The 43,248-nt window shown below is 47.9% G+C and carries 33 protein-coding genes; 10 read left to right on the top strand and 23 right to left on the bottom strand.

The features are described 5' to 3' along the window. A partial coding sequence (locus OEM52_01410; GenBank protein ID MDK9698796.1) for a DNA adenine methylase occupies window positions 1–403 on the top strand: 403 nt, incomplete at its 5' end. A 60-nt stretch (window positions 404–463) separates the two neighbouring features. Here OEM52_01410 and OEM52_01405 read toward each other — a convergent pair. Further along, entirely contained in the window at window positions 464–1,123 is a 660-nt protein-coding gene (locus tag OEM52_01405) for a hypothetical protein (GenBank protein MDK9698795.1), read from the bottom strand. 234 nt (window positions 1,124–1,357) lie between these two features. Continuing rightward, window positions 1,358–1,522 carry a hypothetical protein gene (locus tag OEM52_01400; GenBank protein MDK9698794.1) on the bottom strand — a complete coding sequence of 55 codons (165 nt, stop codon included), beginning with the start codon at window positions 1,520–1,522 and terminating at the stop codon, window positions 1,358–1,360. A 666-nt stretch (window positions 1,523–2,188) separates the two neighbouring features. Between OEM52_01400 and OEM52_01395 the strand changes: the two genes are divergently transcribed. Both OEM52_01395 and OEM52_01390 read left to right on the top strand, forming a co-directional pair. Then, the gene (locus OEM52_01395) at window positions 2,189–8,095 is read left to right on the top strand and encodes a T9SS type A sorting domain-containing protein (GenBank protein MDK9698793.1); all 5,907 of its coding nucleotides are present in this window, start codon (window positions 2,189–2,191) and stop codon (window positions 8,093–8,095) included. A gap of 15 nt (window positions 8,096–8,110) precedes the next feature. Beyond that, complete coding sequence (locus OEM52_01390) at window positions 8,111–10,492, top strand: T9SS type A sorting domain-containing protein (GenBank protein MDK9698792.1); 2,382 nt, start codon at window positions 8,111–8,113, stop codon at window positions 10,490–10,492. 723 nt (window positions 10,493–11,215) lie between these two features. Here OEM52_01390 and OEM52_01385 read toward each other — a convergent pair. The 6 genes from OEM52_01385 to OEM52_01360 form a co-directional block, all read right to left on the bottom strand. Beyond that, complete coding sequence (locus tag OEM52_01385; protein ID MDK9698791.1) at window positions 11,216–12,280, bottom strand: hypothetical protein; 1,065 nt, start codon at window positions 12,278–12,280, stop codon at window positions 11,216–11,218. A gap of 233 nt (window positions 12,281–12,513) precedes the next feature. Beyond that, window positions 12,514–13,281, bottom strand: coding sequence for an SDR family oxidoreductase (locus tag OEM52_01380; protein MDK9698790.1), 768 nt, complete (start codon window positions 13,279–13,281; stop codon window positions 12,514–12,516). A gap of 208 nt (window positions 13,282–13,489) precedes the next feature. Beyond that, entirely contained in the window at window positions 13,490–14,512 is a 1,023-nt protein-coding gene (locus tag OEM52_01375) for an aldo/keto reductase (GenBank protein MDK9698789.1), read from the bottom strand. A gap of 17 nt (window positions 14,513–14,529) precedes the next feature. Then, window positions 14,530–15,528, bottom strand: coding sequence for a hypothetical protein (locus OEM52_01370; GenBank protein MDK9698788.1), 999 nt, complete (start codon window positions 15,526–15,528; stop codon window positions 14,530–14,532). Window positions 15,529–15,643: 115 nt separating this feature from the next. Continuing rightward, on the bottom strand, window positions 15,644–16,054 hold the full coding sequence (locus OEM52_01365) for a transposase (protein ID MDK9698787.1): 411 nt from the start codon (window positions 16,052–16,054) through the stop codon (window positions 15,644–15,646). 258 nt (window positions 16,055–16,312) lie between these two features. Beyond that, a complete protein-coding gene (locus OEM52_01360) occupies window positions 16,313–17,029 on the bottom strand; it encodes a DUF4159 domain-containing protein (protein MDK9698786.1) in 717 nt (238 codons plus the stop codon). A 367-nt stretch (window positions 17,030–17,396) separates the two neighbouring features. Here OEM52_01360 and OEM52_01355 point away from each other — a divergent pair, with 367 nt between their 5' ends. Then, window positions 17,397–18,209 (top strand): YjbH domain-containing protein, encoded by an 813-nt coding sequence (locus OEM52_01355; GenBank protein ID MDK9698785.1) that lies wholly within the window; start codon window positions 17,397–17,399, stop codon window positions 18,207–18,209. Window positions 18,210–18,333: 124 nt separating this feature from the next. Here the strand turns inward: OEM52_01355 and OEM52_01350 are convergent, their stop codons facing one another. From OEM52_01350 to OEM52_01285, 14 genes are all read right to left on the bottom strand, one after another. Then, window positions 18,334–19,437: a M48 family metallopeptidase gene (locus OEM52_01350; protein ID MDK9698784.1), complete on the bottom strand. Its 1,104-nt coding sequence runs from the start codon at window positions 19,435–19,437 to the stop codon at window positions 18,334–18,336. 46 nt (window positions 19,438–19,483) lie between these two features. Next, window positions 19,484–20,653 (bottom strand): acyl-CoA dehydrogenase family protein, encoded by a 1,170-nt coding sequence (locus OEM52_01345; protein ID MDK9698783.1) that lies wholly within the window; start codon window positions 20,651–20,653, stop codon window positions 19,484–19,486. Window positions 20,654–20,735: 82 nt separating this feature from the next. Continuing rightward, window positions 20,736–21,524, bottom strand: a complete 789-nt coding sequence (gene rnc, locus OEM52_01340) for a ribonuclease III (GenBank protein ID MDK9698782.1) — start codon at window positions 21,522–21,524, stop codon at window positions 20,736–20,738. Window positions 21,525–21,585: 61 nt separating this feature from the next. Next, window positions 21,586–22,833 (bottom strand): beta-ketoacyl-ACP synthase II, encoded by a 1,248-nt coding sequence (gene fabF / locus OEM52_01335; GenBank protein ID MDK9698781.1) that lies wholly within the window; start codon window positions 22,831–22,833, stop codon window positions 21,586–21,588. 39 nt (window positions 22,834–22,872) lie between these two features. Next, window positions 22,873–23,109 (bottom strand): acyl carrier protein, encoded by a 237-nt coding sequence (locus OEM52_01330; protein MDK9698780.1) that lies wholly within the window; start codon window positions 23,107–23,109, stop codon window positions 22,873–22,875. A gap of 101 nt (window positions 23,110–23,210) precedes the next feature. Next, a complete protein-coding gene (fabG, locus tag OEM52_01325) occupies window positions 23,211–23,951 on the bottom strand; it encodes a 3-oxoacyl-[acyl-carrier-protein] reductase (protein ID MDK9698779.1) in 741 nt (246 codons plus the stop codon). 139 nt (window positions 23,952–24,090) lie between these two features. Continuing rightward, complete coding sequence (gene fabD / locus OEM52_01320) at window positions 24,091–25,011, bottom strand: ACP S-malonyltransferase (protein MDK9698778.1); 921 nt, start codon at window positions 25,009–25,011, stop codon at window positions 24,091–24,093. A 106-nt stretch (window positions 25,012–25,117) separates the two neighbouring features. Continuing rightward, complete coding sequence (locus tag OEM52_01315) at window positions 25,118–26,101, bottom strand: ketoacyl-ACP synthase III (GenBank protein MDK9698777.1); 984 nt, start codon at window positions 26,099–26,101, stop codon at window positions 25,118–25,120. Beyond that, complete coding sequence (locus OEM52_01310; GenBank protein ID MDK9698776.1) at window positions 26,101–27,090, bottom strand: phosphate acyltransferase; 990 nt, start codon at window positions 27,088–27,090, stop codon at window positions 26,101–26,103. Before OEM52_01310 ends, OEM52_01315 begins: the two co-directional genes overlap by 1 nt. Before the next feature lie 5 nt (window positions 27,091–27,095). Then, a complete protein-coding gene (gene rpmF / locus OEM52_01305; GenBank protein ID MDK9698775.1) occupies window positions 27,096–27,278 on the bottom strand; it encodes a 50S ribosomal protein L32 in 183 nt (60 codons plus the stop codon). Window positions 27,279–27,365: 87 nt separating this feature from the next. Next, entirely contained in the window at window positions 27,366–27,755 is a 390-nt protein-coding gene (locus tag OEM52_01300) for a DUF177 domain-containing protein (protein MDK9698774.1), read from the bottom strand. Window positions 27,756–28,213: 458 nt separating this feature from the next. Further along, the gene (locus tag OEM52_01295) at window positions 28,214–28,798 is read right to left on the bottom strand and encodes a GNAT family N-acetyltransferase (GenBank protein MDK9698773.1); all 585 of its coding nucleotides are present in this window, start codon (window positions 28,796–28,798) and stop codon (window positions 28,214–28,216) included. Further along, complete coding sequence (locus OEM52_01290) at window positions 28,795–30,630, bottom strand: tetratricopeptide repeat protein (GenBank protein MDK9698772.1); 1,836 nt, start codon at window positions 30,628–30,630, stop codon at window positions 28,795–28,797. The genes OEM52_01295 and OEM52_01290 overlap by 4 nt, the downstream gene beginning before the upstream one ends. Window positions 30,631–30,865: 235 nt before the next feature. Further along, window positions 30,866–33,745, bottom strand: a complete 2,880-nt coding sequence (locus OEM52_01285; protein ID MDK9698771.1) for a hypothetical protein — start codon at window positions 33,743–33,745, stop codon at window positions 30,866–30,868. A gap of 698 nt (window positions 33,746–34,443) precedes the next feature. Between OEM52_01285 and OEM52_01280 the strand changes: the two genes are divergently transcribed. The 5 genes from OEM52_01280 to OEM52_01260 all read left to right on the top strand — a co-directional run bounded on the left by OEM52_01280 (window position 34,444) and on the right by OEM52_01260 (window position 39,381). Further along, entirely contained in the window at window positions 34,444–35,709 is a 1,266-nt protein-coding gene (locus OEM52_01280; protein MDK9698770.1) for an MgtC/SapB family protein, read from the top strand. Beyond that, the gene (locus tag OEM52_01275; GenBank protein ID MDK9698769.1) at window positions 35,706–36,584 is read left to right on the top strand and encodes a DMT family transporter; all 879 of its coding nucleotides are present in this window, start codon (window positions 35,706–35,708) and stop codon (window positions 36,582–36,584) included. The genes OEM52_01280 and OEM52_01275 overlap by 4 nt, the downstream gene beginning before the upstream one ends. Beyond that, complete coding sequence (locus OEM52_01270) at window positions 36,518–37,549, top strand: hypothetical protein (protein ID MDK9698768.1); 1,032 nt, start codon at window positions 36,518–36,520, stop codon at window positions 37,547–37,549. Before OEM52_01275 ends, OEM52_01270 begins: the two co-directional genes overlap by 67 nt. Before the next feature lie 137 nt (window positions 37,550–37,686). Continuing rightward, window positions 37,687–38,526: a 3-hydroxyacyl-CoA dehydrogenase NAD-binding domain-containing protein gene (locus OEM52_01265; protein MDK9698767.1), complete on the top strand. Its 840-nt coding sequence runs from the start codon at window positions 37,687–37,689 to the stop codon at window positions 38,524–38,526. 159 nt (window positions 38,527–38,685) lie between these two features. Next, window positions 38,686–39,381, top strand: coding sequence for a 3-hydroxyacyl-CoA dehydrogenase family protein (locus tag OEM52_01260; GenBank protein MDK9698766.1), 696 nt, complete (start codon window positions 38,686–38,688; stop codon window positions 39,379–39,381). 99 nt (window positions 39,382–39,480) lie between these two features. Here the strand turns inward: OEM52_01260 and OEM52_01255 are convergent, their stop codons facing one another. Next, window positions 39,481–42,318: a PAS domain S-box protein gene (locus tag OEM52_01255; GenBank protein MDK9698765.1), complete on the bottom strand. Its 2,838-nt coding sequence runs from the start codon at window positions 42,316–42,318 to the stop codon at window positions 39,481–39,483. A gap of 253 nt (window positions 42,319–42,571) precedes the next feature. Between OEM52_01255 and OEM52_01250 the strand changes: the two genes are divergently transcribed. Continuing rightward, on the top strand, window positions 42,572–43,248 hold a 677-nt coding region (locus OEM52_01250), incomplete at its 3' end, for a 3-oxoadipyl-CoA thiolase (protein MDK9698764.1).

The following is a 43,248-nucleotide window of genomic DNA, read 5'->3' as shown; positions in this document are numbered from 1 at the left end:
AGATCCAGTGATTTGCGACGAACGTTCACTACTGAATGCTCACTTGTCACTGCAGGGGATTCAAATCTTGTCAGGAGATTATCATGGGGTACTGCATGTAAATGCTGAACGAGATGATTTTGTTTTTTTGGATCCACCTTATCACCCCGAAGATCTTGACAATGACGACTATCTGTACTCGCAGTTCCGTTTCGGTGTAAGAGACCAAATCAATCTGAGAATTGAGTTTGAACGTCTTTTGTCGATTGGTTGCAAAGTCGTGATGACTAACTCGAATACGGGGTTCATCCGGGACTTGTATCATGGCTTCGATCAAATCGTAGTCGATTCGTGTCGCCGTATCAACAGTAAAACGTCTTCACGCAAAGGTGAGGATTTGATCATTGTGCCACGAAAGCGATAGAATTGATGTGGGAAGATGGAAGTGATCAAGTGTCACAGAAGTCGAATAAGATGCTAAAAGCTACCCTAAAAACACACCCGTACTACGCTTATCAAAGTTGTGTAACTCTTGTAAAGATATAGACGTATAGTACTCTAAGCGTGTGACTGCAGAGAAGATGGCTCCCCCGCTACTTTTTGCACTGCCGGAAGTGCTTCTAAGTTCTTGTTCCGACGACCTTACCACCTGTAAGAAGGTTGGATCGGTCGTCGGAATTTTCGTTAAAATGGCATCAATCTGTCGGTCTTCTGGTCTGACACGAATGGATTGAATGAAGTGTCGGATCAGTTGTTTTCGTTCCTGTATCGGTGCCTTCGCGAAGTATTTGTGAAACCCCTTCATAAAGTCCACGGCTTCCCTGGCAACTCTGGGAATCTGAACTTGCCTTGTTGCAGTCTGTTCTTCTTTTTGCAGTAATTTCATCAAACGGACCTTATCGGCTTCCAGTTCCCTAATCTTGGGAATTGCTGTGTCGTTGTCGATGCCAGCTTCTACGACCAAATTGAATAAGCGATCAATCTTTAACTGGTTGTCAGCAATCTGGCGTTCTAAGCGTTTAAGATCGCTGTTATCGCTTGATTGAACTTGCAGGAATGCTTCGATACGTGCAGCTAGTCGATCAGCTATCACTGTACTGTCTACGATTTGCGCTACCTGTTTTATAATCGGGTCTTCAATCACTTCGCGACGAATTGTATGTCGGTCGCAAACCGACTTACCCTTGCTGTAAAAGCCACCATCGATGTAACAGTATAGGTTATCCTTGGGATACGATTTCCCGACAAAATTATTGTCGCAAGCGGTTTGTAGTGGTTCGTGGATGCCACTAATAAATGCTTCAATGTATTTTAACGTGTTGACTAAAAAACCGACGTGAACTCCTTTGTCGTGTTTACCGCGATACCCGGTTTCCCATTACCTTTTCAGTAGAAATGGTTGCCGATCTAATCCCAAGCGTTGGTTGTGGTCTGACGAATAGCCATAGGCGCAACCGCTGTCGACTAGGTTATGACCGCGCGATGTTGTGAACATTTCCAGCAGCAGTTTTCGGGTTGATTGTAGTTCGGTTGTTGGTTTCATTGGTTGATTCCTTTCGTTGGGTTGGTGTAGGCGATGCTTCAGCAAGCTTCGCATAAGTGATGCTTCAGAAGCTTCGCATAAATAGAAAAAGCCCATTGATAAATGGGCTGTGATAACGGAAAGAAAATTATGAATACGACAAAAGTGCCGTCACTGTCGTCATCGCCGTCATGGGTTAAATGGTCAACATTGCAGAAAAAATAATTCTGACCGGGGTGGGCGGAGAACGCGGCAAACATTTCTAAACAAGAATGACCAGGTGGTTGCATCAAATAAATTGAATCCAGTTTCCGTGAAGATGATCTGAATTGGAGCGTTAGTTTGCCCGATTGAACTGTCAAGGTTCGCGATAACAATAGTTTATGAATATTTATAAAAATAGACACAAATCATTGCGTGATTGAATAACTCTTCTTACCTTAACGGTACTGATGAGACGGTTCTGTTTTGTTAACGGGTCATAAGCAGTGTTAAACCTGAAGATTTGGTACTGTTTCTTAAGTTCTAATGTGAAATCCTGCGGAAACTTTCCAAACTTTATGTTCGCATTAAAGCGAACACTTGCTCATTACTCTTTTACTTAAAGCATCATCAACCTTTGAACCTCTAATTGAACACTGCCAAGCCATGGAACAGATGTTTGTTCAACAACGAAAGGAGTATTCGATGAAACATAATATTAAAGTTACCCGATTAATCGTTATCGGTCGGTTAACAGTTGTGTTGCTTTTGTCACTCAGTTCGTATGTCACTGATTGTTTTGCTCAACTTGTATACGGAGATCAAACAATTACTAATTTATCTCTCGAATGGCAAGGCGATGAAACGGTAACTTTAAATGGTCATCTGACGATTTGTGCAAATGAACAGATTCAGGATGAAGTCAGTCTTACAATTCATGCTGGATGTCAGATATTTATGGCGCCTGGTTCGATTTTAGAGTTGATTGGTGTAACCTTATCTGCAAATGGTGAAGAGGAGGATTCCATTTTTTTTCGACCTACTCTTGAAAATGGAACCGCGGGAAGGATAATAGTACGAGATTTTTCACAAACTCATCGCGGACGAGCCTTACTTACTAGATGCAGCTTTGATCGAATCGGCTCATCAGATCCTGACGAAGGGATGCTTATCGTGAGTGGTAACTGTTCACAACTTCTTATGGATCATTGTTGGGCTAGACGCATTCCAATTACAGGTATCATTTATCAGGGATTATTTATTCTTAATGAAGATACTGTTTCCAGAATATCTAATACGCGTATCGAAGGCACTTTGCAAGAAAATGACACACAAAATAGTGATGGAATCCGATTAAGCGGTCCGGACGACTTTCATCCCACTGGTATATTAGCGGAGAACATTCACATTGAGAACTTTGGGTATTCCCCTGGCAGTGAGTTGGAAGACGATCAAGGGTCTGCGATAAACCTTTCGCGAGGGACTGGACAGAATCAATATCAATTGATCATAAGAGGAAACTATCCCGGGTTACCTCTAATTCAAAACTGTGGAAACGGGATAAAAAGTATTCGAAGTCTTTGTAATATCGATGTCGACATACATCATAACGACCATACGATTCAAGAGATTACATCACTTACAGGGTGTGGTATACGAATCGATGAAACAAGAGTTATGATTAAATTACAAGATCTTGCAATTCGAAATACTGCACTTGATGGTATTCGACTTCGAACACGCAATCAAAGCAGTCGAACAATCTTTGGACCTGATTCGTTTTGTGTGATTAAGAGCAGTTTGACAAATATTGGACGATTGAGAACGGAAAATCTTACTTCACAATCTAATGGATTTGTTCTGGAAGGAGGAACATTTCACATTGACTTTTCTAACTGCTACATAGACTCTGTGTTCAACAATGGTATTCGTTTATGTTCAGTGGATGATGTGTCAGAATTTCATGGTGATGGAACAGTGTTTGATTTTGAACGTGACTTAGCATTAGGGGCAACACAATTTTATCCATTAAGTCGATCAAGGGTTTTTCCCACATTTATCCAGAATTGCGGTATTAATCAGTTCAGTGGCTTACCCCTTTTGAACCGTCCATTGGCACAAGCTGATGAGCGACATGGCGTGAGAATTTCAACGCCACAAGATGTAGAAATTGGTAGACACTCTCTTGATAAAATTAGGTTTTTTGACGTTGGCATTGGGAATAACGCACTAGCAGGTATTGCAATTCGGGGAAAGGGAATCCGAATAAACGACTCTGTGTTAACTGACGACAGATTCCCCTTTAATCCGGGTCGTTTGGAAGTTGTTGGGTGTGCTATCGATAGCAATCGCTGTGGAATAGAGATTACCGATAACAACCACGATCTTTTGATTGAATCTCACTATGTGGGGAATAATCATGGTCGAACCGTATCAACTTCTATCAATTGTAACGCTACTTCTGGCATCTTAGTTACTCCAAGTACCGGATCATCAACAATCATTGACACTGTGCAAATTGCATTACTGAATGATGCTGGATCGAGTTTCTTCATTTCACGCAACACGAATAGTTGTATCCGATTTACCGAATCCGACGCTAGTAATATTTCCGGTTTTAAGAACTGTCGTCTGAAAAGCATCGGTGGTGTAAAGTACGAAGGTTACAGGTTTGTCAACTCAGCGTTAACCGGAAACGGTATAAGCTTGGAATCGGACTATGCCGATTCCAATTGGATAAGCATTGTTCCAAGCCAAGGACAATTTTGGGTAACTGAACCTAGTATTCCTTGTTTTCCTCCTAACCCACCAGCGAGAGTTATTCTTTATGGATTTCCTGAGATATTCTACAACAATGATCATGGGATCTATATGCTGGGCAAAGGAAATACTCTTTACTGTGCTAGCGGTGCAATTCATAGCAATAGCGATAATGGAGTTATGCTTGACGAAAGGGCAACATCTTCTACAACTCGAGATTCATTAGGTTGGCACACGGTGCGTTTTGATGGTTGTAAAATCTACGCCAATGGTACGAACGGAATACTTGTGCAATCTACCGGTGGACGCGGGTATCCACGCTCTAATTTTGGTGGAACGACGATTGTTTTAGAAGGTGATTCGATCTATGCAAATGCCACTCTTCAAGCTGCTCATGCAGGTGTATGGATCGACGAAGCAGGCGGATTTGCAAAACTTACCAATTGCTATCTGTCGGGAGTCCAATTTCCGCATGTCACACAACCGAGATACCAGTATTTTGGTTTTCGCGAATCAAGCGTGGTACACCTTGATTCAATCATAGGTGGATACTTTACGAAGCACATTTCCAATGGTGTAACCATTGACGCCAATGCGTATGGAGTAACTTTAGTCACAGGTGCCAGCGGTCAGAAGGTCAGACTTCTTCCCGATACTACTCGTGTCATCGGTGCTGGTCCTGTGTTTGAAGAAAATGGCAGCTCCGGTTTACTGATCGATGGTCAAAATCAAAACCGTCACCACAAAATCCATTTGCGCGCCGCTTCCTTCTTGTTGAATAATGAAAGTGGAGTTTCGATAACCACAGGAGTTGAAAAAGTCGAAGTAAATTCCTGTCGATTCTACGCCAACGGTGCGCAACCGATTTCCAACACAGATGCAAATATTCGAATCGTTTCGGAAATTATTCCCGATTCCTTATATATATTTGCTAACGAAATCTTTGGGTCTTGGAATGGAATTACTTCCTCCTTGTACCCTCACATACTTGCTCAGAACATTTTTTACAACAACAAGAATATGGCGGTTTCGATTACTACTACTGCGCAAACATTTGAACCGATTATCAGGAACAACACCGTTCTAAATGATGAGACAGGAACCGGCGGTGGTTTTCAGTGTGTTGCTTTTCCCGAAAACGGTACAATCGACGATAATATTGTGTCAGTATATGTTGGGAATCCTTACCACTGTTTTGATGTTCAGCCAGGAAATTCAAATGTTCGATACAACATCGCTTGGTGTAACCGAGATACAACCCAAGACTGGAGTACACTGACAAACGGTTTTCAACAAGGCACTAACATCAACGGGAACCCCCATCTCTTCAATCCGACACCCCGACATTTTTTGATGTACCGATTCCATTTAATATTCCCTTCCGCTGCATTCAACGCTGGAGACCCCGATCTAAGAGATGCGAATGGTACGAGAATAAACATCGGCGCATTTGGCGGCAATCGGCGATTACTTCCAATAGCAAAAAACTGGCGAGCAGAGCACATGAACTTATTATTCCCGAATAATGAAGAGGATGGCAGGATTCACCTATCGGGCACATTAGTCGGTGAGGAGTACCAAGCTTTTTCCACGTGTGTTGTCGACGAAAATGATGTGTTGTACGTCGAACCGGGAGTAGACATCTGGTTTGCAAACATGTCGCGGATTGCAACACAGCAAACCCAAACCGATCCCGACAGTTTTATTTTAAAAGGTTCATTGCAGGTTGGCGACTCACCCGACTACAATCTATTGCAGTTCCAAAACTATGATAATGGCGCATTAGACAGCATGTGGTTTAGACTTCGATACGGTCGTTGGGTAGAGAGTTCACCGAGCGGAAACTTTGTTTGCGATACTACTACGAAAACCTGGTATGGAATGGTTGTTGAACCAACGGGAAATTTTGGTGAGAACCGTTTCGAAAAACTGTGGATCGACGGGGCTATCTACGGACTGCAATTAACCGGGTACTCCAATCAAGAGGCGAACCCGGTATCATTTCATAATTTACGTATCATTGGCGTCGGCAATGGCATGGGAGGTCCCACCGGCAATTTGGCTCCAAAGTCGCTGTACATCAAACATCGCAGGTTAACGGTTACTGGACTCGAGATGTATCCCTTCAGTAAAGGAGTTTTTTATTCGTTTGGGATATTCGCGGAACGCGACATTACTCCCAACGCGCCATCGACCTACGTCAACATTGACTCAGCATTGATAAAAAAATACCGTCATTCTTTATCCCAAGCAAGCAATTTTATCGTAGCTCGCAACTTGGGTAAAGACCCGATTCTAAACGATGGCAACTCATTCATTTTGAAACACTCGAAGTTAATCGGATACAATCGATCGGCTGTAATAGACTATGATACCTGTAATGGGATTTATTTAATAAACACGAACTTCAAGCTTGAGCGGGATACCGTGATTGGAATGACGCATGCAAACGCGCTTAAGTTGTCTTCCATTCCGTTAAACGACTGGAATCGAAATCGAATCGATTCCTGCCGATTCTCGGGATCGACCGAACGTGAAAACGCAAGCAATTCGCTCTTGCGTGGGAATGGAATGTTACTGAAGTATGCATTTCCTATCATTACCGAATGCGATATCGACAGTAATTACTCGAATGGCGTTCTGAGTTATTGGACATCAAATCCAATCTTCTTCGGACGCCCCGGTTATCGGGGCAGCAGGATATTCGATAACGTACGTACTACAAACGATCCTCTAACATCTTTGCAGCCAGCACAGTATTATCACTTTGTCGCTGAGGAAGGAAATACACCAGCACCAACGATTGCTTGGAATAGCATCTACTATACCGATCCAGTCGAGAGACCCCAAAATGAATATCGAGATCAATACGTTATTCGAAACCCGTGCGATGGTGAAAACATCCCTGATGCATACAAGTTCACCGGGGTTTGGTGGGGAACGAATGAGGACATCAGTTCGAGATTTTCTGGACATGATGGAACTAATCTTATTGCATTGATTCCACCGAATGAATTATATCGGAACCGATTGACTCGAGCGCCAATCGACTACCCACGAGCCGACTCAGCGATGGATATGTTTCAAGATGTCGCAACGGGAGATTATGCCACTGCTGCTTCCCGGTTGTCGAACATGATCAACGACGAAACATTGCTTTGGTCGCAGCGGGCGCATGCCGTTCCATTACTGTTTGGTGTAAATGAACGTCGGGGTTGGACTTACACGCAAAACTATACACTATGGGATAGCCTACAGGCACGCTTTGAAGGAACGGATATGTTTCCGGTGGTTCGAAATTACAAGCCATTATTGGAACTATTACACGATAAACCGGAAGAAGCATACGCAACTTATCAGCAGTTCCAGCTTTTTCCCCTCTGTTTTGAGGATTCGGTTGCTGCAGTGATTGCGATGCTCGAATTAGACCCGGTGATGGGTCCGGAAAACAAGCGCGGCGACGCGTTCCGCGATCAAGCCATTGTTGCGAATCTTCGGAAGGTTGAAGAGTTGGAGGATTTACTCGTCACTCACCGAGTTCGAAACCGACAAACTACGCAAGTAGCGCTACCTTTGCAATTTGAACTCCGAAATCCCTACCCTAACCCATTCAATTCTGTTTTGCAGTTTCACTTTACGCTTCCTTCTGCTGGAGTTACTCAGTACATTATCTTCGATGGTTTAGGGAGAGAGGTGTTTCATCGAACGATGGGTAATCTGCAAGCAGGCAAATATTTAGCGAGTTGGAACGGAACGAATGCGTCGCAGATTCCTGTCAGCTCCGGCGTCTACTTTCTGAAACTGCGCAGCGGCGATTTTGAAGCGGTCAAAAAAGTTATTCTGCTTAAATAGAAAGTGGAATTGGTTATGAATCGTTCGTTTATTGTCCTCGTATTTCTGCTTTGTGGAGCGGCAACTGCCGCTCCGCGCTGGGGCGACGACTTCGATTGGCAAGGGGATACGCTTCTTCATCACACATTCAGTTCCATGCAGTCGGGGATTTCGTTTCGCGATACAGTACTGATTTCGACCCGAGGTGGGCTTATCGCTTTCCGTGTCGCGGCACCCGACTCCTTTGAACAGTTGTTTCACATTTCCATTCCTCCTTACTCTTCGGGAATCCCGCTGCGCATCGGAAACCGGATCTATAACGGTTGGCCGAATTCCAAATTTGACTGGAACGGCGATAATCCTCCCATTTATGACGGCGCGCTACGTTCGGGATTGGTGTTGCCTACTATTAATTCCATCAGTTTCAATAGTAACTACTTGGGGAATAATGGGTTTGGATACGGTCCATATTATGCCCCCGTCATTGTAGGCGACCGGGTACTTTATTCGCAATACATTCTTTCCCTGGACACATTAGGCATATTAAACCAAGTCGCCGTCGATAGCGGTGTTTGTGAATGGTGCTATCTCGGAAGATACGCCTATGGAACGAAGTTCGCCAGAAATCAACTGGTTGTTTGGGATCTTGCTGCTTCGCCGCCGCAACGAGTGTTTCAAGATACGTGCCTTACGAGTGGTTTTCCCCGAATTTTTAACGATACGTTAGTGACAATTAAAGCGAACCTTTGGCAAAGCTGGTCATTGTCTAATCCTGCGCAACCAGCCGCTATCCGTATCGATACCCTACCCAAAACCTTGTTTTGGTTAGAACAGGAGATTTCCGACAGTGTGTATTTGGGTTGGGGAGGTTGGTATCCAGGCAGCGGAGCAGTGCAGACGAGCGCTTTTCTCTTTCGCCTGTCGCCGAGTGTAACTGCACCGATCGTGATTGATTCCTTGCCGCTCTATACTTTTACCGAATATGGCTTAGACTTTTCGAATCCCGGACCTTTTCAAAGCATTCGGACAAGGTATGGTTGGATTTGGGATAACAGAAGTGGACAAATCATCGGTTTGCAGAAAGTCGTTCGCAACGACCGGGTCGTCTTGGATACGCTCTGGTTCCATAACCAACCGAACAGTCTTTCGGTTCTACCCAGTGAAGGGTTGAGTAGCTCAACCCTTCAACTTGTGGAGCGCGAGCAAAATCGAGTGATATTAAAAACAATTTATGGTCTATCTAGTTCTGATTCGGGAATGTTCATCGAACGAAACCCGATTACGAACCGGTGGGATTTTGTCAAGATACCACCTCGTGTACGGGCCATCGATGGAAATCGACTCTTTTCCTGCGGGGTTCCCGGAGACTCCAATTACATCCGGATCGGTACGCGAAATGGGAATTCCTGGCAGTTCGATACATTACGCTTTCAACCCGGACGTTCGCAACGACCGATGCCATTTTATTTTAGAGGAAGCAATCTTATTTGTCGGAGTAATCTCGCGAATCGTTGTGACCTCTACACGATTATTGGCGATTCCGCAATATGGGATACTTCCTTGGTCTACGATAACAACTATGCATACATGTATTCGTTAAAGCAACCAATCGTCTGGCGAGATAATTCATTGGTTTTTGGAAGGCTTGAAGGCAATAAACTGGACTGGTATCGAAAAGTCGACGGGAGGTGGCAGTTTGTCGAACAACTGACGACACCAACTCATGCCTATGAAAATGCATATTTTGATTTTTGTACTGATCTGGATACTCTCGCTTTGTACGACCACTCGTTGTTTGGAATTCGCGCCGATGGAACCCCTTACTTCTATCGAACTTTAACGCCGCTGCTTGAACAATTGGGACCCCAGCAGCCCGGCGGACACATTTACATCGATATTAATGAAGCAACAATGACAGTAGGATGGCGCAGTAGAGTTTTCGTTTTTGAAATGCTACCCGAGCGATTTGAGTATCGTGGATTAATCATTGCCCCAACACACTCGCTAAACTTATTTGCTGTTGAAAACTCGTCAGGTATACTATTATCTATAATGTCTTTAGGTTCATTAGCAGATTGTTTCAGTAAATATTCGATTCCACCTTATTCTTCGATTGTCGATGAATCTTCAGCGCTTCCAGTTTCTTTCCAGCTTGGCGATCCCTTTCCCAATCCATTTAACCAAACGGTAATCCTCCCCTATACTCTCCCGATGCGAGGCATTGCTGAGTTGTGTATCATCGATATCCTAGGACGCGAAGTCTTTAATAAGCAAATCGGTCCCTACCCAGCAGGAACCTATCTAACAAACTGGAATGGAAAATCAAACAAAGGAGATTTTGTCAGCTCCGGTGTCTACTTTCTGAAACTGCGCAGCGGCGATTTTGAAGCGGTCAAAAAAGTTGTTCTGCTGAGATGACTCTTCTTTATTGCTTGACAAAGCATGGATTCTCTGTTTTATATATCTGAAAGAGCTAATCTTTTGTGAGTTTTCTTTGTATCTACGATTTTTAATGCACTAATTGCATTGCTCAGAAATAATGACGCATGTGTGCATTGAGGCGCAAACCAATGAGACGAATTTATCTCATTTCAGAAACGTAATGTGATATTGATCAAGCCCCCATTTTATGTACCATTGTCTATGCCACACTTTTGCTCACTGGGTGACCTCTTAATAGCCGAAACCAATCCCTTAAGAATAACAAACCAGGTTATGACAAACGGAAAGAATTGGATTGCTAAAGGGTAAAAAACAACCCGTATCACTGTTGCGATACGGGTTGACGTTTTGGTGTTGGTGATCAGTATAGTATCACCGGTTGTGAATGGTTTACTAACGACCGTCGTCGGCACCTGATATTAGACTGTCGTAGCGTTCACGGTCCTTGTCATAAGATTGTTTCAGTACTTCGTTACCGTTTGCATCGATGACGGAAGCATTGTCACCTGTTGTGTCAGGGAGATTTGGGAACCGTCCGAAAAAAAACGGGATTGGAAGCCCGTAACCACCCGTAGGGCTGCCGGCAGCCCCCCGGCCAAATCGAACCCGGCGGACGGAATACGCTGGGTTACACACACACCGAATGACTCTGTTTCGTCTTCATGAGATACCCTGTCATACAAAAAGATCAACAGGGGATTACTTAGATTTCGAAATTGTATGTTCCATGACACGATGTTGCTCTAACAACAACTTTTCGCGTTCTTGATAAAGCCGAACATACTCTACCGAGTCGGAAGTTGAAGCGAGTTTTCGGTCGATTACCGCAAGTTGCATGAATTGTTGGTGGAGAAGTAATGCGATTTCCGATATATTGTCAGGTGACACATGCTTCAATCTGGAATACTTCGAATTGTTTCTTATTAAATTGTCGAGAATATGTAAGTCAGGAGGGATCGGACGCAGGGTGGGATTTTTCTTCAAACGCTGAATCTCATCATTGCTTAATTGTTCGAACGTTTGTCGGAGTTGTCGAACATATAGATTCGAATCGGGAAAGATTTCAGGTAGCGTTAGATATGAGGTTGTTGGAAAACTGATTGTAGCCAAATCGGCGCACATAGCAGAAACCGGAATCTTCATATCTCCATGTGTTTCTGTATTAAATCTAGTTTTACTGAGATTCTTCTTTCTTTCGGCTTCCTGTTCCCAATGCTCCCGCTCGGATTTGGCGTGTCGCCTTGCGTCGATTTGTTCTCTGGGTAGATAAAGCGAGTCGCGGATTTTCTGCTCGATCATTTCTCGATTGGGTTCTAAAACGATTGTGTCCTTGTCAACATAAAAATACTCGACTCCTCGCAGATTTATAGGGTCTTCGTATGTGTAGTAATCAGACTGTAATCCGGATGCGTTGAAATAATAATTGATTCGATAGATACCAGGATTGTTGATCTGAAGAAGCAGCGATTCACGATGCTCACAATTGCCCTCTGATGTGATAACACCTTTCCAATGTAAATTTCCACTGATCAATTCGACCCCGGCAGGAAGATGAACATCAAGCGAAGCTTTATTTGCTTGGCAAGGGAGATATGCTTCGACAACGATTTGAAATGGTACTCCCGCTTTTCGCGATTCGATATATGTACTACACGACAACCCATACAATTGTGATCTAGGTTTCGCGTACACATCGGAAATGAACAAAAGGTGTGGTAGTAAAAACGCAAGACCAACAACGAAGAGCATAACTTTTCGATACATGACATCTCCTTACCAGCAAGGGACACTAACCTCCCTTTTATGCGGCGTTTGCCGCACCGGGTCGATTTCAAATCGACCCGTTTTAAAACGGGCTTGGAAACCCGTAACCACCCAAGTCAGGCAGGATTGCCTAACCTCCAACTACGGGCGGACGTGGGAGTCCGCCCCTACCCCAACACTATAACCCATCACCTTACACCTTACACCCTACACCTTTCCCCAGCATGAAATTGTTACTCCCGAAAAATGTGGGCGACCCCGGCTTGCGCGGTCGGCATGACGACCAATGCGTTGATATTGACGTGGGGAGGGCGGGTAGCGGCAAATAAAACGGTTTCTGCAACATCTTCCCCAACCAATGGCTGGATGCCGGTATAGGCGGTTTTCGCCCGTTTATCGTCGCCCCGGAACCGGACATAGGAAAATTCCGTTTCGACTAATCCGGGATCGATACTGGTGACGCGAACCCCCGTACCGAGTGTATCGATTCGCATTCCCTTGTTCAGAGCGCGGACAGCATGTTTCGTCGCACAGTAGACATTTCCCATCGGGTAGACTTCGTACCCGGCGATACTGCCGATGTTAATGACATGTCCGCTTTTCCGTTCGACCATCCCGGGGAGCACGGCGCGCGAAACATACAACAACCCTTTGACGTTGGTATCGATCATCTCTTCCCAATCGTCGAGTTTCCCATCCTGTAGTTTATCGAGTCCCCGCGACAGCCCGGCGTTATTGATCAGAATATCGATATTGCGCCATGCTTCGGGTAATCCGTCGATGGCGGCTTGTACGGCTTTCTGCTTACGAACGTCCAGCTCGAACCAATGAACGTCGACGCCATCAAATTTCAGTTCCGCCGCCAGTTTCGCCAACCGCTCGTTACGGCGCGCAGTTAACAACAACCGAGCGCCTTCGCGGGCAAATACCCGGGCACACGCTTCACCGATCCCGGCAGATGCGCCGGTTATGAAAACGTTTTTTCCTGCCACCGCTGGCATGCTACCTCCCAAGATTTTCTTTTATTGTTTTGCTTCAATATAAGATAGCGGGCGTACCTTGAAAATTGCATTGATGTCCAGTTGCATTAAAAGGAAGAGATCGCCACGTCACTGCGCATGTACAAGGTTACATGCTTCATTCCTCGCGAAGACAAATAGAACAGGCGCTCAGTGAGAGCGCCTATTCACGTGGTTTACAAACAATAGCTTAGCGTCGCGGTAATGGGCAACCGGCAGTGACCATGTTACGAACAAGCTCCGAATTCAAAAAGTCGTGCGGGAAACCCAATTCGACTTTCGTTTCCTCATCGAGCCGTTTCATCTGTTCGGAATTGAGGGTAATTGATAGCGCACCGAGATTGTCGAGCAGTTGCGCTTCCGTTCGAGCGCCAAGAATGGGAATCATATTGCCGGATTGTTGCCGCAGCCACGCTATCGCCACCTGTGATGCAGTACAACCAATTTCGTGAGCAACTTCGGCGATGACATCGGCAATCTGCAATTTCTTTGTATCGGTTCGGGTCGGCGACATCGTAACGTGCAAGCGTGACATTTCTTTCGTTTGCTTGTTGTACTTCCCGGTTAACAAACCCGATCCGAGAATACCCCACGGTGTTACCGTCATCCCGAATGCTTTTGCCATCGGCAAGAGGTCGCGTTCCGGTGTCCGCTCCGCCAAGCTATATTGAATCTGCAGTGCGATGAACGGCGCCCAGCCGCGAAGCGTCGCAATCGTATTCGCCTGTGATACAATCCACGCCGGGGTGTCCGAAATGCCGATGTAGAGCACTTTTCCCGACCGGACTAAATCATCAAGTCCGCGCATCACTTCACCGACCGGCGTTGTGAAATCCCACGCATGAAGCCAATAGAGATCGATATAGTCGGTGTTTAAACGTTTCAAACTCGCTTCAACCGACTGCATCATATTCTTCCGGTGATTGCCGCCGCTGTTGGGATCACCCGGTTTGGAACTGAGTGAATACTTGGTGGCGAGGACGAACCGCTCACGGTCGCTGCGAATGAAATCGCCGCAATACTTTTCGCTGGTTCCCTCGGTGTAGCGGTTTGCCGTGTCGATAAAGTTACCACCGGCATTCGCAAAGGTGTCGAATACTCGTTTGCTCTCTTCGTAGGAGGAACCCCATCCCCACTCTTCGCCAAAGGTCATTGTTCCGAGACATAATTCGGAAACGCGCATTCCGCTGCTTCCCAGTAAAGTGTGCTTCACGATGTCTTTCCTTTTTGTTATAATAACCCGATAGCGCGGAGGTCTTCCCGCGGTTCGTCGTAACTGCAACTGCCGATTGACTGAAACATTTTCCGCGCTTGTTCGATTTGTTGTAAGGTTACCGAGTACTCGCCCCAACGCATACTTTCCCAAGCGAATGTGAACTTGCTATGGTCGCTATCGGTTAGCATTTCCGCAATTTTTTTCTCCGAATCGATGTGGTGCGTGGCAGTGAGAACCGTTGCGGCAAACAGATTGATAAAACCGTGGGGTTCCTCGCGTTGCGCATTGTAGAACGGATGGTGCAGCCCTTGCGTTGCCTTAAATAGCACCGGTGTTGGCGAATTGGCAACGAGCTTTATCACCGAAGCAATGTTGAAGGCAGTGGGCGGCGTTTTCCCGCCACATCGAATTTTGATACCGACGCGAATGTCTTTCCCGGATTGGATGAGAAATTGTTGCATCGCCGCCAACTCTTTCACAAATACATCGATCTGACTATAGGTAATCGTACCGCTGTCGATGGGAAACTCAAAGAAGACCCGCAACGGTTCCGGTTGCGCCAACAAGACACTCACCATTCGCTCGCCCATCGTCGATGGCGAGGATAACAGGGGATGTACCCGATGGAAATGAACGATTTCGCTTGCGATTTCCTGTGACAATTTCGCTTCGTAGGATTCGATATGTAAATCGTGCGGATGCGATTCGCTCAGCATTGGTAAGTAGCTCAATTCTTTTGCGAGTTCATCGACCGAGGTAACCTCGCCACTTGCTTCGCCGCCGATGGTTGTAACACGAACCGGGTGGTGGTGTTGCGGATCGCGCGACATCGTGTCGCAAAACGGTGCGAACAATTTTAATGGCAGAATGAACCGCGCGAGCAACCACGAGTCATTCGTGGCGCGATATTGCAAGTAGTTTGCAAACGCCTCTGGAAACGGCAATTTCGCCGGTGGAAAAAGTCCAGCATAATCGATACTGTCGCGTAAGAGTGCTTCTAAAGATTTGATCATTACGTTTCCTTTACATTCCTCTTCGGTAGTGCTGGTAGCCGCGGGCTTTAGCCCGCGTTTTACCATCCGAGAATATCAATGAACGCAGGCTAAAGCCTGCGGCTACCGAACGGTGTCACGTTTTGTTAATTGGTTTTCCGCCAAGTACATCGAACAGATCAACTCCAATCGATCCAGAGTAAGGATACTGATTCCACTCACTCACAATTTCTTTTCGCACCGGATTTTCTAAAATGTACCGGATGTGGTTTGTAATACTGTGATCTTTCCAGTGAAGGTGGTCGTAAAATCCTTTTTGCAGCTGAACCTCTTTAGCATTCTGTGAGAACCAATAACCGGATTTTTGTTTAAAGTTAATGACAGCCTTCTTAAGGTCTGATTGCTCTTGTTGTCCAGCCAACATAAAGTGTAAATGATCAGGCATAAAGCAGTATACCGGTACGATACAATTTTGTTTTAGAGATGCTTCCGATAGAAAAAGAATAAGTGTCCCAATAGTCTCGTGATTGTAATACTGGCTTAACATTCCATGGCAACAAATTGTCACGGACATCATTTTGTAGCCAGTGTAGTATTCTCGATGGAGTCGATGCCTTTTCTCTATCACCATCTGCCAAACCTGTATAAGATTTTCTTGGTAGCCGCGGGCTTTAGCCCGCGTTTTACCATCCGAGAATATCAATGAACGCAGGCTAAAGCCTGCGGCTACCAATGCGTTTGTTAATACTTACAACTACCCGTAACGCAGGCTAAAGCCTGCGGCTACCACCAATGCTGTGAAAATTCAATTCGTTAACGCATATACCAACAAATTGGTACCCATCTGCAATGCCGCCTGCCGCACCGGTTCCGGATCGTGGTGGACGTCAGGGTCTTCCCACCCGTCGCCAAGGTCGCATTGATAGGTGTAATACACAGCCAACCGACCATCGATCCACCAGCCAAATCCCTGAGCCGGTTTGCCATCGTGTTCGTGGATTTTCGGTGGTCTGCCGTCGGCAAACCGGAACGGTTTCTGATAGATCGGGTGATCGGCGGGAACCTCTTTCAGGTCCTGTTCGGGAAAGACCTTTTTCATTTCCCGGCGAAACGAACCATCCAAACCGTAATTATCGTCGGCATGGAGAAAGCCCCCCGCTTCGAGCCAGTCCCGCAGATTGCGCGCCTCTTCGGTAGTAAGCGCGATGTTGCCGTGTCCGGTGATGTAGAGATAGCGGTACCGCCATAAATCCGGCGAATCGAGCATCACGGTCGCTGCCCGCTCGGCACAGGCGAGATTCGCCTTGGATTTTGCAAAGGCGAGTAGATTCGGTAATGCGGAGGGATTGGCATACCAGTCACCGCCACCACTGTACTTGAGTTGAGCGATGACGAACTCGCCGGGCTGCGCTTCGATTTGCTTGGGTGTCGGGCGTGGCACTTGGGCATAACAAAGCCACATCTGCGTTAAGAGCAGAGTTACTGCGCCTCCGACCGGCAACCATCGACGGAGCTTATTCATATTTCTTAACATAGTGATTTTGAACCAACGCTACGCGTAATCATTCTAACGGGTTTATGCTGTGAGATAAAGTTAATCTGCGAATTGGGTGTAACGTGCCCTTCCGCGCAGAACTTGTGCAACCAATTTCCGTTTCGACTCATCCAATAATACGAGACGAAGCGGCTGATGTTTTTGATCGGCATTCATTGCGAGCGCATCCGGCTGCACGCGGTTAATCTAACAGATGCAACGGCTGTCGTACAAGCAGTGTACGAACAATATTACTCTCCCGTTTTCTTTTTCTGATGAAAATCCATTGGAAACACTTGCTACGCTCTCTGGAAATCCGTAGCTTTCCGAAAATGAAGCCCACTGCGGAGGAAGCATGATTACCACTACGTTACGTCACCATTCGATCCAAATTCTACTCAGTTTGCTCGTACTGGGAATCACCGGCATCACCTTTGCCCAAGCCCCGGAAGCTGCACAACGCGAACCGCTCCGGGTAATCGATATGCCGACTGCCGGTATCAATCACCGCTCCGAATTCAATTCCGACCTTCGGATTTATCCCGAAGGGGGCATTCAGTTGCAAATGGGGATCGGCTTGTTCCGCCGCTTTATGATGGGTCTCTCCTATGGCGGCACCAATGTTGTCGGACGTGGCAATGTCGAAGGGAATAAGCAGCCGGGCGTGCTCGTGAAGTATCGATTGTGGGAAGAAACTGAAGCGTTCCCGGCGATTGTCGGCGGATACGACAACCAAGGTGCTGGACGCTGGAGCGATTCCTTGAACCGATTCGAGTACAAGTCGCCCGGTCTTTTTATCGTTGCCTCGAAGAATTTTGGGTTCGGTGGCGATAAGAACCTCGGACTCCATGCGATGGTCAATTGGAATAGCACCGAGACCGAAGACGACCGCGGGATGAGCGGCTCGCTCGGCTGTGACGTTTCGCTGAACGAGGAATTGGTGTTGCTCATGGAATACAATGCCGCGCAGGACGACTTCAAAAAAGTCAATGGCAATTACTTATCGCTCGGTCGCGGTCGCGGATATCTGAATGGCGGCGTCCGGTGGGCAATCGGGAAAATCTATCTCCAATTCGAATTCAAGGATTTGATGGGGAACCGGGTAAATAATCCGGGCGGCGCCGACCGTGCCTTCACGATTAGTTATGCCGAAGATATCAAGTGGTAGTTTTTGCTTTGATGGAGTAATTTAACCGGCAAATTCTAAACGAGTTTGCCGGTTAAATTTTGATTTTCTATATTAAAAAAGCAGTTAGCCTCGTGTAATTATTTTATCAAATTATTAAATAACACTAAAATGTTACTCTAAAGTTTAGCTTAAATGCATCGCTGAAAGGTTCAACAACAGGTGTAATCGAAATCGACGATTGTTTTTTTGTCTTCGCTCTTGGTTTGTCACTTGATGTATACGAAAAGTCAGAAGGAAGTATGAATCCGAACGAGAATCCTGCTAAAAGCCAACGGTAAGAAGTCTTTTCCATTTTCTTCCACTTCAACTTTGAAACGTCGAAGTCGTACTTCGATGCTTCAAAAAAAAGGTTGAATGCAAATGCCGCTCCTGCAGCACCACACCCATTCGTGTAGCGTTGCTGTATTGTGAATGAGGTGTCTCGATGAAAATAGGAAGAGTCAATACGATAGACATCTTTTTTTTTTACTACGTATCTATTGACAAAAGCTCTAAGAGAATCTGCCCGGTCACGACTAGGAGGGTGATCCATGAATGATCGTCCAATATCAACAGAGTCTTTCTTGCTTACTCTTTCCCAAAGCTCAAATGCACTGTTAGGATTGTAACCGGTTTTGGTAAGAATCACAACTGCATCAGCATCTGCTGTCATTTCTTGATCACGGGTATAACCATTATTCATTAAATTGATAAAGGCTTTGTGCTGTTCCATTGGTGCATTTTTTAAGGCTAATGCACTAATCAAGATTGACAGCCCAAATGCTCTCGCTTTTGCAGAACCGTGTTTACGGTTGTTGTGAGATATTTCATGAGAAAGAACGGTGGCTAACTCATCTTTTGTTTGTACATCTTCTATCAAGTTAGTATAAAGACAAATCAAATCAGGTTCTGACAAACCAGCACTAGCAAATGCGTTCCAGGACTTGCTCTTAAGAACAAAGATTTCAGTGTTTTTTAAGTAGCCTCGAGACGATAACTGATTTATCACTTCTTTGAGTGTGTCTGCTTTATACCCATTATAGTCAGCTAGTTTCCAATAAATTGTATCCCCTAGTTGTCTTGATACAATTTTCATTAAACTGTCGGGGGTTAGAGCGTACTCAACTGAATGCTTATTGTCAGAGGTTTGCTTGTCACTCGGAAGCGCAGGCTTAACAAGTGTTACAATAGCTATCAGTGATAGAAACAGCAGTTGCAAGTAAGGCATTTTTTTTGAAAATGGGGGACACTATTTGTATCCCCCCAGTCTTCATTTATCCCATCAACTTCACGTTGTTCGCCGATTCCTTGATCAAATGCTTTGCGATAACGCCGCGCAGAATTTGATTGGTACCTTCGTAAATCTGGGTAATCTTGGCATCGCGCATAAACTTCTCAATCGGATAGTCGCGCATGTAACCATAACCACCGAAGATTTGGACGGCGTCAATAGCAGTTGCAACCGCGACATCGGACGCGAGTACCTTGCACATTGCCGATTCGCGGGCGACATCTTTCACTCCGGCATCAACCATCCGCGCTACTTGATACAACAACGCCCGCGCCGATTCCACTTTAATCGCGAGGTCGGCGAGCATAAACTGGATCGCTTGGAAATTGTTGATTGTCTGACCGAATTGAATTCGTTCGCGCGAATATTCGAGGGCGAGATCAAGCGCGCCCTGTGCGATTCCCAACGCTTGCGAGGCAACACCGGGGCGGCTGCGGTCAAGGGTCTTCATCGCGACCAGGAATCCGCCGCCTTCAGGTCCAATGCGATTTTCTTCGGGAATTTCGCAATTATCAAAATGGAGCTGACGGGTAGCCGAAGCGCGAATACCGACTTTATCCTCTTCTTTTCCATAGGTAAAGCCGGGGGTGCCCTCTTCTACGATGAACGCGGAGGCGCCACGGGAACCCTTCGATGGATCAGTCGAGGCGACGACGGTATATACTTTTGCAACGCCGCCATTGGTGATAAATACTTTACTGCCATTCAGAACGTACTTGTTGCCCTTCTTGATTGCGGTGGTTTTTATACTTCCAGCGTCGCTGCCCGCATTCGGTTCGGTGAGACCAAACGCTGCGAGTTTGGAACCGCTCGCCAAATCGGGAAGAAACCGTTTTCGCTGTTCTTCATTACCGGAAAGCAAAATTGGGAACGTTCCAAGCGCGGAGGCGGCTAACGCTAATGCTGTACCGGCATCGATCCGGGACAGTTCTTCGGTGATGAGGGCAAGTTCAAATACACCCATTCCCACTCCGCCGTACACTTCCGGGACATATACGCCATAGAGCCCGGCGTCGGCAAACACTTTCACTAAGTCCCAGGGGAATTCGCCTTCGCGATCCAGTTCGGCAACCCGCGGCTTTACTTTTTCAATGGCGATTTGCCGGGCAAGATCGCGTAACTGCTGTTGATCTTCGGTTAGGAAATAATCCATCATTGTCCGTTCCTCCAGGGAATGTCATTGGTGCATGGTTGGCAAATCGTATATGCCTGAACCAATGTAACAAAAAGTATCGCTATGATTGTACTGGCGTCAGATCGTCGAGTTTTCCGTTTTGGTTCTGAACCGTTTCCAATGCGACTCTTGCGGCGCACTGTTCGGCGGCTTTTTTGGAATTCCCCTGCCCGACGGCGACCGGTTTTCCGGCTATTTCAACCGAAACGTGGAAGAGTTTTTTATGCTCCGGCCCCTCTTCCTGTAATACGTGGTACTTTGGCGTTCCCAAACCGATATCCTGCGCCCACTCGAGTAGTTCCGATTTGTGATTGCTAAATGGTTCCAATGTCGACAACTGGTCGAGGCGGTTCAAAACTACTTTATTGAGGAATTTCTGTGCCGCAGAAAATCCGCCATCAAGATATATCGCCGCCGTTACCGCTTCAAACACATCTTCGAGAATCGAGGAGCGCTGCCGTCCACCGGAGCGGGACTCCCCATCGCTCATGAGGATAAATTCACCCAACCCCAACTCATCGGATAACCGGGCAAGCGATTTTCCCGATACAACCGTACACTTAATTTGGGTTAATCGCCCTTCGCTCGCACAAACATCACGTTTATAGATGTAATCGGAAACGATTAAATCGAGTACAGCATCGCCAAGAAACTCCATCCGTTCATTGGCTTCGTGGCGTGCTTCGCCCGATTGCCCCAAAAAACTGCGGTGCTTGAGCGCTTGCCGCAAGAGCGCCGGATCGCGAAAACGATACCCCAATCGCCGCTGCAACTCGACCAGCTCCGGCGGAACATCTTTCGCCGACACTGGTTTGGTGCCAAGCAGCCATTCGCGAATGCGATCGAACATTTTATATTCACAGAATGTTTACAGGGGCGTGAATATACGCCCCCGATAAACATTAGCAACGTTACTCCACAAACCGCTTGATTGCCAACACGGCATTGTGACCGCCAAAGCCGAAGGTATTCGAAAGAGCGGCTTCCACAACCTTCTCCCGGGCTACGTTCGGGACGTAATCGAGGTCACATTCCGGGTCGGGGGTGGTATAATTTATCGTTGGCGGCAGGATTCCATTCGCCACCGCTAACGTTGCTGCAATCGTCTCGACGCCGCCAGCAGCGCCCAACAAGTGACCGGTCATCGACTTCGTTGACGAAACTGCCAGCTTATAAGCGTGTTCGCCGAACACATTCTTTATCGCCATCGTTTCAAACTTGTCGTTGTAATCGGTCGAGGTGCCGTGGGCGTTGATGTAGCCAAAGGCGGTTTTCGGTAAACCACTCTCGGCAATTGCCGCTTCCATCGCCCGACGAGCACCATCTCCTTCCGGAGCGGGAGCCGTCAAATGGTGAGCGTCGCCGGTGAATCCAAGACCAGCAATTTCGGCGTAAATTTTTGCGCCGCGTTGCTTTGCCGATTCCAATGTTTCGATGACAACGATACCGGAACCTTCGCCCATGACAAAGCCATCGCGGTCTTTATCGAATGGTCGCGAAGCATGGGTGGGGTCGTCGTTCCGGGTAGAGAGTGCTTTCATCGAATTGAAACCACCGACTCCCACTGGCGTAACCGCCGCTTCCGCTCCGCCGCAGATCACGATATCCGCGTCGCCAAACAAGACGTGGCGATAAGCAATGCCGATGGCGTGAGTACCGGTCGCACAAGCGCTGGTTACCGCGAAATTGATACCCTTCAAGCTGTGCCGGATACTAATAATACCCGCTGCAATGTCGGAAATCATCATCGGGATGAAGAACGGACTCAAACGGCGCGGTCCTCGATCGAACAGAATTTTAGACTGTTCCTCAAATACACCCAAACCGCCGATACCGCTGCCAACCACGACGCCAACCCGCTCACGATTGATGCCTTCCCAGTTGGACAAACCGGCATGTTCAATTGCCAATTCCGCAGCGGCAACGGCAAACGAGCAATAACGGTCGTAGCGGCGCGCTTCGCGCGCGTCGATCCATTTGGTTGCATCGAACCCTTTCACCTCGCAGGCGAATTTTGTTTCATGATTGGTGACATCAAACAGCGTAATAGGACCAGCGCCGGAAACTCCTTGTTTCAGCCCTTCCCAAAACGCGTCCACGCCAATCCCGATGGGTGTAATGGCACCGAGACCGGTGATAACTACCCGTCGTTTCGACATAACGACTCCACGATTTCGCGGGACGATGCCCGCTCTCGATTAGGAAACCTTCGATTCGATATACTTGACTGCGTCGCCGACGGTCTTCAATTTTTCGGCGTCTTCGTCGACGATTTCCAGTTTAAACTCATCCTCTAATGCCATCATCAGCTCGGTAATGGTGAGCGAGTCGGCGGCGAGATCTTCGATAAACCGTGCGTTATCGGTTAATTGTTCCATATTAACGCCAAGCTTCTCGGCAATGATTTCCTTGACTTTCAAAGCCTTATCGGACATTGTTCCTCCAATTGCGGCACATTTTGTCGCCGCGGTTGCCATTTCAAAGGTGAAATTCATTTTCTCCGGTACAAGTGCGAACCGGATAATCCTAAAGGTAACTACATTACCATGCCGCCATCAACGTGCAGCACTTGTCCCGTGATGTACGCCGACGAGGGTCCGGCGAGAAACGCGACCGCTCCGGCAACGTCTTCCGGGGTTCCGGCGCGTTGCAAGGGGATCGACTTCATAAAATTCTGACGCACCTCTTCGGAGAGGACGTGGGTCATCGGGGTTTCGATGTAACCGGGAGCAATCGCATTTACCGTTACGCCGCGGGAACCGAACTCCTTCGCCAGCGATTTAGTAAGACCAATCACCGCCGCTTTACTGCTGGCGTAATTCGCTTGTCCGGCATTGCCCATCACACCGACGACTGAACTGATGTTGATAATCCGGCCGCTCTTCTGCGAAAGCATTTTCCGGGAAGCCGCTTTCGAGCAAAGGAACGTTCCGGTCAAATTGACGTGAATGACTTTTTCCCAGTCAGCGAGCGACATCCGCATCACTAACCCGTCACGAGTGATACCCGCATTATTAACTAAGAGATCGATCCGGCCGAATTTTTCGACGGGGGCGTTGATCGCAGCACTGGAACCTTCTTCCGTAGAGATGTCGCTGGCGATGCCGAATACTTTTCCGGTATTGGTTGAGGAAAGCTCAGTTACGGTTTTTTCGACATCGGCGGCAAAGAGATCGTTAATGAAAACGATGGCGCCGTCCGCCAATAACCGCTCGGCAATCGCGCGACCAATGCCGCGTGCCGCTCCAGTCACAAGGGCTATTTTATCCGTTAACAATTCTCTCCCCCTCAATTATTCGCGAGGAACGCAGCATAGGCTCGTCCTCTTTTCGTAAGCGCGTATTGCAGTTCCTTACGGTACGACAGACACTCTTGTCGGTCGAAATTTTGGCGTGCGCGGCACGCCCCTACTGATGTTACAACAATGCTTCCAACTCAGTAACCGTTCCCGCCAATTGAATATCAATCCCCTTATCGATACTGCGCAGAATGCCTTGCAAGACATTCTTCGGACCGACTTCAACAAATCGCATAAGACCATTAGCGCGCATATTCGCAATCGTATCTGCCCACAATACCGGCGCAGTGACTTGCGCCTTGAGACAGCGGCGAATTTCTTCCGGATCGCGGGTCGCTTTTCCGGTGACGTTCGGATAAACGTCGCAAACCGGCGCTTTTATTATAGCATCGTCGAGCGGAAGTTGCATACCGACCGCAGCGCTATTCATGCACGGCGAATGAAACGCGCCGGAGACTTGTAATTGTTTTACAATCCGCGCGCCGGCCGCCTTTGCTAATTCCATCGCCCGTAATACTGCCGGGACTTCGCCGGAGATAACGGTTTGGCCGGGGCTGTTGAAATTCGCGGGGACGACAATCCCGGTGTCTTTCGCATCGGCGCACACTTGTAAAATCTGATCGGGTTGCAAGCCAACAACTGCCGCCATCGTCGATGGATTCGCTTCACAATCAGCTTGCATCAGTTTGCCGCGCAAGGCGACCAACCGGATCCCGGTACCAAAATCAAAAGCCTTCGCGGCAACCAGCGCCGAATACTCGCCGAGGGAGTGCCCGGCAACCGCAACCGGAGTAATACCACGCTCAAGCAATCGTTCCGCGGCGATAACCGAATGAACGAAGATGGCTGGTTGCGTTATTCTTGTCTGCTTCAGGTCCTCTTCCGGCCCTTCGATACAGACCTTCAATAAATCGACTCCGAGAATTTCCGACGCTTCTGTAAATCGTTCTTTCGCATGGGGGTACTGCCCGATAAAATCTTTCCCCATGCCGACGAATTGCGACGCTTGTCCCGGAAATAGAAATACGTATTCCGACATTTTTGGTTCCTGTAGGGGTTCGATTCATCGAACCCGAAACTTCCGTACGACCGACATTTTTGTCGTTCGACTACGCAGGTTGGACAACCCTGTCCAACTTCCAGCATTAATACTTTACAATTGCGCTGCCCCAGGTGAAGCCACCGCCAAAGGCGACAAACACAACGATGTCACCGCGCTTCACTCTGCCAAGCTCTATCGCTTCATCCAAAGCAATCGGTACCGACGCCGCCGAGGTATTACCGTAGCGATCCAGGTTGATGTATACTTTTTCATTCGGCAGTTTCAAACGCTTCTGGGTCGCTTCGATAATCCGGATATTCGCTTGATGTGGAATCAATAAATCCACTTGGTCGAGCGGAATGCCTGCGCGTTCGAGACCGATGACCGCCGAATCTTCCATCATCCGGACGGCATGCTTGAATACCTCATTCCCCGACATCTTGATGAAATGTTTCCGTTCATCGATACTCTTGTGTGACGGGGGCAGGATGCTGCCGCTGCCGGGATGATTGAGCAGATGCGCCAGCGTCCCATCGGATTTCGAATAGGTCGCTAATACGCCAATCGGTTCGGTGGTTTCTTCAGCAACGAAAATCGCAGCGCCCGCGCCATCGCCAAACAGCACGGCGGTACCACGGTCTTCCCAATCAACCATACTGGTTAATATTTCAGCGCCGATCACCATAACTTTTTTGGCGGCGCTGGATTTAATGAGCGAATTTGCCAGCTCGATTCCGTAAATGAAACCGGTACAGGCGGCGGCAATGTCAAACGCTGTGGCGTTTTTTGCCCCGATTTTCGCTTGCACGAATACCGCCGTCGCCGGAAACTTCATATCGCCGGTGACAGTACCGACAATGATGTAGTCCAATTCTTCGGCGCTCATGCCGGCGCGCTCGAGCGCTACTTTAGCGGCAGCAGCGCAATAGTCGCTATTGGCGTCGCCAACTTTAGCGATATGGCGTTCACGGATACCAGAACGGGTATAAATCCACTCATCGGTGGTGTCGACCATTTTTTCGAGGTCGGCGTTGGTAAGGATGGTCTCCGGATTAAAACGTCCGGTTGCGACCAATTTGGCAAAAATCATACGGGTTCACCTGCTGCGCCATTTCCGCGGCGCGGCTTAAAGAGGAAACGCTGCCAACGAAGTTTCGCGGCAAGCTTCTCCATTTTTTCGGTCAACTGTACCTTGACCATTCGGTTCGCTTCGATGATGGCGGCGGTAATAGCATCGGCATTCGAGTTGCCGTGGCAAACGACCGAAATGCCTTTTACGCCGAGAATCGGAACGCCGCCGTAACGTTTCGGATCAAAGGCGGCAAGCCGCGACGATCCTTCGTTGCCAAACAGCGCGGGAAGCGATTCCGCAAATTTCAAAAAAATGTTACCGGTAAAACCATCGGTAACGATGACATCCGCTTTGTCGGAAAAAATCTCGTTGCCTTCGATATTCCCGACGAACCGCAACACATTGCTGCGGGTTAAAATTTGATGAGCGCCGCGCACCGCGTCGTTACCCTTGTTAGCTTCTTCGCCGTTGGATAACAATGCGACACGCGGATTCTTCATATTCAACAACTGTTCCGCAAAGACAGCACCCATTGCGGCAAACTGGACTAAGTGCACGGCAGCTACCGTGGGATTGGCTCCAACATCGAGGATGAATCCCGATCCCGCCGGCTTGGGAATCACGGCACCGAAAGCTGGTTTCAATACCCAGCGGAGTTTGCCCCATTTCAATACCGAGGCTGCCAATTGTGCGCCAGTCGAGCCGGCGGAAACAACCGCATCGGCACGTCCCTCCTTTACCAATTCATGTGCTACGACAATCGTGGTACGAGGGAGCCGGTGAAGTCCTTTCAAGGGCGCTTCGTGATCGCTGATTGCCTCATCGGCTTCGACGATACTCACCCGGGCGTCGCTACGTTTTCCGATTTCCCGTTGGATGAGTTCGCGATTCCCTACCAACAGGATATGTTCCGGCGCGCCGCGAGCGGATAATGCCGCGAGTGCTCCCTGCACCGGCGCTGCCGGTGCAAAAACGCCGCCCGCCGCATCGACCGCGATGCGCATATCAGTTACTGTTCGCGGGCGATTAACACTGCGCGCCCGTCATAGTAACCACAGCTCGCACATGCGTAGTGAGGTTTACGGGATGCGCCGCAGTGGCTGCATTTCACAACGGCAACTGCGGTGAGTACTTGGTGAGTTCGGCGCTTCAGTTTGCGTTGTTTCGAGGTCCGTTTCTTCGGTACCGCCATTTTACTCTTCTTTCTTTCTTGTACGGGCGTATTGCGTATGCCCAGTTCGGTTGAACCAACGATTCAACCTCCAGTAAACCAAAACGATTATTGCTCGCAGCAGACGATTCGCATCGGCAATTCGAGCAACAACAAATCGCGGACATCCTGTTCGAGTTCGATGGAGGTTTCCATCAGCCCGATGAATTTCAGATTTTCGTCGCCACTGTCGCGGTCGGGATTGGGAACCCGCAAGCAGCGCAGTTGCAAGCTTGGATTGATGGTAAAGGTATACGGTTCACCACAGTGATAACACTCGGTTGTCACCGCGGCGTACGCATCAAGATCAAGCATGATCTGGCGATCCCTCTGCGTCACTGTGATTTCGACGGAAATATCCGTGAAAGCAGGATCTTGAGGAAGCCCAAGCTCATCGGCAGTCGGCGTAAGCGTAACTACCCATTCGCCGTCCGAACCGGCAGCGATTTGTAATTTCATAACCCGCTAAAATACGGCATTCCCTCGGCTTAGTCAAGTTGAAAGACAACGCAAATCACTTATCTGACGAGGCTTTTCCGAAAGTTATGCTGAGAAAAACTTTCTTTTCGAGGTTTTCCCGGAGAATCGAGGGCAAGTAACTGGATGTGTATGCTGACAATCTCTGAGTTCGCAAATTTTTTGGTCGTATTCAGTTCGAGCCTGATATCAAACGGATTTTTGGTGTTAAAAAATTGTCACATCATGATTATTTGTGTTTTATTATCAACACAACTAACACCAAACCAAAAATTACGGACTAAAGCTGGCAGCTACCATTAGAGTCAAAGTAATTCATTGATAAACATAAAATCGACCTATAGGCGTTTCGGTCAGATTCAGCCACCCTATGTCTGCGGCGTTCGTCACACCGAGTCGAAACGATTCCCTCTGTGCGCCTTGCCTATGGGCAAAGCAATTTACTCTTCAAGCGACTTATACCACAACAACTGTATTTCTTCCGGGTACTCCGGGTAAGCGAAGCGATGGATTGCGCCTAATACACAACCACAACGGGCATAGAAACGGCACGCCGCGACATTGTTGTTTTGCGTTTCGATTTTTAGCCAATGACAATCCCGCTGTTTCGCCCACGCCTCCGCCGCATCGAATAACCGTTTCCCGACGCCGTTTCCGCGCCACGCCCCGGCAACCCGCAGATCCCACAATACCGCTAACTCGGCGCGCTCTTCCAGCATGTGCACGCTCTTCGTGTTATGCGCAATAATCGCGCCACCGATCCGGTTTTGCTCATGGTAGGCGCAAATCATCCCCCACTGCGAAACATCAAAGCGCTTGACCCATTCAGTCGGGTGATTTCCGGGAATCGCATCGTAATCTTTTTCGTAAGGATTTTCTATACCAGTCTCAGTGAGGGGAAAGCCAGACAGTTGGTCATCGGTTTGGTGGAGAGTAAGAACACTTGCGACAGTAAAACGGATGGAGAGTTTCGCATAGTCGGAAAGCTGCGATAACGATTCTTCCCGCAGTTCGATTTGACTCACCCTTCCTTACTCCAGGCGCGCAAGAGTTTACGGGCGCGTTCCTCTTCCGGCCGATTGGGGAAGCGTTGCAATATCAATTCAAGATCACGCAACGCGGAAGCGGTATCACCTTGCCGGTAGCGCGTTTCCGCCCGTTGCAAAAGAAAACCGGGCAACCGCGGCTCGGTGGGAAATTGGGTCAACAAACGGTCGATCCATAACGTCTGCTGTGGTGTCCCTTCCGTCCACACGATGATGCGCGCCAGTAGTTCCTTCTCCGCTTCATCTTGTTTCGTTAGATTCAGCGAATCGAGCGCCGGGAATGGCTTTCCGGTAACATACGCCCGTTCGCCTTTCCGCAGTACTGCCAATAACTCCGGTCTCGCAGTACAGGAATTCCAAAGCAATCGCCACCGTAACGCTTCTACGCTCGCTGGATCGTCGAACCGCACTTGGTCGAGCAGTGTGAGTCCATTCGTGACCAACGAATCGGGGGCATCGGAAAGCAACAACGCGCGGAAACCCAAGAGCGAAAGTTGACCGGAGAATTTTGGCAAATCGAGCCCATTGGAATGTAATGCCTCGTTGCGAATCCGTTCGGCGATGGGGATCGAACCTTGCGCCAATGCCGCTTCGATTAAAATCACCCGCGCTTCGGCAGGATGATATTTCATCGGATGCAACAACGCTTTTCGTGCCCACTCGGCAGCTTGTTCCGGTTGACGGGGCAGATAACTTCGCGCCAACGTCAATGCGCCGGTTTCGGACTCCGGGGCGGTGGGATACTTCTTGACCAATTCCTCGAACCGGGAACGCGACGCGACCGTATCGCCTTGTGCCAGCTCCAATTTTGCCAGCAATTCCAATATCTGCGGGGTTTCACCCGATTGGCGGCGGGTGGCGATTTGCAGCGCGGATTTTGCCGCAACGACTTCCCCCTCGCCCAACAATTGGTTTGCCAATCCGAATAACCGTATTCCCCTCCCATTGAGTAACGAATCGGCAAGGTTTGTTTCGCTAACAGCCGCCGTAAAATTTCCGGTATGAAACGAAACGCTGGCGAGAATCGAGGCGATACCGCCGCGCACTGCCGGCGCTGCCGGTTTTTCCAGTTCGCTTTGCAATACATCCCGTAAGGTGTTCACGGTTTCGGTTTCTTCGCCGAATTGGGTGAGCCAATAGGACCAATTCGATTCGAGTCCGGGATTGATACGCACCTGTTGTACCGCTTCCAGTGCGGCTGCGCGCGGATTCATCGCCGATAGGTAGAGCTGGAGCAATTGATAGGAGAAGAGTGTCGGGTTGCCTAATTTCGTTCGACCTTCGAGGAGAATCCGAATCGCTTCCTCGTGAATCCCGTATTGTAGCAATACGTTATTGAGCGCCGTATAGCCACCTTCGTTGCGATTGACGTTCAGTGCGGCATCCCACCGGGCACGGGCGTTGGCGTGATCTCCCCGCCGCCAGAGCAAGGCGCCGAGTTCGCCGTCGATTTGCGGGCGCATATAAACCGGCGCTTGGGAATAGTATTGTTGCCAGTGTTGTTCCAACTCCTCGTACTTTCGCGTTCGTGCCAGCACCCGTGCAACCCCTTGTAATGCATTCACATCGCCCGGCGTGGTTTGCAGGATACGGCGGTACTGTTCGAGCGCTTCGTCGTATTTCCCCCGCATCTCGAATTGCTGTCCGGCTTGAAAATCGCGGAGATTTTGCGGTTGTTGTTTCGGGAGTGGTTTCGTCGGAGTGGGTGCCGCCGTCGTTTGCGCAAAGGCGCACGGTATCAGTCCCAGCCCGAATCCGAGCAGGAAGAATACAAAATAGGCAAGGCGGCTCATCTGGTTCATGCGATTCATGGGTCAATCGATAGTACAAAATAATACGAATCCAGTGCAAGAAAATCGGAGAGAACAACAAAATGTCAGTATACTGCGCTTTGATTGCCAACTATACAGTGGAGTGTTCACATTGTTAACGCACACTGGATCAAAACGAATTGTCGATTGAACCGATTGTGTGTGTCAATTAAACCATCTTTCGTTATCAAGAATCGAAAAATGGAGGGGTTACTATCGAGTGTTGATGAACAGGCTACTTCTTGTCCTTGTAAAATTCGGGATACAGTTTTCGAGCGCAATCGGGGCAAATGCTGTGTGAAAACTGTGCATCCGATCGTTCGGAGATATACTGTTCAACTTGTTGCCAGTATCCCTGATCGTCGCGGACATGTTTGCAACTGGCACAAATCGGAATGAAACCGCTCAATACTTTTACATTCTCCAACGCTTCCGCCAACTCTTTTGTTCGAACTGCCACTTTTTCTTCCAAAAGGATGTTTGCCCGTTTTTGGGATTGTAACCGGATCGAATAAATCATCGCAACCGTACCCAACAGCAGCACCCCAATCAGAACTCTAAACGCAGTTGTTTCGTAAAAAAATGCCGGTACCGTTATGATGATTGGTCGCTCGATCTCGGAACTATGACCGAAAACGTTGGTGGCTTGGACATACAATTGATAGGTGCCGGGCGGAATTCGGAGAAAAGTTACCTCACTATGCGTAGAAGGGGCAGAAAACGTGTCGGTAAATCCGTTCAACTTCCAACGGTACCGATTATACTTCTCAGCAAGGAAATCCATCGATGCATATCGGATTTTCAACGTACGTTGTCCAAGAGCCAGTTCAATCGTAGGCTTTATTGCTTGCAGAGTGTTATTCGCCCATACACCGGTCACCCATACCGGTTTCGTAGTTGATTCGGATTGCCATAGCGTGTTGAAATCAATCGATACAATGCTATTGGGTTGAATCAATAGATAGCGGTTTTCGCCAAGTGCCAAGATTTTCTGGACATTACTTTCGGTTAACCCGAACTGATGGTCGATGACAAGCTGCGTTTGGTTGTTTGTGAACAGTAATCCATTCGAGGTGGCAAAAAACCGATTACCAAGTGAATCGATGTAGAGATCGTTGAAACGGTAAGTGTGATCTCGCGAGAGATCCATCTGCGAAAAGCCGCTGGAATCCAGTTTAATGACGCCTTCGCTGCCGAGAAAGTAGAGATTCCCTTCGAGGTCGCGCACGCAACGATTTATCCCACCGATTGTACCAATACGACTCAAATCGCAATCGATCAGCGTATCTCCTTGCAAACGCATGATGGAGCCGGTGAATGTTCCTAAGTAGAAATGGGAATCGAAGGCATACGCCCCTGAGGTAACAACAGGGTCTTTAATCCGCGAGGTATTGGAGATAATTGCGTAACTACTGTCGAAGTCGCGATAATCCCACCGGACAACATCTCCCGTAGAAAACCGGTACAGATATGGAAACTGTAGCCGGTATACAAAATTCCAGTTACCAAAAATGGTCGACCCATCTTCGCTGGTGTGAATGAAATTGTTGAATAACAGCGATTTTTGCCAATCCGGATGATAGTGAAGATGCTTGCCGTCCCATTGCCGAATGAACCATCCACAACTAATCCAAAGCTTTCCAGTATGATCCAGTGAAAAAGTGGCTTTATCATAGCCGGTTGTAAGGTGATCTGCTAAAACCCTAACTCGATGATGCTGATACAGATAAAGTGTTGAATCGGTTAAAAAGACTACATCTTCGTTGCAATCAAGTGCAAGTCCTCGGATGATATTCTTATCTGGTAGTCGAATTTTTAGATCGGTTAGTGTGTTATCGAAATACTTCATCAAACGATCGGTCGTAGCAATAAAGACATCGCCACTTTTTGTTTGGACTGCGTCAATAATCCCCTTGAGTTCAGGGGTCGTATCTTTGTTGTAAACGCGAATTCCAGTTGAAGGGAGCTTATGTAGTACCCCTTCTTTCGTTGTGATCCAATAGATACCTTGACTGTCATATAAACAATTACTTACTTCGTCCGAAGAAAGTCCTGTTGCGACGGAAAAATGCAAGGTGTCGGATGATCGAATAACGAACAAACCATCGGAACCGGCAACCGCTTGATCATTTCCAAAGATTCGAAAGAAATCGATTTTACCGGCAAAGGGTCCGACCGTCGGCGCTTTTACCAGTTTCTGGTTCTGAATGCGGTAAATGCCATCGCGAGCTAACACCCAAACCATACCGTTGTTGTCAATTTGCAATTTATAACAAAACCAAGATGTTGTATTGAGATTTGGGTAGTAAAAAGTGCTAATCGATTGAAACAATGCGCGCGCCGACTCAACCGATTCGTAATGTAAACAAGTCGAATAAGCGGCATGAGCAACTCCCTGTTTGAGACCCGTAACACTGGATGGATGTTTTGCTAAAAACTGTTCAGGAGACAGGTTTTCAAATTCCTGTTGTATTGCTTTATCCTTAAACTCCCACAATTGTAATAAGCTTGTGAGCTTCACCGAGTAGATACCATCCATCTCAGTTACAAGCCATAACAGATCACTTCGAGGATCGTAATGAAAATCAACCAAAAAGTTGGAATTGTATTGGGTTGGGTTTAAAAAGCGCCAAGTTACACAGTAGAGTCCTTCTCCCCGCCGAATCATTAATCCCGCCGACGTCGCATAGAGTGTCATGTTTTGTGTCGGATAGACATTTTTCACAACTAACTTTTCACCCAAGAAATCGCTTGAAATTAAACCAGTTACGGGATCAAAAATGCACGCGCCACCCCATGTGCAAATGCTTAGGCGGCCGTCGGGTCGCTCAACGACATTGTACGCGAAATTGTTGGGTAAACCATCGATGACCGAAAACCGCCGAAACTCGCAACCATCATAACGAACGATACCTTGAGAACCACTAAACCAAAGAAAGCCGCGACTGTCCTGCATACTGCTGGTGATTTCGCCGATATCGGGAAATTGCACATTGTCGTATGTGTAAAAAGCATACTGTTGAGCAGACGCCATCGGGATGATAAGAGCAAACCAAACGCTTAGAGTAACAAGCAGCAGCGTTGGTTTATGAATGGGATATGCAGTAGGTCGCACGATGAATATCTCGAGTTGCACTCAAGGGAAGATGTTTTACGAAAACAATATAGTATATCCTCGCCCCAACAGAAACAAGATTGCATTCACTACTTCACAAAGTGTGTTTCGTTTTCGACTATTTGTCCAGTTAGCAACAGTAGTACCAACAATCTTGTAACCTATTAAGAATTCGGATAACTCTCGTTTTTCGTTGGTTCGTATTGCTATACGTCCCTGTGGAAGCGGGTTTTCGGACTCAGCAAATTCGCAATACGACTTGAGCAAGAATTTTGTCAAAGATGGAAAAGAGGACATCATTGAAGAGTGTCATCTCTATTCCAAATTCTCCTGTTCGACAAGGGTTGTATATCTCGAGTATCGGATACGGAGTTGACCCTGCTCGAAAGTCGCCGGTCAGGGGGCGAGCACGAGATTCGCCCATACACACGAAACAATATTCTTTTGGAATTACCTTTGGTGAGCCGCATGGCGGGTTGCCAAATCTCCAATTTACAGGTCTGGAGGCCTGTCACTACCCTTAGTCAAGCAGGATTACCTGAGCTACAATAAATGGCGTATGACATACGCCTTTACGACGTTTGGGCAGGTACGGGCTACCATGTTCATCCTTAGAAAACAACAGATATCCTTTTATTCTAACGAAAAGAACTGTATATTTTATCCTCACTTTTAACTGTGGAAGCGGAGCCTTCGGTTTGTTAGAAACGTCGGGTAATCTACTGCCTACCGAGTATGTTTCATTCGGTTTAGCGATTCTGTTGGGTGCCTTAATTGGTACCGAGCGGCAATTTGCCGCCGGTCGGCTCGATAAATCGTTCGGTGGAATCCGCACGTTTGTGTTTGTCGCATTGGGTGGCGCGATTGCCGCATTCATCGACGATAAACATATTCCCGGTTTCTTTTTATTAGCGTTTGCCGGTACTTCGCTGTTAGTGCTTTCCAGTCACCTCGTGTCGATTTTAAAAGGGGGCGATGAAGGTACCACAACGGAAATGGTATCGCCACTGGTCTTCGGGCTCGGCGGATTGTGTTGGTGGGAACATTATCATCTCGCGTTAGCCCTGGTGATTGCTATACTCTTTTTCCTCTCATCGAAACGGCTACTCCATCAGCTAACGACCCACCTTTCCTATGAAGACATCCGGGCATCGGTGACGTTACTGGTGATTATTTTCATCGTATTGCCAATTGTACCTAATAAAGGAATGGGTCCTTACGAAGCGCTAAATCCATACCGGTTATGGCTCTTCGTTGTATTGGTCAGCCTACTCTCATTCTCGGCTTATGTCGCCTTGAAAATGTTTAGCAAAACCCTCGGTGTAATTGTCACCGGGGTATTGGGTGGGATTGTTTCTTCCACTGCGGCAACCATGACGTTGGCAAAGCATTCTCAGGAACAGCCGGATCATTCGGAAACATTTGCCACATCTGCGATTATCGCTTCGGCAACAATGCCGATTCGTGCCGTCGTTTTGACCATCGTTGTCGTTCCGCAGTACTGGGCAGAAATATTGCCAATTGCGATTCCAGGATTGATAATCGGGGCCTATATTTCACTACGTTTGGTAAAATCGAAATCCGACCGCCACACTTCGCTCACACTCAATAACCCGTTTCGCTTGATGGTCGCCTTAAATTTCGGACTTTTGTTCGCTGCTGCCACATTTTTCGCCCGGCTGGCGGTTGAATTTCTTGGTGATCGTGGTGTGGTACTGGTTGCAGCCCTTTCCGGTTCGGTTTCGGTTGATGCGGCAGTGCTATCCCTCGGCGAGTTTGCCGTTGCCGGTTTACCATCGTTTTATTTAACTGCCGGTGTCGCTGCTGCAATTCTTGCCAATTGTATTTTGAAAGCTGGTATTGCCGCTGTCGTGGGAACACCGGTGTACCGGAAGAAATTGGTACCCATCCTCCTTGTTATCGGTGTATCCTCGCTATTGCCGCTGCTCTGGAATATCTTTTGAAAGCTTCCCGACAGGTCGAGATTGGCGCGATTCTTCTACTAACCGCCATCTGGGGATCGGCTTTCGCATTCATTAAAATTGCGCTCGAGGCGTTTACTCCATGGCAACTGGTGCTCGCCCGTTTTATTCCCACCATCCCAATCTTTCTCTGGATTAGTTGGCGTCATCGCGATACTCTGCTTACCCTCACGAAAATGGAATGGTTGAAACTCACCATCGCCGGACTCAGCGCCACCGCTTTATACAATATCGCCCTCAATACCGGTGAAACCCGAGTCGGCGCCGGATTGGCAAGTTTGGTTATATCGCTGAATCCCGCCTTCATCATCGGCGGTGCGATTCTCTTTCGCGGGGAAAAAGTATCGAAGCGGTTCTTTCTCGGGGCGGGGGTCTCTTTTCTCGGTGTGATTATCCTAACTCTGTCGCGTAATAGATTTGGTTTTGATACGACGGCATTGACTGGGGTCTTTGTTATCTTACTATGTCCGTTCAGTTGGGCTTTGTATACGCTGCTTATCCACGATGTTGCAAAACGCGCCGGATCAATGGCGGCACCGGCAGTGGCGGTCGTTATCGGAACGGTATTGTTGTTGCCGACCTATCCGTTTACGTTTCCCGACCGGATTCCCACGGATATCGTCGCTTGGTCGTGTGTGGCATTTTTGGGCTTGGCTTCGACTGTAATCGGCTTTAGTTTATGGTCATGGCTATTGAAGCACCGGGGGGCCGCACGAACTGGAATGGTTGTATATTTAAATGTGGTTTGGGGTGTGTTTTTTGCATGGTTAGTTTTAGATGAGGTGATCGCATGGAACACGATACTTGGTGCAGCATTCATTCTAACTGGCGTCGCGATATCGCGGCGGTCATCGTAATCGCTCTATCGATACTTTTCCTTGCCTCCGGCTGTAAGCCGAATAAGCACGAAAGCAATCCTATCCTCCCGGAACCCGCCGATACATTGCAATTGCAGCATCTAACAGCTCCCACGAGCCAACACTTGAATGTTATTCGTGCAATCAGCAATGTGATTTACCTCGCTGGCGACGATGGTTACTTGTATCGCGGCGATCCCCGGTTCGGACTTCAGGCGATTGAGTTACCGACCAACACAACCGTTTGGGATATCCTGAAACACGGCAATTATACATTTGTCTTTGGCGAGGAAGGTACAATCTATCGTTCTAACTTTGGCGATGATTGGATTATTAAACGCCAAGGCGATCCCGGGCAACAATTCCACCACGCAAAAATCGATGGTAATAACCGCATCTGGGCGCTTGGTTCCAATGTCGGACCCTATGTCTCAGCGGATGAGGGCGAAAGTTGGATTCTATATGACCAGTTTGGCGGTACTTCGGTTACGGGATTCTATTCTATCGAATTCTTCCCCAATGCCCGGCGGGGTTATATCGCAACCGGTGTCCAAGCATTCCGTACCTACGACAACGGCAATCTCTGGAATGGTCCAATCGCGATTGAGGCGACTCCAAATGATATCTTGTTTTTTGGTGCCGATGAGATGATGATGGGGTGTTCCAACGGAACGATTTTGCGCAGCTACAATTTCGGCGGGTCGTGGGAGCGGGCGAACATCCCAGCGTTAGTGTCGGAACGGATCAACCGAATTATCGAAGTACCAAACGATGGCTATGTTGCAATTTCCGGCTTTTACAACCCCGATGATGAACGTCACGGCAGAATTTGGCAAAGCTTTGACAAACAGAATTGGTTCTTAATCGCCGATGTCGACCACGAAATCCGCGACATCGCCGTCGAACCGACTCAAGGGATATTTGTTTGCGGCACCGACGGTTTCTTCGGCAAATTGGCACATTAGTGATAAGAAGTAAAAAAATCGTTCGATGGAACCGGGGGACTCGCAAGAGCCCCCATTTCATTGTATCTTCGCGGGTATTCTCGGACAAACAGATCTTTTTGTCTTGGTAAGCAGACAGCAGTTAAGAGGGACGTGACATGCAAGTAGGCATCTGTGGATCGGGAACGATGGGGGTCGGCATTGCGGCAGTGGCGGTAATGGCGGGTGAAACCATCGTTCTTTTCGACGTAAAAGAAGAACAACTCAAACGGGCAATCCTCGATTTGAGGAAGGTCTTCGCTAAGGCGGCAGAGCGCGGCACAATCGAACCCGAAGCGGTTGAGGCATGTCTGTTGTGCTGTTCGTTTGTTTCGCAGTTGTCGCAATTGGACGGTTGCGACCTGGTAATTGAAGCAGCGCCGGAAAGCTATGAGATCAAAAACGAGTTGTTCAAGAATCTCGAACGGTGGGTAGCAAGCGACGCGATAATAGCAACGAACACCTCATCGCTCTCGGTCAACAAATTAGCGTCGGTACTGGAACACCCCGAACGGTTCTACGGATTACACTTTTTTAATCCGGTACCGGCGATGAAATTGGTGGAAGTAATTCCGGGCATCCGCAGCAATCGCGAACGGTTGCCAATGCTGGTCGACACAATGAAACGGTGGAAGAAGATACCGGTCGTGGCGAAAGATTCCCCCGGTTTTATCGTCAACCGGATTGCCCGGCCGTACTATGGCGAAGCGTTGCGGATAGTCGGCGACGGTATCGCTAACATTCCCACGGTGGATCGGATTCTCAAGGCGGCGGGATTCAAAATGGGACCATTCGAGCTGATGGATTTAATCGGCATCGATGTCAATTATGCGGCGACGAATGCCGTGTACGATGGCTTCTTTCAAGAGCCGCGGTTCCGTCCGCATCCGCTGCAAACGGCGATGGTGAATGCCGGACTGCTCGGCAGGAAAACCGGTCGCGGTTTTTACGAGTATTGACGAAACCTTTGACTCTATGGTAGCCGCAGGCTTTAGCCTGCGATTCTTGAAATTTAGTATCGCGCGGGCTAAAGCCCGCGACTACCAGTGCACTATTATGTGAACATGTTTAGTTAGAAACCTTCATTGAACTTTTACCTTACGAGTTTGGGAGAAGAAATGTCGCTTTGGGGATTGTTGGGTTCGGCAGAAAACCGTGAACCGTGGGAAACTTACTTACGCGGGAAAAATATCTCGACGGTCGCGATTGACCGCGCACCTTTGCATTCGCTGCAGGAAGTAGAAATCGCACTGGTAGTCGATACCGATTGGGAATCGAACATCTTACAAAAGCTTTGGTTGTTCGAATCGCACATGGATCTTCGCGCACCGATTGTAGCAAACATCGTTGCGGCTTCGGCAGCCCAATACACTCCGTTATGCAAACACCCTGAGCGGGTGGTGGGGATGGCGGTTTGCCCTCCGCTTGGCAAATACAATCTTGAGTTTACCCGTACGGAAATCTCCTCAGATGCTGCCATTGCTACCGCCAAGGAAAAACTCGGTTTGCTGGGTATTCCGATGGAAGTTATCGGTGACCGGGCGGGCGGAGTGTTGCCGCGAACGCTGGCAATGCTAGTAAATGAAGCATGCTTTGCCTTGCAGGAAGGGTTGGCATCCGCAAGCGAATTGGATCAAGCGATGTTGTTTGGGGTGAATTATCCGAAGGGTCTATTGGCATGGGGCGACGAGTTAGGGACGCAATTTGTTCTCGATGTATTGACCGGACTTTTGCGGGAAACCGGTGATCCGCGGTATCGTCCCGCTCCGTTGCTTGTTCGGAGGGCGGCAATGGGAATCGCGCTAAGCGCGTGAATTTGTTTTTCCAAGATGGATTTTTGTTCACTGGAGTATTGAGTGCGTTTCAAAGAAAGCTAAGAGGATCATCTCTGAATAATCATGCGGACAGGTAGACTAAGAGTTGCGGAGAACTTCCCGTACTTTCGTGGCTAACGTTTCCAGATTAAAGGGTTTCGGGAGGAAGTTTGCCCCATTCACAATCTCTTCGTCGAACTCCAAAATTTCCGATGTGTACCCTGACATATAGAGCACCTTCATTGTTGGACGGAAGGATTTTATATAATCATACAGCTGTTTTCCGTTCATCATTGGCATGATAACATCGGTCACCATTAAATCGATGTGACGGGAGTATATTTCAGGATGGCTTAGACAGGTTTCTGGACTGTCAGTCGAGATTACTTTGTAACCTAAAATTCTTAATAAGCGCTCGGTCATATCCCGGACAACTTGCTCATCCTCCACCAATAGAATAGTTTCGGTTCCCCCTTTGATAATTGGCTGATCGCCGCTGACCTGATCGACTTCCGATTCAGTTGGGAGTAATGGTAAACATATCCGAAAAGAAGTTCCCTTATTGGGTTCGCTTATTAACTGAATAAATCCCAAGTGTTGCTCGACGATACCGAACACTGTGGAGAGCCCCAGACCGGTACCCTGTCCTTTTGCTTTGGTGGTAAAGAACGGTTCAAAAATTTTCTTTTGTAGCTCTGGTGCAATACCTGTTCCATTATCAGTGACGGCAACGACGGCATAGTCACCCGGTTTTGCCGTTTGATTTGTTACTTCTTTTTCGGAAAATGACTGCAAATATAGCGTAATTGTAATCGTGCCACCATCGGGCAAAGCATCTTTCGCATTCACAACAAGGTTCATCAATATCTGTTCGATTTGTCCGGTATCACCACGGACAGTATATGGAGTTTCGGGAACAGCTATAGTTAATCGGATGTTCTCGCGCACTGTTCGGCGAAGGATTTTTTCAAAATTTCGAATGACATCGTTTAACCGGATATCTTTCATTTCGAGGGTTTGACGTCGACTGAACGCTAGTAACTGTCTGGTTAAATCGCGTGCCCGCTCGGCTGCCCGGAAAATCTCCTGTACTTCGCTTTGTAAGGGACTGTCTTTCGGCATACTCATCTGGAGAATTTCCGAGTACCCTAAAATCGGCATGAGTAAATTATTGAAATCATGTGCAACACCACCGGCAAGCTGACCAATCGCTTCTAATTTCTGGGCATGTTGCAGTTGTTCGGTAAGGCATTGCTTCTCCGTTTCCGCTCGCTTTCGCTCAGTGATATCCGAGCTGATAACAGCAAAACGACCGGGTGACGGCGAATAGATATAGAAATCAAAATTACTTTGTGTTCGTAGTGAGCTCCATTCTAAATTTCGCGGTATTCCAGTTAAAGCGACTTCTCCACAGACCGCAATCCACTCCAAGTCGATTGTAGGATTAAGTTCCCGGTACGTTCGTTCGATTACCTGATCGACCATAACATGATACATTGAGGCAAATGCCGCATTTGCTTCGATTATCCGAAAATCGTTTGGTATCCCTTCATCGTCAAGTATTATCTCGTTAAGTGTAAAGGCGTTTTTCATGCTGTGGAACAAGAGGCGGTAGTTCTCTTCGCTTTTCAGCAGTTTGTCGCTAATCCGTTTTTGAACTAATAGTTTCCAAAGGCCATCGGCAAACAACTGCATTTGCAAAACGTCGGAATCATCGTACGGTTCCTCTTTGTTTCCGACGCCAGTGACGATGACAACCCGGTTTCCCTCGACTACCGGTACGCTCAGATGGCGCTTGAGTGCGACCTGCCCATCCGATTGTCGCTGGTTCGCTAGTTCATCTACAAAGTCGTTATGAATGACTGGTTTTTTAGTACGGGCACAATCTCCCCAGATTCGGGCTACATCTGAAGAAAAGCTTTTTTGATTCTCCGATGCGTCACGACGCTCTAAAGCCCCATTCGACCATGTAAACACACCCAACGTAGTATTAACCGCTTCGACAAAGTTGATGTATCCGACAGTGCTTCCTGTTAGACGTATCGCCGCATTGATGGCATACTCGATTAATTCCTGCTCGCCAAGATGGCTTTTTTGGCTGAGCTGATACAATGCAATCAACCGGTTGTGGCTTGATTGTAATAATTCGGATGCTTTCTTTCGGTCGTTGATGTCACGGGTTGTTACTTGGACGGCGGGTTCATCGTCGATGAAGATCGAGGAGCAAGCCATTTCATAGTAGCTCGAAGAACCGTTGCGATGTAGTAATCGAAATTCGGCCTTGTTATCGGGCAGTTGGACTCTTTGATGTAGAAGTAAAAGCTTTTCAATAAAAGGACGGTCGTGAGGATGGATGATGTCGAGTGTGTTCATCCCGATGAGTTCTATCGAATCATCGACTCCAATTGCGGTTGCCGTTGCCGGATTTGCATAGCAGATTACTCCATCGGCATGTATGAAAATCGGGTCAGCAGAATTTTCTATCAACAGACGATGGCGCGCTTCACTGTCCCGCAGCGCAATTTCAGTTGCTTTCCGTTTGGTGATATCGAAAGAGATGCAGACAGCGATAGCAGTCTCACCATCGTTAACAAGAGTAGCATGGGTTTCATAAACCCCTACATTCTTCTCGTCGATGGTAATTTTATTTTCAAAGACGGTATGGTTATGGTGTTTTAATTGAATCCAAATCGTTTTCCATTTATCGTGGTCATAGTAATCGTCGATCTCCCAAAAGTATCGACCAATGATTTGTTCGCGGTTTAACTGAAGGATTTGTTCAACATACCGATTGACGTATACAAGTAAACCCGACTTGTCCACCCAGAATTCGATAAATGGAGCGATATCTGCGGCAATCCGAAGGACTTCCAGTTGTTGCGTTTGCTTCGAAGAGAACTTACTCGGTGGTAGATTCGCATCTGGTGAATCTGCCATGAAACCTCCGGCATCGTTTATTCAGGCAAATAGCTTGGTTACATGATACGAAGCGATTGTATCTGTCTGCAACAATCTTAACATTTCGATTCTCAATTCGGGAGTAACCAGACTGTCGCGTAGTAAATCACGACCACTTTCTGTTTCGTGAAGCTATCTTGCTATTCATACTTCATGTAAAGCTGCCTCCAATAGAATTGAATCGCCGATGTGATGAGCGTACATTGTCGCAATCCTGTAAGGAATCTAAATAATGTCAGATCGTGAAGTTTTCATTTTGTCAGCGCGCCGCACTCCTATCGGAAAACTGTTTGGTGTGCTGAAATCGGTACGACCGGATGATATGTCTGCACTCGTATTACACGACCTGCAAGAGCAGACACAGTTCGATCCGGCACTCGTTGACGAAGTGATTTGGGGTTGTGCAAATCAAGCCGGGGAAGATAACCGGAATGTTGGGCGAATGGCGGTTCTGCTTGCCGGTTGGCCCAATGAAGTACCAGCGGTAACCGTGAACCGATTATGTGCCAGTTCGCTGGAAGCGGTCAATTTAGCCGCCCGGACGATTCGTTGCGGCGACGGCGATTTGCTGATAGCCGGCGGTGTGGAATCGATGACCCGCGCACCGTGGGCAATGCCGAAACCGATCGACAATCAACCTCGGGGCAATGTGACCATGTTCGACACCGCATTGGGATGGCGGTTCACGAACCCTTTGCTGGCAAAACGATTTCCTCCCGAAGCGATGGGCGAAACCGCCGAAAACCTCGCTGAGAAATATCCGCATATCACCCGCGATATGCAGGATGAATTTGCGGTACGCAGCCACCAAAATGCCGTCAATGCAAAGGAAGAATTTGTCAGCGAGTTGATACCCGTTCCGATTCCCCAGCGTAAAGGGGAACCACTTTGGATCGAAGAGGACGAGCC

The sequence above is a fragment of the bacterium genome, from assembly GCA_030247525.1.
Taxonomy (GTDB): Bacteria; Electryoneota; JAOADG01; order JAOADG01; family JAOADG01; genus JAOTSC01.
This window is presented reverse-complemented; position numbering and strand designations above follow the sequence as displayed.

Coding starts and splice junctions, on each gene's coding strand:
- OEM52_01400 (MDK9698794.1), bottom strand. CDS start 1,522: ATGAAACCAACAACCGAACTACAATCAACCCGAAAACTGCTGCTGGAA.
- OEM52_01395 (MDK9698793.1), top strand. CDS start 2,189: ATGAAACATAATATTAAAGTTACCCGATTAATCGTTATCGGTCGGTTA.
- OEM52_01390 (MDK9698792.1), top strand. CDS start 8,111: ATGAATCGTTCGTTTATTGTCCTCGTATTTCTGCTTTGTGGAGCGGCA.
- OEM52_01385 (MDK9698791.1), bottom strand. CDS start 12,280: ATGTATCGAAAAGTTATGCTCTTCGTTGTTGGTCTTGCGTTTTTACTA.
- OEM52_01380 (MDK9698790.1), bottom strand. CDS start 13,281: ATGCCAGCGGTGGCAGGAAAAAACGTTTTCATAACCGGCGCATCTGCC.
- OEM52_01370 (MDK9698788.1), bottom strand. CDS start 15,528: ATGATCAAATCTTTAGAAGCACTCTTACGCGACAGTATCGATTATGCT.
- OEM52_01365 (MDK9698787.1), bottom strand. CDS start 16,054: ATGTTAAGCCAGTATTACAATCACGAGACTATTGGGACACTTATTCTT.
- OEM52_01360 (MDK9698786.1), bottom strand. CDS start 17,029: ATGAATAAGCTCCGTCGATGGTTGCCGGTCGGAGGCGCAGTAACTCTG.
- OEM52_01355 (MDK9698785.1), top strand. CDS start 17,397: ATGATTACCACTACGTTACGTCACCATTCGATCCAAATTCTACTCAGT.
- OEM52_01350 (MDK9698784.1), bottom strand. CDS start 19,437: ATGCCTTACTTGCAACTGCTGTTTCTATCACTGATAGCTATTGTAACA.
- OEM52_01345 (MDK9698783.1), bottom strand. CDS start 20,653: ATGGATTATTTCCTAACCGAAGATCAACAGCAGTTACGCGATCTTGCC.
- rnc (MDK9698782.1), bottom strand. CDS start 21,524: ATGTTCGATCGCATTCGCGAATGGCTGCTTGGCACCAAACCAGTGTCG.
- fabF (MDK9698781.1), bottom strand. CDS start 22,833: ATGTCGAAACGACGGGTAGTTATCACCGGTCTCGGTGCCATTACACCC.
- OEM52_01330 (MDK9698780.1), bottom strand. CDS start 23,109: ATGTCCGATAAGGCTTTGAAAGTCAAGGAAATCATTGCCGAGAAGCTT.
- fabD (MDK9698778.1), bottom strand. CDS start 25,011: ATGTCGGAATACGTATTTCTATTTCCGGGACAAGCGTCGCAATTCGTC.
- OEM52_01310 (MDK9698776.1), bottom strand. CDS start 27,090: ATGCGCATCGCGGTCGATGCGGCGGGCGGCGTTTTTGCACCGGCAGCG.
- rpmF (MDK9698775.1), bottom strand. CDS start 27,278: ATGGCGGTACCGAAGAAACGGACCTCGAAACAACGCAAACTGAAGCGC.
- OEM52_01300 (MDK9698774.1), bottom strand. CDS start 27,755: ATGAAATTACAAATCGCTGCCGGTTCGGACGGCGAATGGGTAGTTACG.
- OEM52_01290 (MDK9698772.1), bottom strand. CDS start 30,630: ATGAATCGCATGAACCAGATGAGCCGCCTTGCCTATTTTGTATTCTTC.
- OEM52_01270 (MDK9698768.1), top strand. CDS start 36,518: ATGGAACACGATACTTGGTGCAGCATTCATTCTAACTGGCGTCGCGAT.
- OEM52_01265 (MDK9698767.1), top strand. CDS start 37,687: ATGCAAGTAGGCATCTGTGGATCGGGAACGATGGGGGTCGGCATTGCG.
- OEM52_01260 (MDK9698766.1), top strand. CDS start 38,686: ATGTCGCTTTGGGGATTGTTGGGTTCGGCAGAAAACCGTGAACCGTGG.
- OEM52_01255 (MDK9698765.1), bottom strand. CDS start 42,318: ATGGCAGATTCACCAGATGCGAATCTACCACCGAGTAAGTTCTCTTCG.